58 protein-coding genes, 1 tRNA gene and 2 pseudogenes (2 of these 61 cut by a window edge) are annotated in these 56,002 nt (G+C 51.9%); 30 read left to right on the plus strand and 31 right to left on the minus strand.

From position 1 onward, the window contains the following. On the plus strand, positions 1-2,821 hold the 3' portion of the coding sequence (putA, locus tag OLG56_RS13505) for a trifunctional transcriptional regulator/proline dehydrogenase/L-glutamate gamma-semialdehyde dehydrogenase (protein WP_000537519.1). It extends 1,142 nt beyond the left edge of the window; the window shows 2,821 of its 3,963 coding nt (coding positions 1,143-3,963); its start codon lies beyond the left edge, outside the window; its stop codon occupies positions 2,819-2,821. A 58-nt stretch (positions 2,822-2,879) separates the two neighbouring features. After that, the gene (locus OLG56_RS13510) at positions 2,880-3,275 is read left to right on the plus strand and encodes a lysozyme inhibitor LprI family protein (protein ID WP_000821064.1); all 396 of its coding nucleotides are present in this window, start codon (positions 2,880-2,882) and stop codon (positions 3,273-3,275) included. Here OLG56_RS13510 and rutR read toward each other — a convergent pair. Together rutR and OLG56_RS13520 are read right to left on the minus strand one after the other, a co-directional pair. After that, positions 3,272-3,910 carry an HTH-type transcriptional regulator RutR gene (gene rutR, locus OLG56_RS13515; RefSeq protein WP_000083128.1) on the minus strand — a complete coding sequence of 213 codons (639 nt, stop codon included), beginning with the start codon at positions 3,908-3,910 and terminating at the stop codon, positions 3,272-3,274. The genes OLG56_RS13510 and rutR overlap by 4 nt on opposite strands. Positions 3,911-4,046: 136 nt before the next feature. After that, a complete protein-coding gene (locus tag OLG56_RS13520) occupies positions 4,047-4,214 on the minus strand; it encodes a con-10 family general stress protein (RefSeq protein WP_001273663.1) in 168 nt (55 codons plus the stop codon). A gap of 384 nt (positions 4,215-4,598) precedes the next feature. Between OLG56_RS13520 and wrbA the strand changes: the two genes are divergently transcribed. Both wrbA and OLG56_RS13530 read left to right on the plus strand, forming a co-directional pair. Continuing rightward, positions 4,599-5,195 (plus strand): NAD(P)H:quinone oxidoreductase, encoded by a 597-nt coding sequence (wrbA, locus tag OLG56_RS13525; protein ID WP_001062898.1) that lies wholly within the window; start codon positions 4,599-4,601, stop codon positions 5,193-5,195. A 20-nt stretch (positions 5,196-5,215) separates the two neighbouring features. After that, positions 5,216-5,443 carry a YccJ family protein gene (locus OLG56_RS13530; protein ID WP_001143125.1) on the plus strand — a complete coding sequence of 76 codons (228 nt, stop codon included), beginning with the start codon at positions 5,216-5,218 and terminating at the stop codon, positions 5,441-5,443. A gap of 33 nt (positions 5,444-5,476) precedes the next feature. Here the strand turns inward: OLG56_RS13530 and agp are convergent, their stop codons facing one another. The 5 genes from agp to OLG56_RS13555 form a co-directional block, all read right to left on the minus strand. Next, complete coding sequence (agp, locus tag OLG56_RS13535; RefSeq protein WP_000749201.1) at positions 5,477-6,718, minus strand: bifunctional glucose-1-phosphatase/inositol phosphatase; 1,242 nt, start codon at positions 6,716-6,718, stop codon at positions 5,477-5,479. Between the two features lie 132 nt (positions 6,719-6,850). Further along, positions 6,851-7,357, minus strand: a complete 507-nt coding sequence (locus tag OLG56_RS13540; protein ID WP_000907525.1) for a protein disulfide oxidoreductase — start codon at positions 7,355-7,357, stop codon at positions 6,851-6,853. Continuing rightward, positions 7,347-7,970 carry a DsbA family protein gene (locus tag OLG56_RS13545; protein ID WP_000876694.1) on the minus strand — a complete coding sequence of 208 codons (624 nt, stop codon included), beginning with the start codon at positions 7,968-7,970 and terminating at the stop codon, positions 7,347-7,349. The genes OLG56_RS13540 and OLG56_RS13545 overlap by 11 nt, the downstream gene beginning before the upstream one ends. Continuing rightward, entirely contained in the window at positions 7,967-9,853 is a 1,887-nt protein-coding gene (locus OLG56_RS13550; protein ID WP_000972972.1) for a protein-disulfide reductase DsbD family protein, read from the minus strand. Before OLG56_RS13550 ends, OLG56_RS13545 begins: the two co-directional genes overlap by 4 nt. A 48-nt stretch (positions 9,854-9,901) precedes the next feature. Beyond that, on the minus strand, positions 9,902-10,264 hold the full coding sequence (locus OLG56_RS13555; RefSeq protein WP_001118907.1) for a hypothetical protein: 363 nt from the start codon (positions 10,262-10,264) through the stop codon (positions 9,902-9,904). Positions 10,265-10,499: 235 nt separating this feature from the next. Here OLG56_RS13555 and cbpA point away from each other — a divergent pair, with 235 nt between their 5' ends. The 3 genes from cbpA (at position 10,500) to OLG56_RS13570 (ending at position 12,741) form a co-directional block, all read left to right on the plus strand. Next, entirely contained in the window at positions 10,500-11,420 is a 921-nt protein-coding gene (gene cbpA / locus OLG56_RS13560; protein WP_000420603.1) for a curved DNA-binding protein, read from the plus strand. Beyond that, positions 11,420-11,725 (plus strand): chaperone modulator CbpM, encoded by a 306-nt coding sequence (cbpM, locus tag OLG56_RS13565; RefSeq protein ID WP_001284251.1) that lies wholly within the window; start codon positions 11,420-11,422, stop codon positions 11,723-11,725. Before cbpA ends, cbpM begins: the two co-directional genes overlap by 1 nt. A 653-nt stretch (positions 11,726-12,378) precedes the next feature. Continuing rightward, positions 12,379-12,741 (plus strand): anti-adapter protein IraM, encoded by a 363-nt coding sequence (locus OLG56_RS13570; RefSeq protein ID WP_001537781.1) that lies wholly within the window; start codon positions 12,379-12,381, stop codon positions 12,739-12,741. A gap of 407 nt (positions 12,742-13,148) precedes the next feature. Here the strand turns inward: OLG56_RS13570 and OLG56_RS13575 are convergent, their stop codons facing one another. From OLG56_RS13575 to hpaG, 9 genes are all read right to left on the minus strand, one after another. After that, positions 13,149-14,087 carry an MBL fold metallo-hydrolase gene (locus tag OLG56_RS13575; RefSeq protein WP_000976558.1) on the minus strand — a complete coding sequence of 313 codons (939 nt, stop codon included), beginning with the start codon at positions 14,085-14,087 and terminating at the stop codon, positions 13,149-13,151. A gap of 13 nt (positions 14,088-14,100) precedes the next feature. Further along, on the minus strand, positions 14,101-14,997 hold the full coding sequence (hpaA, locus tag OLG56_RS13580) for a 4-hydroxyphenylacetate catabolism regulatory protein HpaA (RefSeq protein WP_000336602.1): 897 nt from the start codon (positions 14,995-14,997) through the stop codon (positions 14,101-14,103). Positions 14,998-15,006: 9 nt separating this feature from the next. Next, on the minus strand, positions 15,007-16,383 hold the full coding sequence (hpaX, locus tag OLG56_RS13585; protein WP_001285795.1) for a 4-hydroxyphenylacetate permease: 1,377 nt from the start codon (positions 16,381-16,383) through the stop codon (positions 15,007-15,009). 72 nt (positions 16,384-16,455) lie between these two features. Continuing rightward, a complete protein-coding gene (gene hpaI, locus OLG56_RS13590; RefSeq protein ID WP_000785062.1) occupies positions 16,456-17,247 on the minus strand; it encodes a 4-hydroxy-2-oxoheptanedioate aldolase in 792 nt (263 codons plus the stop codon). Positions 17,248-17,257: 10 nt separating this feature from the next. After that, the gene (gene hpaH, locus OLG56_RS13595; RefSeq protein ID WP_000884795.1) at positions 17,258-18,061 is read right to left on the minus strand and encodes a 2-oxo-hept-4-ene-1,7-dioate hydratase; all 804 of its coding nucleotides are present in this window, start codon (positions 18,059-18,061) and stop codon (positions 17,258-17,260) included. A gap of 144 nt (positions 18,062-18,205) precedes the next feature. Next, positions 18,206-18,586 (minus strand): 5-carboxymethyl-2-hydroxymuconate Delta-isomerase, encoded by a 381-nt coding sequence (locus tag OLG56_RS13600; RefSeq protein WP_001119849.1) that lies wholly within the window; start codon positions 18,584-18,586, stop codon positions 18,206-18,208. Positions 18,587-18,595: 9 nt separating this feature from the next. Continuing rightward, entirely contained in the window at positions 18,596-19,447 is an 852-nt protein-coding gene (gene hpaD / locus OLG56_RS13605; protein WP_000516978.1) for a 3,4-dihydroxyphenylacetate 2,3-dioxygenase, read from the minus strand. 1 nt (position 19,448) lies between these two features. After that, positions 19,449-20,915 carry a 5-carboxymethyl-2-hydroxymuconate semialdehyde dehydrogenase gene (gene hpaE / locus OLG56_RS13610; protein ID WP_023220319.1) on the minus strand — a complete coding sequence of 489 codons (1,467 nt, stop codon included), beginning with the start codon at positions 20,913-20,915 and terminating at the stop codon, positions 19,449-19,451. After that, positions 20,912-22,201, minus strand: a complete 1,290-nt coding sequence (gene hpaG, locus OLG56_RS13615; RefSeq protein WP_000679210.1) for a 4-hydroxyphenylacetate degradation bifunctional isomerase/decarboxylase — start codon at positions 22,199-22,201, stop codon at positions 20,912-20,914. The genes hpaE and hpaG overlap by 4 nt, the downstream gene beginning before the upstream one ends. A 274-nt stretch (positions 22,202-22,475) precedes the next feature. Here hpaG and hpaR point away from each other — a divergent pair, with 274 nt between their 5' ends. The 3 genes from hpaR to OLG56_RS13630 all read left to right on the plus strand — a co-directional run bounded on the left by hpaR (position 22,476) and on the right by OLG56_RS13630 (position 25,226). After that, on the plus strand, positions 22,476-22,916 hold the full coding sequence (gene hpaR / locus OLG56_RS13620) for a homoprotocatechuate degradation operon regulator HpaR (protein WP_000543923.1): 441 nt from the start codon (positions 22,476-22,478) through the stop codon (positions 22,914-22,916). Positions 22,917-23,133: 217 nt separating this feature from the next. Continuing rightward, complete coding sequence (gene hpaB, locus OLG56_RS13625) at positions 23,134-24,696, plus strand: 4-hydroxyphenylacetate 3-monooxygenase, oxygenase component (RefSeq protein WP_000801496.1); 1,563 nt, start codon at positions 23,134-23,136, stop codon at positions 24,694-24,696. 17 nt (positions 24,697-24,713) lie between these two features. Next, the gene (locus tag OLG56_RS13630) at positions 24,714-25,226 is read left to right on the plus strand and encodes a 4-hydroxyphenylacetate 3-monooxygenase reductase subunit (RefSeq protein WP_001195556.1); all 513 of its coding nucleotides are present in this window, start codon (positions 24,714-24,716) and stop codon (positions 25,224-25,226) included. Between the two features lie 332 nt (positions 25,227-25,558). Here OLG56_RS13630 and hiuH read toward each other — a convergent pair whose 3' ends face one another. Continuing rightward, on the minus strand, positions 25,559-25,969 hold the full coding sequence (hiuH, locus tag OLG56_RS13635; protein ID WP_000833182.1) for a hydroxyisourate hydrolase: 411 nt from the start codon (positions 25,967-25,969) through the stop codon (positions 25,559-25,561). A gap of 135 nt (positions 25,970-26,104) precedes the next feature. Here hiuH and hprR point away from each other — a divergent pair, with 135 nt between their 5' ends. The 4 genes from hprR (at position 26,105) to OLG56_RS13655 (ending at position 30,003) form a co-directional block, all read left to right on the plus strand. Continuing rightward, positions 26,105-26,785 carry a response regulator transcription factor HprR gene (hprR, locus tag OLG56_RS13640; RefSeq protein ID WP_000698207.1) on the plus strand — a complete coding sequence of 227 codons (681 nt, stop codon included), beginning with the start codon at positions 26,105-26,107 and terminating at the stop codon, positions 26,783-26,785. Further along, the gene (locus OLG56_RS13645) at positions 26,778-28,142 is read left to right on the plus strand and encodes a heavy metal sensor histidine kinase (protein WP_061377411.1); all 1,365 of its coding nucleotides are present in this window, start codon (positions 26,778-26,780) and stop codon (positions 28,140-28,142) included. Before hprR ends, OLG56_RS13645 begins: the two co-directional genes overlap by 8 nt. A gap of 172 nt (positions 28,143-28,314) precedes the next feature. Continuing rightward, positions 28,315-29,784 carry a C69 family dipeptidase gene (locus OLG56_RS13650; protein ID WP_000760232.1) on the plus strand — a complete coding sequence of 490 codons (1,470 nt, stop codon included), beginning with the start codon at positions 28,315-28,317 and terminating at the stop codon, positions 29,782-29,784. Positions 29,785-29,892: 108 nt separating this feature from the next. Beyond that, positions 29,893-30,003 carry a hypothetical protein gene (locus OLG56_RS13655; protein WP_000174815.1) on the plus strand — a complete coding sequence of 37 codons (111 nt, stop codon included), beginning with the start codon at positions 29,893-29,895 and terminating at the stop codon, positions 30,001-30,003. On the opposite strand, the gene OLG56_RS13660 is transcribed toward OLG56_RS13655, so the two are convergent. Further along, a complete protein-coding gene (locus tag OLG56_RS13660; RefSeq protein WP_001111006.1) occupies positions 30,004-30,174 on the minus strand; it encodes a YlcI/YnfO family protein in 171 nt (56 codons plus the stop codon). Between the two features lie 332 nt (positions 30,175-30,506). Here OLG56_RS13660 and sopB point away from each other — a divergent pair, with 332 nt between their 5' ends. Both sopB and sigE read left to right on the plus strand, forming a co-directional pair. After that, entirely contained in the window at positions 30,507-32,192 is a 1,686-nt protein-coding gene (sopB, locus tag OLG56_RS13665) for an SPI-1 type III secretion system effector inositol phosphate phosphatase SopB (RefSeq protein WP_001166959.1), read from the plus strand. Between the two features lie 16 nt (positions 32,193-32,208). Continuing rightward, entirely contained in the window at positions 32,209-32,550 is a 342-nt protein-coding gene (sigE, locus tag OLG56_RS13670) for a type III secretion system chaperone SigE (protein WP_000444724.1), read from the plus strand. Positions 32,551-32,559: 9 nt separating this feature from the next. Here the strand turns inward: sigE and OLG56_RS13675 are convergent. Then, positions 32,560-32,879: pseudogene (locus OLG56_RS13675) on the minus strand (hypothetical protein). A gap of 217 nt (positions 32,880-33,096) precedes the next feature. Between OLG56_RS13675 and pipB the strand changes: the two are divergent. Both pipB and OLG56_RS13685 read left to right on the plus strand, forming a co-directional pair. Then, on the plus strand, positions 33,097-33,972 hold the full coding sequence (gene pipB / locus OLG56_RS13680) for an SPI-2 type III secretion system effector PipB (RefSeq protein ID WP_001123036.1): 876 nt from the start codon (positions 33,097-33,099) through the stop codon (positions 33,970-33,972). Positions 33,973-34,142: 170 nt separating this feature from the next. After that, a pseudogene (locus OLG56_RS13685) lies at positions 34,143-34,643 on the plus strand (PipA/GogA/GtgA family type III secretion system effector); the annotation flags it as partial. 135 nt (positions 34,644-34,778) lie between these two features. Here the strand turns inward: OLG56_RS13685 and OLG56_RS13690 are convergent. Then, positions 34,779-34,866, minus strand: a tRNA-Ser gene (locus tag OLG56_RS13690). Positions 34,867-35,260: 394 nt separating this feature from the next. Here OLG56_RS13690 and yccA point away from each other — a divergent pair. Further along, positions 35,261-35,920, plus strand: a complete 660-nt coding sequence (yccA, locus tag OLG56_RS13695) for an FtsH protease modulator YccA (RefSeq protein WP_000374046.1) — start codon at positions 35,261-35,263, stop codon at positions 35,918-35,920. Positions 35,921-36,006: 86 nt separating this feature from the next. Further along, entirely contained in the window at positions 36,007-36,336 is a 330-nt protein-coding gene (gene tusE, locus OLG56_RS13700) for a sulfurtransferase TusE (protein ID WP_000904446.1), read from the plus strand. Here the strand turns inward: tusE and yccX are convergent. The 3 genes from yccX to OLG56_RS13715 are packed head-to-tail and all read right to left on the minus strand — an operon-like array spanning position 36,333 to position 38,016. Then, positions 36,333-36,614, minus strand: coding sequence for an acylphosphatase (yccX, locus tag OLG56_RS13705; protein ID WP_000072884.1), 282 nt, complete (start codon positions 36,612-36,614; stop codon positions 36,333-36,335). The two genes, tusE and yccX, sit on opposite strands and share 4 nt — an antisense overlap. Before the next feature lie 48 nt (positions 36,615-36,662). Then, complete coding sequence (locus tag OLG56_RS13710; protein ID WP_000548087.1) at positions 36,663-37,442, minus strand: helix-turn-helix transcriptional regulator; 780 nt, start codon at positions 37,440-37,442, stop codon at positions 36,663-36,665. Between the two features lie 25 nt (positions 37,443-37,467). Continuing rightward, complete coding sequence (locus OLG56_RS13715) at positions 37,468-38,016, minus strand: YbhB/YbcL family Raf kinase inhibitor-like protein (RefSeq protein ID WP_000859426.1); 549 nt, start codon at positions 38,014-38,016, stop codon at positions 37,468-37,470. A 214-nt stretch (positions 38,017-38,230) separates the two neighbouring features. Between OLG56_RS13715 and rlmI the strand changes: the two genes are divergently transcribed. Both rlmI and hspQ read left to right on the plus strand, forming a co-directional pair. Continuing rightward, entirely contained in the window at positions 38,231-39,442 is a 1,212-nt protein-coding gene (gene rlmI / locus OLG56_RS13720; RefSeq protein ID WP_061377409.1) for a 23S rRNA (cytosine(1962)-C(5))-methyltransferase RlmI, read from the plus strand. Positions 39,443-39,499: 57 nt separating this feature from the next. After that, the gene (hspQ, locus tag OLG56_RS13725; protein WP_000561983.1) at positions 39,500-39,817 is read left to right on the plus strand and encodes a heat shock protein HspQ; all 318 of its coding nucleotides are present in this window, start codon (positions 39,500-39,502) and stop codon (positions 39,815-39,817) included. A 44-nt stretch (positions 39,818-39,861) separates the two neighbouring features. Here the strand turns inward: hspQ and OLG56_RS13730 are convergent, their stop codons facing one another. Continuing rightward, the gene (locus OLG56_RS13730) at positions 39,862-40,275 is read right to left on the minus strand and encodes a CoA-binding protein (RefSeq protein ID WP_001537782.1); all 414 of its coding nucleotides are present in this window, start codon (positions 40,273-40,275) and stop codon (positions 39,862-39,864) included. A gap of 173 nt (positions 40,276-40,448) precedes the next feature. Between OLG56_RS13730 and OLG56_RS13735 the strand changes: the two genes are divergently transcribed. After that, positions 40,449-41,111, plus strand: a complete 663-nt coding sequence (locus OLG56_RS13735) for a DUF2057 family protein (protein WP_000847729.1) — start codon at positions 40,449-40,451, stop codon at positions 41,109-41,111. Positions 41,112-41,205: 94 nt separating this feature from the next. Further along, entirely contained in the window at positions 41,206-41,664 is a 459-nt protein-coding gene (gene mgsA / locus OLG56_RS13740; RefSeq protein WP_000424187.1) for a methylglyoxal synthase, read from the plus strand. A gap of 35 nt (positions 41,665-41,699) precedes the next feature. Here the strand turns inward: mgsA and helD are convergent, their stop codons facing one another. After that, complete coding sequence (gene helD / locus OLG56_RS13745) at positions 41,700-43,754, minus strand: DNA helicase IV (protein ID WP_023137047.1); 2,055 nt, start codon at positions 43,752-43,754, stop codon at positions 41,700-41,702. A 123-nt stretch (positions 43,755-43,877) separates the two neighbouring features. Between helD and OLG56_RS13750 the strand changes: the two genes are divergently transcribed. Continuing rightward, entirely contained in the window at positions 43,878-44,324 is a 447-nt protein-coding gene (locus tag OLG56_RS13750; protein ID WP_001261222.1) for a YccF domain-containing protein, read from the plus strand. An 18-nt stretch (positions 44,325-44,342) separates the two neighbouring features. Beyond that, entirely contained in the window at positions 44,343-46,496 is a 2,154-nt protein-coding gene (yccS, locus tag OLG56_RS13755) for a YccS family putative transporter (protein ID WP_001726973.1), read from the plus strand. On the opposite strand, the gene OLG56_RS13760 is transcribed toward yccS, so the two are convergent. After that, complete coding sequence (locus OLG56_RS13760; RefSeq protein WP_001202375.1) at positions 46,483-47,088, minus strand: TfoX/Sxy family DNA transformation protein; 606 nt, start codon at positions 47,086-47,088, stop codon at positions 46,483-46,485. The two genes, yccS and OLG56_RS13760, sit on opposite strands and share 14 nt — an antisense overlap. 216 nt (positions 47,089-47,304) lie before the next feature. Here OLG56_RS13760 and sulA point away from each other — a divergent pair, with 216 nt between their 5' ends. Together sulA and ompA are read left to right on the plus strand one after the other, a co-directional pair. After that, positions 47,305-47,814: an SOS-induced cell division inhibitor SulA gene (gene sulA, locus OLG56_RS13765; RefSeq protein ID WP_000288730.1), complete on the plus strand. Its 510-nt coding sequence runs from the start codon at positions 47,305-47,307 to the stop codon at positions 47,812-47,814. A gap of 356 nt (positions 47,815-48,170) precedes the next feature. Beyond that, positions 48,171-49,223: a porin OmpA gene (gene ompA, locus OLG56_RS13770; protein WP_001562588.1), complete on the plus strand. Its 1,053-nt coding sequence runs from the start codon at positions 48,171-48,173 to the stop codon at positions 49,221-49,223. Positions 49,224-49,294: 71 nt separating this feature from the next. Here the strand turns inward: ompA and matP are convergent, their stop codons facing one another. Beyond that, the gene (matP, locus tag OLG56_RS13775) at positions 49,295-49,747 is read right to left on the minus strand and encodes a macrodomain Ter protein MatP (protein ID WP_000877172.1); all 453 of its coding nucleotides are present in this window, start codon (positions 49,745-49,747) and stop codon (positions 49,295-49,297) included. Positions 49,748-49,932: 185 nt separating this feature from the next. On the opposite strand from matP, the gene OLG56_RS13780 reads away from it, so the two are divergent. Both OLG56_RS13780 and fabA read left to right on the plus strand, forming a co-directional pair. Further along, on the plus strand, positions 49,933-51,693 hold the full coding sequence (locus OLG56_RS13780; protein WP_061377407.1) for an AAA family ATPase: 1,761 nt from the start codon (positions 49,933-49,935) through the stop codon (positions 51,691-51,693). A gap of 68 nt (positions 51,694-51,761) precedes the next feature. Further along, entirely contained in the window at positions 51,762-52,280 is a 519-nt protein-coding gene (fabA, locus tag OLG56_RS13785) for a bifunctional 3-hydroxydecanoyl-ACP dehydratase/trans-2-decenoyl-ACP isomerase (RefSeq protein ID WP_000227928.1), read from the plus strand. A gap of 99 nt (positions 52,281-52,379) precedes the next feature. Here the strand turns inward: fabA and rmf are convergent, their stop codons facing one another. From rmf to pqiA, 4 genes are all read right to left on the minus strand, one after another. After that, positions 52,380-52,547, minus strand: a complete 168-nt coding sequence (rmf, locus tag OLG56_RS13790; RefSeq protein ID WP_001537784.1) for a ribosome modulation factor — start codon at positions 52,545-52,547, stop codon at positions 52,380-52,382. A gap of 255 nt (positions 52,548-52,802) precedes the next feature. Next, a complete protein-coding gene (pqiC, locus tag OLG56_RS13795; RefSeq protein WP_000759136.1) occupies positions 52,803-53,366 on the minus strand; it encodes a membrane integrity-associated transporter subunit PqiC in 564 nt (187 codons plus the stop codon). Next, a complete protein-coding gene (gene pqiB / locus OLG56_RS13800) occupies positions 53,363-55,003 on the minus strand; it encodes an intermembrane transport protein PqiB (protein WP_000433412.1) in 1,641 nt (546 codons plus the stop codon). The genes pqiC and pqiB overlap by 4 nt, the downstream gene beginning before the upstream one ends. Positions 55,004-55,007: 4 nt before the next feature. Beyond that, positions 55,008-56,002, minus strand: the 3' portion of a protein-coding gene (gene pqiA, locus OLG56_RS13805; protein WP_061377406.1) for a membrane integrity-associated transporter subunit PqiA. 259 nt of this gene lie beyond the right edge of the window; the window shows 995 of its 1,254 coding nt (coding positions 260-1,254); its start codon lies beyond the right edge, outside the window — the gene reads right to left on this strand; it ends in the stop codon at positions 55,008-55,010.

Consider the following 56,002-nt stretch of genomic DNA (forward strand, 5'->3'; position numbering starts at 1 on the left):
CGATCTGCTGGAAAAACTCTGCTTCGAACCCGAACTGGCGGGCTGGAACGGCATTGGCTTTGTGATCCAGGCTTACCAGAAACGCTGCCCGCTGGTCATTGATTATTTAGTCGATCTGGCCTCCCGTAGCCGCCGTCGGCTGATGATTCGTCTGGTGAAAGGCGCCTACTGGGATAGCGAGATCAAACGCGCGCAAATGGAAGGGCTGGAGGGCTATCCGGTTTATACCCGCAAAGTGTATACCGATGTCTCTTATCTGGCCTGCGCGAAAAAACTGCTCGCCGTCCCTAATCTGATCTACCCGCAGTTCGCGACCCATAACGCACACACACTGGCGGCGATTTATCATCTGGCCGGGCAAAATTACTATCCGGGTCAGTACGAATTCCAGTGCCTGCACGGCATGGGCGAACCGCTGTATGAACAGGTCACCGGTAAAGTGGCGGACGGAAAACTTAACCGTCCCTGCCGTATTTACGCGCCGGTGGGAACGCACGAAACCCTGCTGGCCTATCTGGTACGACGCCTGCTGGAAAACGGCGCCAACACCTCTTTTGTCAACCGCATCGCCGATGCCACCCTACCGCTCGATGAACTGGTGGCCGACCCGGTCGAGGCCGTGGAAAAACTGGCGCAGCAGGAAGGTCAGGCTGGCATACCGCATCCGAAAATTCCGCTGCCGCGCGATCTGTACGGCGAAGGTCGGATAAACTCCGCCGGACTTGATTTAGCGAATGAACATCGCCTCGCCTCGCTTTCTTCTGCCCTGTTAAGCAACGCCATGCAGAAATGGCAGGCCAAACCTGTGCTGGAACAACCGGTGGCCGACGGTGAGATGACGCCGGTTATCAACCCGGCGGAACCGAAAGATATTGTCGGCTGGGGACGCGAAGCGACAGAAAGCGAGGTTGAACAGGCATTGCAAAACGCGGTCAATCAGGCGCCGGTTTGGTTTGCGACGCCGCCGCAAGAACGCGCCGCCATTTTGCAGCGGGCGGCGGTATTGATGGAAGACCAAATGCAGCAGTTGATTGGCCTGTTGGTGCGCGAAGCGGGGAAAACGTTCAGCAACGCCATTGCCGAAGTGCGCGAAGCGGTAGACTTCCTCCATTATTATGCCGGTCAAGTGCGTGACGATTTCGATAACGAAACGCATCGCCCGTTAGGGCCGGTGGTCTGTATCAGTCCGTGGAACTTCCCGCTGGCCATTTTCACCGGCCAAATCGCCGCCGCGCTGGCGGCAGGTAACAGCGTTCTGGCGAAACCGGCAGAGCAGACATCGCTGATTGCCGCCCAGGGCATTGCCATTTTGCTGGAAGCGGGCGTACCGCCGGGCGTCGTGCAACTGTTGCCGGGACGGGGAGAAACCGTCGGCGCCCAGCTTACCGCCGATGCGCGTGTACGCGGCGTGATGTTTACCGGTTCCACGGAGGTCGCGACGTTGTTGCAGCGCAACATCGCCACGCGTCTTGACGCCCAGGGCCGCCCTATTCCGTTGATTGCGGAAACTGGCGGTATGAACGCTATGATTGTCGACTCTTCCGCGCTCACCGAGCAGGTGGTCGTGGATGTGCTGGCTTCCGCTTTCGACAGCGCCGGACAACGCTGTTCCGCGCTCCGCGTGCTGTGTTTGCAGGACGATATCGCCGAACATACGCTGAAAATGTTACGCGGCGCGATGGCGGAGTGTCGGATGGGGAATCCAGGCCGTCTGACGACCGATATCGGGCCGGTGATTGATAGCGAGGCCAAAGCCAACATCGAGCGTCATATCCAGACGATGCGCGCCAAAGGCCGCCCGGTTTTCCAGGCCGCGCGTGAAAACAACGATGACGCGCAGGAATGGCAGACCGGTACGTTTGTTATGCCCACGCTTATTGAGTTGGAAAACTTCGCAGAACTGGAAAAAGAGGTCTTCGGGCCCGTGCTGCATGTCGTGCGTTATAACCGTAACCAACTGGCGGAGCTTATCGAACAGATTAACGCTTCCGGCTACGGGCTAACGCTGGGCGTACATACCCGTATTGATGAAACCATTGCGCAAGTCACCGGTTCCGCCCATGTCGGCAACCTGTACGTTAACCGTAATATGGTGGGCGCGGTTGTCGGCGTCCAGCCGTTTGGCGGCGAAGGCCTGTCCGGTACCGGGCCAAAAGCGGGGGGGCCGCTCTACCTCTACCGCCTGCTGGCACACCGCCCGCCCAATGCGCTCAATACGACGCTAACTCGTCAGGATGCGCGTTACCCGGTGGATGCGCAGCTTAAAACCACGCTACTCGCGCCGTTGACCGCCCTGACGCAATGGGCGGCGGATCGCCCGGCGCTACAGACGCTCTGCCGACAATTCGCCGATCTGGCGCAGGCCGGCACGCAGCGCCTGCTACCGGGGCCGACCGGCGAGCGCAATACCTGGACGTTGTTGCCGCGTGAACGGGTATTATGCCTGGCTGATGACGAACAGGACGCGCTGACGCAGCTTGCCGCCGTTCTCGCCGTCGGCAGTCAGGCGCTATGGTCAGACGACGCCTTCCACCGCGATCTGGCGAAACGTCTCCCCGCCGCCGTTGCGGCGCGTGTCCAGTTTGCGAAAGCGGAAACGCTGATGGCGCAGCCGTTTGACGCGGTGATTTTCCACGGCGACTCCGACAAGCTGCGAACCGTGTGCGAAGCCGTCGCCGCCCGCGAAGGCGCGATAGTGTCGGTACAGGGGTTCGCCCGCGGCGAAAGCAATATGCTGCTGGAACGGCTCTATATTGAACGTTCGCTGAGCGTAAACACTGCTGCCGCTGGCGGTAATGCCAGCCTGATGACAATTGGCTAATACTGTGGTTAATTAAGGCTCCGTCAATGGAGCCTTTTTACTCGCGTCAGAGGAGCGTATGAAACGAATTTTCCTTACCTGCGCGGCGTTGTTGTTCAGCAGCCAGGCGTTGGCCGATGAGTGTGCCAGCGCCAGTACGCAGCTGGAAATGAATCGCTGCGCCGCCGCGCAATACCAGGCGGCAGATAAAAAGCTGAACGAAACCTATCAAAGCGCGCTTAAGCGTGCGCAACCGCCGCAGCGCGAGCTGTTGCAAAAAGCGCAGGTGGCATGGATTGCCCTGCGGGACGCCGATTGCGCTCTGATTCGCTCAGGTACGGAGGGCGGCAGCGTGCAACCCATGATCGCCAGCCAGTGCCTGACCGATAAAACGAACGAACGCGAAGCGTTTTTAGCCTCGCTGCTGCAATGTGAAGAGGGGGATTTGAGCTGCCCACTGCCGCCAGCCGGTTAACGCACGCGAATCCCTTCAATAATAATGCGCTGAACGCTTTCGACCGTTTGGTTGAAAAAGGCTTCATCGCGAAGCGTCGCGCCGGTTACCGCCTCAACCTGAGGGGCAAAATCGGCGTAATGTTGCGTGGCGGCCCAAATCATGAAGATCAAATGGTGCGGGGAGACAGGCGCCAGTTTCCCGCTGTGCACCCATCCGGCAATCAGCGCGGATTTTTCATCTATCAACGCTTTTAGATCGCCGGTCAGTTCCTCCATTAAGAGCGGCGCGCCCGCCAGCATCTCCATGCAGAAGAGCCGCGACGCCTGCGGATAATCACGCGAAACCTCCAGCTTGAGACGGATATACTCTTTGATGGCCTCCAGAGGGGAAAATTCTGCGCGAAACGCCTTGAGCGGCGCCAGCCAGACATCCAGGATCTGTCGCATTACCGCGACATACAGCGCCTCTTTCGAGGGATAATAATAAAGCAGATTGGTTTTGGAGACGCCTGCCCGCTCGGCGACCTGCTCAAGACGCGCGCCATGAATGCCATACTGGGAAAAAACAGCAAGCGCGGCGGTTAAGATAAGCTGCCGTTTTGCACCGGTGGCCTGCGAGCGTTTCCCGATTTTTTTCTCTGTGCGTTGCGACATGCGCCCTCTCCTTTTTGTCAGGACGCAAGCATACCAAATCCGGCTTATAAACAAAAAAACCGCCGGAAATCCGGCGGCGGTGGCGCATGACGCTTTTTAGCGCGAAACGCTCAGCGTCTTGCTGTTGTGACGCAGGCTAGCTATTACGGTTACTGCTTTTGCCCCCTTTTTTGCCTGCTTCGGATGCACGCTGCGGGTCATTCTTAAAATTGCCCCCGCTGTGCTGACCACCTTTACGACCTGCTTCTGATGCTCTTTCGCGGTCTTCCGCAAAATTACCGGAACCGCCACGATGGTTTGCCATTACTGACCTCCGTCATAGATTAGACATCATATTGCATAGGTAATGAGGAGTATCTCCTCGCGCAGCGTATGAACGATATCATCAGTAACGCCGCGTAACATTAAGCATAGTGAAAAACGCCGTGGTAGGCCGCTTACCGAAATATTCTGCAACATCAGAAGCCGAATATGCAGAATAATAACCATAAGAAATAAATAAGTTATTCTTATATTTAGAAAAATCAAAGCGCTTAAAAATGTATCATTTTGCAACAAAGGTCGCCAAATTAATTATTGTTATAAATCAAAGAAATGGCGCTGAAATTTGCACTCTTCACAGGAGAGCATATCTTTAAATAGACGTAGCGAATCGCTACACACCTGATTAATCTGAGGAGTAGTACAAATGGCAAAGATTCTGGTGCTCTATTATTCCATGTACGGACACATTGAAACCATGGCGCACGCGGTGGCGGAAGGGGCAAAGAAAGTCGACGGCGCAGAGGTCATTATAAAGCGTGTGCCAGAAACAATGCCGCCTGAAATCTTCGCAAAAGCTGGCGGTAAAACGCAAAACGCACCGGTTGCCACCCCACAGGAGCTGGCGGATTACGATGCCATTATTTTTGGTACGCCAACCCGGTTTGGCAATATGTCAGGCCAGATGCGTACCTTCCTGGACCAAACCGGCGGACTGTGGGCATCCGGCGCGCTATACGGCAAGCTCGGCAGCGTGTTCAGTTCTACCGGAACGGGCGGCGGCCAGGAGCAGACGATCACCTCGACCTGGACTACGCTTGCCCATCATGGGATGGTGATTGTCCCGATAGGCTATGCCGCACAGGAACTGTTTGACGTCTCCCAGGTTCGCGGCGGCACGCCTTACGGCGCAACGACTATCGCCGGAGGCGACGGTTCGCGTCAACCAAGCCAGGAGGAACTCTCTATCGCTCGCTATCAGGGGGAATACGTCGCCGGTCTGGCAGTCAAACTCAACGGCTAATCTTCAACAGGAGGATTCGAATGCCAACTCAAGAAGCAAAAGCGCACCGCGTCGGCGAATGGGCAAGCCTGCGTAATACGTCGCCGGAAATTGCCGAAGCCATTTTTGAAGTCGCTCACTATGACGAGAAACTGGCAGAAAAAATATGGGAAGAAGGTAGCGATGAGGTGCTGATCAAAGCCTTTGAGAAAACGGACAAAGACTCGCTCTTCTGGGGCGAACAAATCATCGAACGTAAGAACGTATAACACAAACGCCCCCGCCTGCGCGGGGGCATACGGCTATTTTGCGGCAGTGTTCATGACGTTATCGAACTTATCCAGCGGACAGAAGCCGTTCGCATCCACCGGACATCCTTTCAGTTCCAGGGTTACCCTTTGCGCGGGCGATTTGAGCGTTAACGCTTCCGCATTGCGTAACTGCCGGGCGCTCTGGTAGACATACTCGATTTTCATCAAATCCCGGTTAGCGTTGCCGTCATGCCAGCGTTGGAAGACAAGCTGGCCGCCAATCGGCGTTCTCTCATACTGGTCATGGAGCTGATAGGGTTTAAAATCCAGCGCCGTCAGCAGCGACGCGATATTGGAGTCATGCCCCACCAGCACGGTCACCTTCGGCGCGCTAACGCGATCGGCAACCAGCACCTTATCGATATATTTCACCAGCGGCGCAGCGACATTGCGCGCCACCGTGGGTGAGGTAAACAGGCTGTCCTGATAGCCGTTTTTCAGTTTTGACAGCACTTTCCACTGCCGATCGGTGTGGATCCCGCCCCAGGCGACCTGATCCATCGGAAACCCTTCGTAATATTGCAGGGTAAACGCATCCACCAGCGAGTTCCCTACTTTCAGCGGCCCCTGCACGCCAGGCTCTTGCTGATAGTTCGCGCTGAAGGTATCTTTCGCGTCGATTAGCGAACACTGATGCTTCTCTTTGCAGGACGGCGAGTCCTGATAATGCGTTATCTGCTCAAGCAGTTTATAACTCTCATCAAGATGTAGCTGACTACGCGCCTTTTCCATCGCCTGTACGGCCTGTTGCCGGAACGCGGCGGAATCATCGGTAATCACCGGATTGAAGGTAGGATCCATAGTGCCCATTTTTTCCTGATGATGAACAGGAATATCACAGCCGGGGAAAGCGCCGGTAATGAAAAATTGCGCGGTGGCGACGGTGCGCTGCAAACTATTCGCATAGGCATATACCGTGTCGGGTGCCGGACATTCTCCCGACGGTATCAGCCCCTGCGCGACCAGCCATTCACGTGTGTAGTGTCCCATATAGACTTCCAGCACGCCGCCTTTCGTCGTCAGTTGCCCGCCGGGAACGTCCCACGCCGGCCAGGCATTCGGCGTCGACTGCGCCAGTACGCTGCCATTATTCGCCAGCGGTGCCCGCAGATTATGGCGGCTCATCATCAGCACCTGTTGTAATTGATAACCCTCCGGCGTTGTCTGCGCCTGTACGGCGGATGACAACAAAACAGCCCCTGCCACAGCAACAGCGAGTAATGATTTTTTCATCCCTATGACCTCTTATTGTTATCAAATCGTTCTGAGTGTGACAGAAATGGATCATTTTTCCGGGAACGATTTCGCAAAACGGGGGTTTTTCTTACAGTAAACGCGTTAGCGCCGGGAAACCCCGGCGCATATTCAGAACGTTTTTGCCCACCACAGCCGAAGCTTCATGCCCCAATAGCTGGTCCAGCCGCTGGTGGTGAACACAACCCGACCTTGTGAAACCACCACCAGCGTTGGCGTCACGCTGATTTCCCAGCCAGCAGATAAGGCGCCATTAGCATCATTGACGACCGGAAAGTCAACGCCCTTGCGCGCCAGCCAGCGGGCAACCTCAGCGTCATCGCCGGAGCGGAGCGCAACGGTCATGACGTTTTCCCCTTCCGCCGCCAGACGAGCGACCGTAGGCGTAGTAAAGCGGCATACCCCGCACCAGCTGGCCCAAAAATAGAGCAGTACGGGGCGTTCTTCGCTCAATGTCGCCAGAGTTGTCGACTCTCCCGTCAGCGTATGTAACGGTGTCGCGGCAAACGCCGGAGGCGCCTGCGGCGCGCGCCAGACGTCCATGACCACCATTATCGCGATGAGGAGCGCCAGAAAAACCGCGGCTTCACGCAGCCAACGCCGCAGTTTACCCGCCATTGGCAGCCGCCAGTTTTTCTTTCACCACCGCTTCCAGCGTATCCCAGGGCACTGCGCCCGGAATCAGCTCGTCGCCAATGATCGTCGCTGGCGTTCCTTGCACGCCGACCAGCCTTGCCAACTGCAAATTAGTGCGTATCGTTTCCATGCTTTTTTCATCCAGCGTCACTGGCGTAGCCCCTGCTTTCTGCTGGGCCTGTTTAATACTGTCATCCGTATGGTAACCGCGCTTTTGCATGAGTTTTTCATGTAGCGCGAGGAACTGTTGCGGATGCTCGCGCCAGGTGGTCAGCGCAATACGCGCCGCCAGTACGGAGCTCTCTCCTTTGAATGGCAGCGGTTTAATAATGACCGCAACGTCAGGATATTTCTGCACAATCTTTTCCAGCATCGGATCGAGCTGTTTGCAGTACGGGCAGTTGTAATCCGTAAAGTTCACCAGCGTCAGCTTAGGGTGTTTAGTGCCTATCCGCGGGCTGGCAGGATCGTTAAACAACGCCGCATGGATCAGATTTTCAATCTGCTTTTCCTGATCCGGCGTAAAAGGAGCAGTTTCTTGCGCGATGCTCAGCGTCGAAAACAGCGCCAGCAGTAAAACAATCATGTATTTCATTGGGTTATTCCTTTCGCTTTTTTCAACGTTTGTAATACCGCATCGCGGGTCAGCAAAGTGGGCAGTGCCTCCCCTTCCGGCAAGCCGGGGCCATATACCTGATTAAACGGCACGGCGACCTGACCACGCGTTTTCAGAAAATCTGTAATGGCATCGGACGGCAGCGTCCAGTCTCCCCGCAGCGCCACAACATCCGGCTGTTGCAAGGCGTCCTGCACATCCTCTTTTTGCAGGACGTTGTATTTATTCACTTTACAGGTAATACACCAGTCCGCAGTAACATCGACAAATACCCGCTTATGCTGCGCCAGCGCCGACTGGATTGCCTGTTCACTCAACGGTTGCCACTGAACCGTGTCTTGCGCGCTCTTTGACGCAGTGAAGCCGAAATGCGGCAGGAGTAACGTCGCCAGCCAGATAGCCGACCCCAGCATCATCAGACCGAGGATCCTGCGCAGGACATTCATCCAACGCCCGGGGCGCGGTAAACGTAGCGCAAGCCCTGGTCGTATCGCGACCAGTAGCCACGGCGCGCTCATTCCCAGGCCAAGCGCAAGGAACAGCCCCCATAGCGTCGGCAACGACGCCGTGAGCGCCACCGCCACCGCCGTACCCAGAAACGGCGCGCTACAAGGCGTCGCCAGCAGCGTGGCGAACGCCCCCTGCCAGAAATGTCCCGACATACCGTTACCGCCGTAAGTGGCCAGTTTCGTGGTCATAGATGAGGGAAGCCTGAACTCAAAAAGCCCGAACAGGCTGGCGCTAAACAACAACATCACCAGAGCCATAAAACCAATAAACCATGCATTCTGGAACTGGACTCCCCAAGCCAGCGCATGGTTTGACAGGCGAAGGAGGGTCATAAACGCCGCCAGCGCCATAAATGACGCAATGATACCGGCGACCGAAGCCAAAAATTGTCGCCTGATGTGAGAGCGGCTTTTTTCCTCTACCAATAAAATAGAGCCAAGTTTCATGCCCAGAACCGGCAGCACGCAGGGCATTAAATTAAGAATCAGTCCGCCGATCAGCGCCATCATTACAACTTGCCAGAAAGGTAGCGCCGCATTGTCCGGCGTTTGCGCTGGCGCAGCGCCAATGGTTTGCGTGCTCTCCTGGGCGATAGCGCCATCGGCTAACACGAGGGTCAGCGATTTGTTGCGCAAATCGGGCGCCTTTTCGCCCCAACTGTCCGTCACCGGCACCGTCGCCTGTAACCTGTCGCCCTCTACGCGCAGGCGAGGCTTCGCAAAATCGACGTCATCTATGGTGTCAAGATAGAGCCCGGGCGATGACCAGCCCGCCGCTCGCGTAGCAGTGACCACCAGTTCTCCCGGGCGATAGCCGACCTCAAGCGAGTCCGTTAGCCCACTGCGGAGCGGAACTTTACCCATCGCCCGCGCATAGTCATGGGCAAAATCGGCATTCTGCACAGTGGGCGTCACGGAAAAGGGGTAATCGGTCAACAGACAAACATTGCTGCAGGTTGATAACGTCAACACGCCGCTCAAGGTCGCCGGCGGCGTACCGCGCACGATCATCGGAAAGGTCACCTCGTCGTGATATCCCTGGGTGGTGATATTCGCCACATCAAAGCGCGAGGGGGTTGGCCAGAACCAGCTTACCTCAGGCATGTCGCCTTTCCAGGCGATAGAGGGTGCCACGCCCCCTTCCCCCGGCGCGCGCCAGTAGGTTTTCCAGCCGTTTTCCAGTTTGACATCCAGCAACAGCCGGGTCTCACCGTTAGCGGACGTATCGGCACGTAGCCGTATGCTGGCATGGTCGTTATCGGGCGAACGCAGCCAGCCGCTTTCCGCCGCCCAGGAGACGGGCAGCCAAAGCCATAACAGGCAGAACAGTATCCGCCTGAACAAAATCATCATATTTTTTCTCCGTGAATGAGTAATTAACCGTTAGCAATAACCGGTCTGTCATTCACGGAAGACACAAAATCGTAGATGTACCCGTAATGTGGGCGGCGAAATAGCCCGTGGAGGCGAAAACGGCAGGCGCATGATCCGGACAGGCGCCAGTAAGGAAAGCAGTAGACAAAGCGCAAGGATAGCGCCTTCAAAGAGTACCGGAGGCGCCGCCAGCAGCGACTTGGCGCTTAATTCACAGGGAGTGACCGGCGAGCCGTCATCTGTCGAAGAGGGAGCGCTCACCACCACTGAAGAGGCCGTCGCCTGCATCTGCAAGGCGTGCAGGCCCGCCATGCGTTGCGCGGTACAAACCATTACCACGACACATGCAAGGCAAAGAAACCACCAGCCCATCCGTTGTTGTTTCGCCATTGCGCCCTCACTGTTTAACGCGAGTTATCTTAGCCACTGGCGCGGTTTTGGCAACCTTTCCCCTGTAAAGTTATGTCGGCGCGCTGCGCAACCTTCTGATAGTCGAACAACGTAATTTATTCTTACTAATGATATAACTGGTGTTTTCATACGCACTTTTCAGGTTTACCCTACACTTAGTGGAGAAACCTTTTTGGGGTCCCTTCTGTATGTATTGATTTAGCGAGATGATGCTATGGAACTTAAGGATTATTACGCCATTATGGGCGTGAAACCGACGGACGATCTCAAGACGATTAAGACCGCCTATCGCCGACTGGCCCGCAAGTACCATCCAGATGTCAGCAAAGAACCCGATGCCGAAGCCCGTTTCAAAGAGGTTGCTGAAGCATGGGAAGTGCTGAGTGATGAGCAACGGCGCGCCGAGTATGACCAGTTATGGCAACACCGTAACGATCCACAATTTAATCGCCAGTTCCAGCAACACGAAGGCCAACCGTATAACGCCGAAGATTTTGATGATATTTTCTCGTCTATTTTTGGTCAGCACGGTCGCCATTCGCACCACCGCCACGCCGCACGCGGTCATGATATCGAAATTGAAGTGGCGGTATTCCTGGAAGAAACGCTGGAAGAGCACCAGCGTACGATTAGCTATTCCGTCCCCGTTTATAACGCGTTCGGTCTGGTGGAGCGGGAAATTCCCAAAACATTGAATGTGAAAATCCCGGCTGGCGTCAGCAACGGGCAACGAATCAGACTGAAAGGCCAGGGCACGCCGGGGGAAAACGGCGGACCCAATGGCGATTTATGGCTCGTTATCCATATTGCCCCGCATCCGCTCTTTGATATCGTCAATCAGGATCTGGAAGTCGTCCTTCCGCTTGCCCCATGGGAGGCGGCGCTCGGCGCGAAGGTGTCTGTGCCAACGCTTAAAGAGCGTATTTTGCTGACCATTCCCCCCGGCAGCCAGGCAGGTCAGCGGCTGCGTATCAAAGGAAAAGGATTAGCCAGTAAAAAGCACACTGGCGATCTCTATGCCATCATCAAAATCGTTATGCCGCCGAAACCTGACGAGAAAACAGCTGCCCTGTGGCAACAACTGGCGGACGCGCAGTCGTCCTTTGACCCACGCCAGCAATGGGGGAAAGCATAATGGCTAACATCACTGTCACCTTTACCATCACCGAATTTTGTTTGCATACCGGCGTGACGGAAGAGGAGCTAAACGAAATCGTCGGACTTGGCGTAATTGAGCCTTACGAAGACGATAACGCCGACTGGCAATTCGACGATCGCGCAGCGAGCGTGGTACAACGCGCGCTACGCTTACGCGAGGAGCTGGCGCTCGACTGGCCTGGGATCGCGGTCGCGTTAACACTGCTGGAAGAGAATTCACGGCTGCGCGAAGAAAACCGGTTACTGCTGCAACGCCTTTCTCGCTTTATCTCGCATCCCTAATCCACGATAAAGGCAATAAACCGAGGGTGGGCTTTCTGCCCGCCCCGGATTTACATGCACCCGGTATAATACCAGAATGCCTCTGACATACTTCCCCCAACGGAAGAAATATAGCCTTTCACCGCGCACAACCCGATCAACGAACCGCCAATGTCAGCCATTAATGCGCCATTGCGAAGATCATCGTTTAAATAAAGACCAGCCACAAGTTCACATTTTTTAGATACGTCGGTTATTTTTACACGTTAGCGATCATTTATTGCCTGAAGAATATATTCTTTCACTGTTTTGTACTCTCTGGTTGATACGTACCTTCTCCCTGTCAATGCCGGGTAAAATGTACCGCTGCGCTTACAGGTTGCAGTATTTATAAATAAGAAATACAACAGTCACTTACAGTTTAATAATTGAGCGTTATAACATCCACTGCCGCCCAATATTTACACCACGTATAAAATACAAAAATGTAATAGAATGTAAACAAAATAAGAGCATAAAATAAATAACTTATTAAAAAATCAATATAAATAGAGTGGTCAATAAAAAACGATCGTTTTCAACGAGTTATGTTTCTCAGATTTTCATCTATCCTGAATAGGCTTGCGGAAAATGTAATTTACACCATTGACTATTTCACTTAAAAGGTTTCTGTAATGGAATGGAAGGTCGTTGATACAGTTATAAGTCCCTCTACCGGAGTATCGTTCTCATGCATACATAGCCTAAAAAATCTTAGATTGACCTTATGGTATCAGGCAGATGTTTACATGCCTCCAGGTAGCATTATCATCCCCTTTAATAAGGGGGTCTTAATAAACGATAAACTTTATCCCGTTACTGTTTACAACGTTACCAGGTTTAATCCTGTTCTATGGAAATCGCTTAAAGAAAATAGCCACTGTCCTGGTAACTGCAATCCTAAACCAGAAGCCTGCAGTTATCCTTTCGAGTGTCTGGTATCCGTTTGTCCATTTGGTTTAACCAGAAATATTCAAATAGATAATAAGAAAGTTTAGGAAATAAAGTATGCATTAGCCATACTACTGATTAAGTGTATTCGCGCACGTTTGCAGTATTTTGCAGTTAAATATGTTTGATATAAAAATTGTACAGTTCGGATATTTTTTGATTCGTTTAATCTAACCTTCACTTTGGCAACGAGGAGCCGGTACAGAGGATATTACTGATGGCCGGCAGACAAAGAAACGCATTGCTTTTAACACTGTATAAATTCCATCCGTGACATTCTTATTTAGTAATATTTCACCAGAGCAATCATCTTACCTTTATTGTGCATAAAAATCAGCAAGTAGTGTTTAGAAAAAATAATGTTTTAGACAAAAGCTCTGCGTGTCATGCTGATCGCCAAAAGCATAACGGGCTGACATCATGTCAGCCCGTGGGTTTACCCCTGCCCTGATACTTACGGTACGCTTATCGTCATATTGTCATGACCGACAATGACAGGGCCCGGGTAATTTTTCATGGCTTCCTGTTGCCAGACGTCATCCGCAACCGTCGCAGGCACCAGATGACTTAACACCAGTTTTTTCACGTGGGCCTCGCGAGCAATCTTACCGACATCTTCAATCGTGGTGTGATGCGACGCAATCGCTTCAGCCAGCGTTTTTCCGTTGCCAATACTATTAGCCAGTTTTGCTACCGAAGGGACATGTACCGCCTCATGTACCAGGATATCCGCCCCTTGGGCAAACGTTGCAAGCGGCGGAAACCAGGACGTATCGCCAGAGAAGACGATTCGCTTACCCTGGGTATCAAAACGGTAAGCAAACGCTTCACCGTCCGGGAAAGGGGAATGAGGCACTTTCAGCGCGCTTATTGTAACCAGTTCATCTTTATAGATGACGCCCTGGCTAATATCGGTCGCCTTAACCAGGTTGCGCGGATCGGGTTTCCCCTCTTCTTCCATGCGTAGCGTGATATCCCTGTCAAAGACCTTCCAGCTAGCCTTCGTCATCGCCTGGGTTCCCGGCGGGCCATACACCTGTATGGTATGGTCTTTCAGACCACTTGCCCAGGCATTCATCAGCAAGGAAGGATAATCCAGTATGTGGTCGCTGTGCAGATGGGTGAGCAAAATAGTATTGATGTTGCGCAGTGGAATGCCGTTTTTCACCAGTTGCAGACTGGCGCCGTAGCCGGCATCTATCAGCCATATTTTATCGCCGATAGTGAGCGCCGTCGCTTGCGGTAGTCTGGCTGTATTGAGCAAAGAAGGCCCGCCTTTGGTGCCCAGTAAAACAATGTTGATCTCTTGAGGCGCAGGAGCACCAGCAGCAATAGCAAGGTGGCTTTGCGCCAGCATACAAACCGCCAGCATAGCGACGCTTTTTTTCATCATGTTTTTACTCTTCTTAGTTGAGAAAAGAGGGAACTTCACGTTGGCGAAACTGCGAAGGAGAACAGCCAGCAAGGCGATTAAAGAAACGGGCGAAATAAGCCGGATCTTTAAAACCTAATTGCCAGGCGATCTCGTTGACAGCATTGTCGGAAAAAAGCAGCAGTCGTTTCGCCTCGCGTAATTGCCGATCAAAAATCAGGCGCTTAGGCGGGCGATTAGCAAAACGTCGGCAAATATCGGTCAAACGAGATTCGGTAATATGCAACTCGCAGGCATAATCGGGCACCGTCCAGTGCTGATGGAAGTGGTTGTCAATTAACAGGGTAAAGCGCTGAAAAAGTTTCAGTTCACCGCGCATCCCGGTTGCGGCGTGATCGTCCAGCTTCGCATTACGCAACAGCAAGGTAAATACCGCCTGCGCCAGTAGCACCAGGGTATGTTCGCAGCCAGCCAGTTGTTCCGTGGACTCCCGCTCAATTAGCTGCCAGTAATGTTTGAGCGCCGCCAGCTCGTTGGGTTTATCCGCCAGCGACAGACAGATCCCCGGCAAGCCGAAGGCCTCTCTGGTGCCGGGATAAAGCACTTCCAGCAGCGGCCAAACCAGCTCTTCGCGTACCGTCAGAACATGACCATCGCTATCCGATTCGGTAATAAAAGCATGTGGCACCGAGGGCGGCGTAAGCACAAATAGCGGCGCCTGCACCGAATAGCGATGATCGTCGAGCTGTAGCTCAATCTGCCCGGTATCAAGAAAGTGCATTTGAAAAAACTGGTCGTGGCGATGCGCCTGCATATCACGACCAAAGAAATCCGCCATACGAGCAAACGACTGATAATGCACATCGTTACTGCCCATGCTTTCGTCATACTCTTTGCTGATATCAATATTGGCGATCGCACGTTGGCACATAGTTTCTCCTCAAGGGGTGGCGCGCGGACGCGATGCTTTCATGGGAATGAGCCAGATAATGGCGGCGCCGACGACTAACAGAGAAGCGACAAACCAGAGTCCGCTATTGAAGCTACCGGTGATATCTTTTAGCCAGCCAATCATAAATGGGCTGAGTGCGGAGCCAATATTGCCGGTGGCATTGATGACCGCAATGCCTATTGCCCTGGCGCGTAAACTGATCGACTGATCCGGCGTGGTCCAGAAGATCGCCATCGCGCTAAAGGAACCCGTGGATGCCATCACGATCCCCAGGAGCTGGATCAGGTTATGGTCGGTCGCCGACGCCAGCAGCCAGCCCGCGGCGGCAAACAGGAACGGCAACGCCGTGTGATGTTTACGCTCCTGATGTTTGTCCGAATGGCGGCTCCAGTAAATCATGCCCAGAATAGTACAAATCTGCGGGATCGCCGCCAGCAGGCCGATGGTGATATTGCTGCTGCCTTCATTAAAACTTTTCAGGATTTGCGGCGTCCAGATACTAATGGCGCTAAGCGTATTGGTAAGGCAAAAATAGGCCAGCGTATACATCAGTACAATTGGCGTGAATACTTCGCGCCACAGACTACGCTGCTGCATGGCGTTATGGCTGATGGCCCCCTCCGGCTGAACCAGCGTCAGGCGGTCATTATCCATCATCTCCTGCAAACATTTTTTATCCTCTGCCGTCAGCCATTTGGCTTTTGCCGGGGTATCATCCAGGTAAAACCAGACCATAATGCCTAACAAAACTGACGGAAATCCCTCCAGCAGGAATAACCACTGCCATCCATGCAGATTGAATATGCCGTCCAGCGATAAAATATAGCCGGAGACAATCGACCCCAACGCGGTAGTGGCCGGCATGGCAATCATAAATAATGCGTTGGCGCGGGCGCGGAAAAATGCCGGGAACCAGTAGGTTAAATAGAGCAATATTCCTGGCAAAAAGCCCGCTTCGGTAATGCCCACCAGCATTCGCAGCACATACAGGCTTTTCGGTCCCACCGCGAACATCGTAGCGGTAGATGCAATGCCCCATAGCACCATAATGGTCGCAATCCAGCGGCGGGCGCCGACGATGCTCAACATCACGTTGCTGGGAATGCCGAAAATGACGTAGGTGGCGTAAAACAGCGTCGTGGCAAGGCCAAACATGGTGGCGCTTAACCCCAGATCCTGCCCCATCGTCAACCCGGCAAAACCGATGTTGATACGGTCTAAAAACGAGAAGATAAACAACACGAATAAAAATACGATCAGTCGGCGGAACAGTTTATTTATGACGGTTTGTTGACCCGTGCTGAGCGCGTTGTGCGAACGGACAGACTCGGGGCTTTCCGGAAGTGCAGATGATGTGTCGCTCATTTTTTTTCCTCTGATGGGAATTTTTGTAGGGTACTACGGTTGCCCGGTAGCGCTACGCTTACCGGGCCAGGCTTAATAGACGCCGGACGCACCGGACAGGTTTTTTTCTGCGCCAAAGCGCGCCGCCAGCGCCTCCGCTCCGCGCGCCAGCAGCGTGGTGTCAACGCCGACGGCGACAAATAGCGCCCCCAGTTCCAGATAACGTTTCGCCAGTGCTTCATTGGCCATCAGAATCCCCGGCGCTTTCCCCGCCGCGCGTATCTGCACGATGGCGTTCTCAATCGCCGCCTGCACTTCCGGGTGCTGCGGATTGCCGGCAAAGCCCATATCGGCGCTAAGATCCGCCGGACCAATAAACACGCCGTCAATGCCATCCACGTCGAGAATTGACGCCAGATTGCTCATCGCCTCACGCGTTTCAATCTGCACCAGTACACACATGGCGTCGTTGGCCTGGTGGAGATAGTCCGGAATGCGGTTCCAGCGCGATGCCCGCGCCAGCGCGCTGCCCACGCCGCGAATACCGGCAGGCGGATAACGCGTAGCCGCCACGGCGTTTCGCGCTTCATCGGCATTCTGCACCATCGGTATCAGCAGCGTTTGCGCGCCGACGTCGAGCAGTTGCTTAATCTGTACCGGATCGTTCCATGACGGACGCACCACCGGCTGGCTGGGATAAGGCGCAATCGCCTGCAACTGGGTCAACACCGTCTGCACGTTGTTTGGCGCGTGTTCACCGTCAATCAGTAGCCAGTCGAAGCCGGCGCCCGCTAACAGTTCAGCGCTGTAACTATTGGCAAGCCCCAGCCACAAACCGATTTGCGGGCGCCCCGCTTTTAACGCGTCTTTGAAAGCATTTTTCATCGTTTTTTCCTTACACAAACCGGCAACTGATCGCGCCCATGTTGCCGTAATCGACATGGAAAGTGTCGCCCTTGCGCGCCGGCACCGGGCGGGTGAACGAGCCGCCGAGGATGATCTGCCCGGCTTCAAGCTGGACATCGTAGGGGGCAAGCTTGTTCGCCAGCCACGCCACGCCGTTGGCCGGATGATTCAGCACGCCTGCGGCGACGCCGGTTTCTTCGATCACGCCGTTGCGATAGAGCAGCGCGGAGATCCAGCGCAGATCCAGCTCGTCTGGTTTGATGGGACGACCACCGAGGATCACCCCGGCGTTGGCGGCGTTGTCGGAAATGGTGTCGAACACTTTGCGCGGGCGCTGGGTTTCCGGGTCGATGTTGTGGCTACGGGCGTCAATCAGTTCCAGCGCCGGAATCACATAATCCGTGGCGTTGTAGACGTCGAACAGCGTGCAGTGAGGGCCGCGCAGCGGTTTCGCCAGCACGAACGCCAGCTCCACTTCAATACGCGGGACGATAAAACGGTCGGTGGGGATATCGCCGCCGTCATGGAAGAACATATCGTCAAGCAGCGCGCCGTAATCCGGTTCGCTGATTTGCGAGCTGGCCTGCATCGCTTTTGAGGTCAGGCCGATTTTGTGGCCTTTGAGCGTGCGCCCTTCGGCGATCTTGATATTGACCCATTCACGCTGTACGGCATAGGCATCTTCAATAGTGATGTTGGGATAATCCAGCGACACTGCGCGAATCTGTTCACGCTGTTTTTCAGCCTGATTAAGTCGCTGGGCGATCAGGGTATGGGTCTGTTTATCGAGCATAGTTGCTTCCTGTTACGTCATTCGGTGCTGCTGCGCCGGGTGGCGACGCGGGTGCGTCTTACCCGGCCTACGGTTCGGTATTGCTTCGTGCATCGTTTTTTTTGTAGGCCCGGTCAGCGCAGCGCCACCGGGCGAAAGAGTGTGCTATTTAAACAGCGCGTGTACGTTGTTTTGTTTGTAATTGAGCGTCGGATGTAGCTCGGCAATCTCAAACGACAGCGCCAGATAGCGGTTCTCCATCAGGTCGGCGAAGTGGGCTTTAATCAGCCCAAACAGCATTTCGCCAACTTCCTGACGGCTCTCCAGGCTGCGCCCGGCGCCGATTTTCAGCGTCATATGCACAAACGCGTAATCATGCTTACCGTCAGCCATCTGCCAGGTATCCAGCCAGTGGGCGCGACTGCGGATACCGCCGATGGGGAAAATCCCGCTGGCGGCCAGCGCCTCGTTTACCTTGCTGAACAGGCCGGGTAAATCAGCCTGCTCGCGAATATTTTCAGTACATTCAGCAATAAAGTGCGGCATAAACACCCCTTACGCAGGCAGCGGGAAAACAGCGTTCACCTGGCCGGTACCGGAGCTGGCGAACAGGTCGGTGATGAACTCCACCTTGCCGTCGTATTTGTCCCAACCCAGCATTCCCAGCAGCATGACCGTGTCGTGCATGTTGCCTTCGCCGTAGCAGTAGTCGGCGTACTCCGGCAACATGGTGCAAAACTCCTTGAATTTGCCTTCGCGCCACAGCTTGACCACGCGCTCGTCCATTTGATGATCGAACTCGCGGGTGTAGCTGTTCATCCCCTCTTCCGCCCGTTGGTCGTCAATAAAACGGTGCGACAGAGAACCACTGGCGAATACCGCTACGGTACCGTCATATTTCTCAATCGCCTTGAGAATGGCTTCACCCAGTCTGCGGCTGTCGGCAAAATCATGCACAGTGCAGAACGCCGAGATGGAGACCACTTTGAAGTGCTTGTCGCTGTTCATGTAGCGCATCGGTACCAGCGTGCCATACTCCAGCTTCAGGCTCGGGATGTTATGCGCTTTAGCGCGCACGCCCAGTTTGACTGCCTCGTCGGCGATCAGATGGCCGAGCTCCGGATTACCGTCATAGTCATAGGTCATGTCGCGAATAAAGTGTGGCAATTCGTTGCTGGTATAGACGCCCTGGAAATGGTCGGCACAATTAATGTGGTAAGCGCTATTCACCAGCCAGTGGGTGTCGAATACGATAATGGTGTCAACGCCCATTTCGCGGCAACGCTTGCCAATTTCAATATGCCCATCAATGGCTGCCTGACGACAACCGTGATTTTTTCCCGGCAGTTCAGAAAGATACATCGACGGCACGTGGGTAATTTTTGCTGCTAACGCTAACTTGCCCATATCAAACTCCCCATTTTGGGATAGGATGGTCGCCCATTGAGATGCAGACGTTTTTCATTTCCGCAAACACTTCGAAGCTATATTCGCCGCCTTCGCGCCCGGTACCGGAGGCTTTCACGCCGCCGAACGGCTGGCGCAGGTCGCGGACGTTCTGGGTGTTGACGAAGACCATGCCGGCTTCAATCCCACGCGCCAGGCGCAACACTTTGCTCACGTCCTGGGTCCAGATATAAGAGGCCAGACCGTATTCCACGTCGTTCGCCAAACGTAACCCTTCCGCTTCGTCTTTGAATGGCAGCAGGCAGGCGACCGGCCCAAAGATCTCTTCCTGCGCGACGCGCATACGGTTGTCGACATCGGCCAGCACGGTTGGGCGCAGGAAGTTACCGCCTTTCAGATGCGCAGGCAGGTCAGTGGGTTTTTCCGGGCCGCCCGCCAGCAGCGTTGCACCTTCTTCAATGCCGAGGCGGATATAACCGGAGACTTTCTCCCAGTGCTGTTGGCTAATCAGCGCGCCGACCTGGGTGTTCGGGTCGGTCGGATCTCCGACACGCAGGCGATTCGCGCGTTCGGCAAAGCGCTTCACGAACTCAGGGTAAATGCTCTGCTGGATAAAGATGCGCGACCCGGCGGTGCAGCGTTCGCCGTTGATCGAGAAGATGGTGAACAGCGCGGCGTCCAGCGCGCGCTCAATGTCGGCATCTTCAAAAATCAGCACCGGCGATTTGCCGCCCAGCTCCATCGAGTATTTTTTCAGGCCAGCATTTTTCATGATATTGCGACCGGTGGCGGTCCCGCCGGTAAACGACACCGCACGCACGTCATGGTGGCGTACCAGCGCATCGCCCGCCGTCGCGCCATAGCCCTGCACCACGTTCAGCACGCCTGCCGGAATTCCTGCCTCCAGCGCCAGCTCGCCCAGCCTGTCGGCAGTCAGCGGCGACAGCTCGGACATTTTGAGCACCGCCGTGTTGCCCAGCGCCAGGCACGGCGCGACTTTCCAGGTCGCGGTCATAAACGGCACGTTCCACGGCGACACCAGCGCGCAGACGCCGACGGGTTGCACCAGCGTATAATTGAGCATTTTATCGTCAACAGGATAGGTCTTGCCGTTCATCTGCTGGCACACTTCGGCGAAGAATTCGAAGTTATGCGAGGCGCGCGGGATCAGCACGTTTTTAGTCTGGTGAATAGGCAGGCCGGTGTCGGCGGTTTCCATCGCCGCGATTTCCGGTACGTTCTGGTCAATCAGGTCACCCAGACGACGCATCAGGCGCGCGCGCTCTTTCATCGGCAGGTTGGCCCATTTCGGGAACGCCTCTTTGGCCGCCGCGACAGCCTGGTTCACTTCTGCTTCACCGCCGGAGGCCACTTCCGCCAGCACGTCACCAGTCGCCGGGTTAGTGGTTTGGAAGTAGTCGTTACCTGCAACATTTTTGCCGTTAATCCAATGATTTATTTTCTTCATTTTGCGCTCTCCTCACTGACGATTCGGTTAACCAGGCGACCCACGCCTTCTACTTCCACGACAACTTCATCCCCCGGCACCACATCGGACAACCCTTTCGGCGTACCGGTGGCAATCATGTCGCCCGGTTGCAACGTCATAAATTCGCTCAGATAAGAAATCAGGAACGGGATGCTGAAGATCAGATCGGCGGTCGTCCCTTCCTGCCGCAGCTCACCGTTGACAAAGGTGCGTAACGTCAGGTTATGCGGATCAGAAACCGCCTCTTTATCCACAATCCACGGGCCTATCGGCGTCAGGCCGTCGCGGCTTTTTACCCGCAGATTTGGACGGTAGTAGTTTTCCAGATAGTCGCGGATCGCGTAGTCGTTACAGACGGTGTAACCGGCCACATACTCCATGGCTTCGGCTTCGCTCACCTTACGCGCCGTTTTGCCAATTACCACGACCAGTTCGGCTTCATAATGCATATATTCGACGTTGTTCGGGCGCACCGACGTTTGATGATGTTCGGTAAAGGTGTTTGGCGCTTTGATAAATACCAGCGGCTCTTTCGGCGGCGTAAATGCCAGCTCGCTGGCGTGATCGGCGTAGTTCAACCCCAGCGCAAATAGCGTTCCCGTTGCTGACAACGGCCACGTAAACGTCTGGTGGCGGGCGAATTCATCTTCTGCGACAACCGGATTTTCCAGAGCGGGTAAACCTTTCGCCAGAATACGCACCCGATCGCCGGGACGCAGCGCAACGCGATTCTGCGGCGTACCGAGTAAGATCGCATCGCCAGGGTTAAGCGTAGCGAACTCACTTAACGCGCTAAGCAGCTGTGCGGCGCTACGCTGTAAATCGGCAGTATTCCAGTGGTCCGCTTCTCGTCCGTTGATTTCAGTGATAATGGTGAGGTTATCCACATCACTCAGCGGCGCCATTTCACCCAGTGGGCAAAAGCCATCGCGACATTTCGCTTTAATCGCCGGGCGATAAAAGCTCTCTTCCGGCAGGCTGACCTCGTTAGCCAACGCATACCCGGCGATATAGTCCGCCGCCGCTTCAGGGCGTATCCGGCTGGCGGTTTTCCCCACAATGAGCGCCACTGTCGCGCCGCTCAGTACCTTTTCTCCCTGCGGATAAGGAATGGGTTCGCCGTGACGAATCACCGTATTACGCGGCTTGATGAACCACACTGCGGTTTTAGGCGGCGCATTATAGGGAGGCTGAGAGAAAGCCTCTTGCCAGGCATCAAGCTGGCTGCGATGGTTTAACGCAACGGCGAAAACAGTACCCTTCATACATAAACTCCTCAGGCCGATTTAACGGGCTGTGATTTCATTAATATATTAATGATTAGATTTATGCTTTCGCTGTACATTTAGCAAGCTGAAGTAAAGTATTTGTGATGTGATTAACAATATTTTCACAAATTTATTATAAAATACATATATATCAAAGAGTTAAATAAAAACCCCTGTTTCTGTTAAACTTTGGACATAAAACAGATGTCATAGCTCACATCGGTAAACATGATTATTCAGGTATTAATAATTCTGCAAAAGAGAAACGCTTATGCATGATTCATTAACCATCGCATTGCTTCAGGCGCGCGAAGCGGCAATGACCTATTTCCGCCCCATCGTTAAAAGCCACAATCTGACCGACCAGCAATGGCGCATTGTGCGAATCCTGGCCGATAGCCCCTCTATGGATTTTCACGAGCTGGCCTTTCGTACCTGCATTTTGCGTCCAAGTCTGACCGGAATATTGACGCGCATGGAGCGAGACGGACTGGTGTTGCGACTCAAGCCGGTTAACGATCAGCGTAAGTTATATGTCATGTTGACGGAGCAGGGACAAACGTTGTACGCCCGTGCCCGGAGCCAGGTAGAAGAGGCTTATCGAAAAATTGAGGCCGATTTCACGCCCGAAAAAACACAGCAATTGATGCTGCTGCTGGACGATCTTATTGCTCTGGGGCGCCAGCCTCCTGATAGCGAAGCGGAAGCATAGTATTCTTTCCTTCCCTCGCCGCCGACACGGGAATCCCCTCCCGCTTACAACGTTGACGGCGATCGCATTTTACTCTTCTTCTTCGACGTTCATCTGAAAAGTACCCGCCGTTGTCCTGAAAGTCTCTTCACAGTTTACGCTTCTGCCTATTCAATTAAACAACAAATAAGAAACATATTATTAACAAAACATTCCGATTAACGAGGAAGAGGCCGCAATGAAACCTGAAGATTTTCGTACTGATAACAAGCGTCCGTTAACGGGCGAAGAGTATTTAAAAAGCCTGCAGGACGGGCGGGAAATTTATATTTACGGTGAACGCGTTAAAGATGTTACGACACATCCGGCATTCCGCAATGCCGCAGCCTCTGTCGCACAACTGTATGACGCATTACATAAACCGTCGATGCAAGATACCCTGTGCTGGAATACCGATACCGGCAGCGGCGGTTATACGCATAAATTTTTCCGCGTGGCGAAAAGCGCAGACGATCTGCGCCAACAGCGTGATGCTATCGCCGAGTGGTCACGCCTGAGTTACGGCTGGATGGGACGCACACCGGATTACAAAGCCGCCTTTGGCTGCGCTCTGGGCGCTAACCCAGCTTTCTACGGCCAGTTTGAGCAGAACGCCCGTAACTGGTACACCCGTATTCAGGAGACCGGCCTGTACTTTAACCATGCTATCGTCAACCCGCCCATTGACCGCCACAAACCTGCCGACGAAGTGAAAGACGTCTATATCAAGCTGGAGAAAGAGACGGACGCCGGGATTATTGTCAGCGGAGCGAAAGTTGTCGCCACTAACTCCGCCCTGACTCACTACAACATGATTGGTTTCGGCTCAGCCCAGGTGATGGGCGAAAACCCGGATTTTGCTCTGATGTTTGTCGCGCCAATGGATGCCGAAGGCGTAAAACTTATTTCGCGCGCCTCGTATGAAATGGTCGCGGGCGCGACGGGCTCGCCGTTTGATTATCCACTCTCCAGCCGCTTTGATGAAAACGATGCCATTCTGGTGATGGATAAGGTGCTGATCCCGTGGGAAAACGTGTTGATTTACCGTGATTTCGATCGTTGCCGTCGCTGGACGATGGAAGGCGGCTTTGCCCGTATGTATCCACTGCAAGCCTGTGTTCGTCTGGCGGTTAAACTTGATTTCATTACCGCGCTGCTGAAAAAATCGCTCGAATGTACGGGTACCGTAGAGTTCCGTGGCGTGCAGGCCGATCTCGGCGAAGTCGTGGCCTGGCGCAATATGTTCTGGGCATTGAGCGATTCTATGTGTTCTGAAGCAACCCCGTGGGTAAACGGCGCCTGGCTACCGGACCACGCTGCACTGCAAACCTATCGTGTGATGGCCCCAATGGCCTACGCGAAAATTAAAAATATTATTGAACGTAACGTTACCAGCGGCCTGATTTACCTGCCTTCCAGCGCCCGCGATCTGAATAATCCGCAAATCGACCAGTACCTGGCGAAATACGTACGTGGCTCTAACGGAATGGACCATGTTGAACGTATCAAAATTCTTAAATTGATGTGGGATGCCATCGGCAGCGAGTTTGGCGGCCGCCATGAGCTGTACGAGATTAACTACTCGGGCAGCCAGGATGAAATTCGTCTGCAGTGCCTGCGTCAGGCCCAGAGCTCCGGCAATATGGATAAGATGATGGCAATGGTCGATCGCTGCCTCTCCGAATACGATCAGAATGGCTGGACGGTTTCGCATTTGCACAATAACGACGACATCAATCAACTGGATAAGCTGCTGAAATAACGCGGCAGGAGGTTCTCATGCAAGTAGATGAACAACGTCTGCGTTTTCGCGATGCGATGGCAAGTCTGGCGGCAGCGGTCAACATCGTAACCACGGCGGGTCACGCCGGACGCTGCGGTATCACCGCAACAGCGGTCTGCTCCGTCACCGATACGCCGCCCTCCGTAATGGTATGTATTAATGCCAATAGCGCCATGAACCCCGTTTTTCAGGGTAACGGCAGGCTGTGCATTAATGTACTTAACCATGAGCAGGAGCTGATGGCGCGCCACTTTGCCGGTATGACGGGGATGGCGATGGAGGAGCGTTTTCACCAGCCATGTTGGCAAAACGGACCGCTGGGCCAGCCGGTACTTAACGGCGCGCTGGCCGGTCTTGAAGGCGAGATCAGCGAGGTACAAACCATTGGCACGCATCTGGTGTATCTGGTGGCGATCAAAAATATTATCCTTAGCCAGGATGGGCATGGCCTGATTTATTTCAAACGCCGTTTTCATCCGGTCAGACTTGAGATGGAAGCGCCTGTTTAACCGTCACTCATGCCCACAAGCGGGATAACCACCGCTTGTGGGAGAAGAGTCGATACGCTGAAGATTTTTATTCCCGCCGCGATGTTTGATCGCCATAAATCGCGGCGATTAATACAATCTAAGAGCCTATCCCACCAGGCGTTATTGGCGCAGCCAGTTTGGACACGGACAGCGCGCAAAAACCGGAGCGTACACGTAGTACGTGAGGTTTGACTCGCTACGCTCGCCCTTCGGGCCGCCGCTAGCGGCGTTCAAAACGCTAACGCGTTTTGGCGAGCACTGCCCAGGTCCAAAATGGCAAGTAAAATAGTCCTAATGGGATAGGCTCTAAATTAGCTCCCGCGATAGGTTGAATAACCATACTGACTTAATAACAGCGGCACATGATAGTGCTCATTCGTTTTGCTGATATGAAACTCGACGGGAATCTCCGGGAAAAACGTATCCAGTTTTTTACTTTCAAAATACTGGCCGGTTTTAAAAATAACGCGATAATCCCCCGGCGCGGCAGCTTTTTCGGGCCACAGTGCTTTAATACGTCCGTCCTGGTCGGTATGCCCGGTATTTAATTGCGTCCATCCGTTATCCTTTTTCTGCTCCAGTACCACCTCCACGCCGGGCGCCGGTTTGCCTGTTTGCTGATCGAGAATATGTACGCTGAGAATATTGTTGCCAGCGGCCAGCGCCATTGCCGGGGCTGCAACAAGAGATGCTATCGCGGTAGCCAGTATATATCGTTTCATGCTTCACTCCTTTACGGTATTGATGCAGGAAAATATATCTGGCGCGTCCAGGATTAACCTTACACGGACATGACAATTATGTCATCTTGTTGGAGATTTACGGATTCGCTACCAAGCCTATGGCATACTGCGTCGATGAAGATTTTATTGATTGAAGATAACCAGAAAACCATTGAGTGGGTACGTCAGGGACTCACGGAGGCAGGCTATGTGGTTGATTATGCCTGTGATGGACGAGACGGATTACACCTGGCCCTTCAGGAACATTATTCTTTGATTATTCTTGATATTATGCTGCCGGGGCTTGATGGATGGCAGGTTTTACGCGCGTTACGCACTGCGCATCAGTCCCCTGTTATTTGCCTGACGGCGCGCGACTCGGTTGAGGATCGCGTCAAAGGTCTTGAGGCGGGCGCTAATGATTACCTTGTTAAGCCTTTTTCCTTCGCCGAACTGCTGGCCCGGGTGAGAGCTCAACTCAGACAGCACGTCCCGGTCTTTACCCGACTGACGATCAATGGTCTGGACATGGATGCCACAAAGCAATCGGTATCACGAAATGGCAAACCGATTTCCCTGACCCGCAAAGAATTCCTGCTCCTCTGGTTACTGGCCTCCCGGGCAGGAGAAATTGTGCCCCGAACCGCGATCGCCAGCGAAGTTTGGGGAATTAACTTTGATAGTGAAACCAACACCGTTGATGTCGCGATTCGTCGGCTGCGCGCCAAAGTAGACGATCCATTTGAAAAGAAGCTCATCATGACCGTCCGGGGGATGGGTTATCGATTACAGGCGGAAACGTCGCAGAATGGTTAAGTTATCAATGACGCTGCGCCTGACAATTTCTTTTATCGCCATACTTATCCTCGCCTGTACCGGCATTAGCTGGACGCTCTATAACGCGTTGAGCAAAGAATTAACGTATCGGGATGATATGACGCTAATAAATCGGGCGGCGCAAATGCAACAACTGTTACTGGATGGCGCCAGACCGGAAAATCTGCCGCTCTATTTCAATCGAATGGTGGATACGAAGCAGGATATCTTATTGATCCATTCAGCAACAGGCCACAAGGTTGCGATTAATCATAGCGGCATCCCCGACCAACGCTTTAACGAGATTCCGCTGGCTAAAAACATCACCCGCGAAACCTTATTTCGCCAGGCGGTACAAGGCACGGAACTGACCGCGGTACGAGTAAACGCCAGAAGCGGCGATGACCCGCTGACCCTTACTATTGCCAGGCTGGCGACGGAAAGACGGCAAATGCTGGCGCAATATCACCGCAACAGTTTGCTGATTAGCCTTATCGCGATCCTCGTCTGTTCGGCGCTCAGTCCATTAGTCATCAGAAACGGGCTGCGGGCCATTACGTCGCTCAGCCGACTCACCGCGGCGACAGATAGCGGCACACTTCGCCAGCCGTTGGCGGAACAGGCGTTACCCGTTGAGCTCAGGCCGCTTGGACAAGCGCTAAATACCATGCGCCAGAAGCTTTCCGACGATTTTGAACGCCTGAACCAATTTGCCGACGATCTGGCGCATGAGCTGCGCACGCCTGTTAATATTTTACTGGGGAAGAATCAGGTGATGCTGAGTCAGGAACGCAGCGCCGAAGAGTATCAACAAGCCCTTGTCGATAATATTGAAGAGCTGGAGGGACTGTCGCGACTGACAGAAAATATTCTCTTTCTGGCACGCGCGGAGCACCAGAATATAGCGGTAAAAAAACAGCCTGTTTCGCTCAATGCGCTGGTCGAAAATATGCTGGATTATCTTAGCCCCCTTGCCGAGGAGAAGCGCATCTGTTTTATAAATCAATGTCAGGGAACGGTATGGGCTGACGAAATATTATTACAAAGAGTGCTCTCAAACCTGCTGACGAATGCCATCCGTTATTCTGATGAAAACGCCGTGATACGTATTGAAAGCGCTTATGATGATAACGTTGCAGAAATTCGGGTCGCTAATCCGGGCAGCCACCCCGCCGATGCGGATAAGCTTTTCCGGCGTTTTTGGCGAGGAGATAATGCCCGCCACACTGCCGGTTTCGGCCTGGGGTTATCGTTAGTTAACGCGATTGCTCTATTACACGGTGGTTCGGCATCTTACCGCTATGCCGATGAACATAATATCTTTTCGGTTCGTCTGCCTGATAGCGGTGATAGCTAAGGTCAGTACAGGTTCTGTTCCCCTTCCCTGCCACAGGGCTGTGGTTATCAATACAACCTCAATAAAGAGAAAATAAAGGATGCCGGCAAAGAATATTGCTGGCTCGATCACTTTCTCGGTTTCCAATCCAGGGTCAATTCATCCCATAACGCGTTATTCAGTGGGAACCTTTATGAAAAAGTATCTTGCATTCGCCGTTACGCTGCTGGGTATGGGTAAAGTCATCGCCTGTACTACCCTTTTGGTAGGCAATCAGGCTTCGGCTGACGGCTCCTTTATTATCGCGCGCAACGAGGATGGCTCGGCAAATAACGCCAAGCATAAGGTTATTCATCCCGTCGCGTTTCATCAACAAGGCGAGTATAAAGCACATCGGAACAATTTTAGCTGGCCGCTTCCGGAGACAGCGATGCGCTATACGGCGATTCATGACTTTGATACTAACGATAACGCCATGGGTGAAGCCGGTTTCAATTCGGCGGGCGTCGGAATGAGCGCAACGGAAACCATTTATAACGGCAGAGCGGCGCTGGCTGCCGATCCTTACGTGACAAAAACGGGAATCACGGAAGACGCCATTGAGTCCGTGATCCTGCCAGTGGCGCAATCGGCGCGTCAGGGCGCCAAATTACTGGGAGACATTATTGAACAAAAAGGCGCAGGCGAAGGTTTCGGCGTCGCGTTTATTGATAGCAAAGAGATATGGTATCTGGAGACGGGAAGCGGTCATCAATGGCTGGCAGTACGACTTCCGGCAGATAGCTATTTCGTTTCCGCCAATCAGGGACGTTTACGCCATTACGATCCGAATGATAACGCGAATTATATGGCGTCACCAACGTTAGTAAGCTTTGCGAAAAAGCAGGGATTATATGATCCGGCCCGTGGCGAATTCGACTTTCATCAAGCCTATTCGCAGGATAACAAAAACGATACCACCTATAATTATCCGCGCGTCTGGACGCTACAACACCAGTTTAATCCGCATCTGGATACGGCCGTTAGCGAAGGAGAAACATTTCCTGTTTTTTTAACGCCAATAACGAAAATTAGCGTGGCGGCAGTAAAAAACGCGTTACGCAATCACTATCAGGGAACGTCGCACGACCCTTATGCCAGTCATAATCCACAAGAACCATGGCGACCTATATCCGTTTTTCGTACCCAGGAGTCACATATTTTACAGGTCAGACCGAAATTACCGCAGGCTATCGGCAACGTAGAATACATCGCCTATGGAATGCCATCTCTTAGCGTCTATCTCCCCTATTATCAGGGAATGCGTCATTATCAACCCGGAGATGATAAAGGAACCGATCGGGCGAGCAACGACTCTACCTACTGGACATTCCGCACGCTGCAAACGCTGGTTATGCAGGACTACAATGCGTTTGCGCCAGATGTGCAACACGCCTGGAAAACATTTGAACAGCAAACAGCTAAGCAGCAGTATAAGATGGAGCAGAGCTATCTGAGATTATATGCGTCGCATCCGAAAGAAGCGCAACGCTTACTGCAAAATTTTGAAGATAAAACGATGCAAAATGCGCAGACGCTCGCCCGTCGCCTGACTAATAATATTATTACGACAATGACTTACCGCACAGATATGAAATATCACTTTTCAAGTACGCAACCATAAATTTAATGACAATCTATTAGCCACTCATACACAATAAGATAAAGCGGCACCAGAATTAGCCAGATATAAAAGACAATAATTATTATGGATTCATAGAGAGGATAGTTTATGACACTCCAGGCAAATATCAGCAGAGAGACAAAAGCGGCAAAAACCCAGGAGGTATATAAGCACGTTGTTCTTTTCAAAATGGCCGCCTCCTCTCGCATAAAACGATAACTACAACTTATGTCCCGTGTTACATAACTTTTCCCGACAGGCCTCTTTTACCCACGCTGAAAAATTCCGCGTCTTTTCAGATTTCAACGCGAATTCTATCTGTTCAAGCATGGAATAGGAAAAACGAATATTCTTCGTCACGGTCTTACTTGTCCGGGGCTTTGCTGGCATACACACACCTGTATAACATTTGATGTAACGCCGTTACTTTACGCAGGAGTAAATCGGTGAATTTGATCTGAGTCAAGAAGGTGGGTTTTCAATAAAAGTTGTGCCCTAAATTGTGAAGTTTGTAGATTTTATGAACATTTGATGCGCCGTTCCCCCCCCATGATCGCCACTACGTATGCACGTCAGGACACCTCCCCGCCTGATCAGAAGCGTTTCCTCATTAAAAAGGACATTTTTTTAAAGTTCCTGGCGCATAAAAGTCACATTCTTTTAAAGGGTTGTTAACCCTGTTGAATGTTCCCACTCCCCTATTCAGGAATATTAAAAACGCTATGCAAATACAGAGCTTCTATCACTCAGCTTCACTAAAAACCCAGGAGGCTTTTAAAAGCCTACAAAAAACCTTATACAACGGAATGCAGATTCTCTCAGGCCAGGGCAAAGCGCCGGCTAAAGCGCCCGACGTTCGCCCGGAAATTATTGTCCTGCGAGAACCCGGCGCGACATGGGGGAATTATCTACAGCATCAGAAGACGTCTAACCACTCGCTGCATAACCTCTATAACTTACAGCGCGATCTTCTTACCGTCGCGGCAACCGTTCTGGGTAAACAAGACCCGGTTCTAACGTCAATGGCAAACCAAATGGAGTTAGCCAAAGTTAAAGCGGACCGGCCAGCAACAAAACAGGAAGAAGCCGCGGCAAAAGCATTGAAGAAAAATCTTATCGAACTTATTGCAGCACGCACTCAGCAGCAAAATGGCCTACCTGCAAAAGAAGCTCATCGCTTTGCGGCAGTAGCGTTTAGAGACGCTCAGGTCAAGCAGCTTAATAACCAGCCCTGGCAAACCATAAAAAATACACTCACGCATAACGGGCATCACTATACCAACACGCAGCTCCCTGCCGCAGAGATGAAAATTGGCGCAAAAGATATCTTTCCCAGTGCTTATCAGGGAAAGGGCGTATGCAGTTGGGATACCAGGAATATTCATCACGCCAACAATTTGTGGATGTCCACGGTGAGTGTGCATGAGGACGGTAAAGATAAAACGCTCTTTTGCGGGATACGTCATGGCGTGCTTTCCCCCTATCATGAAAAAGATCCGCTTCTGCGTCAGGTCGGCGCTGAAAACAAAGCCAAAGAAGTATTAACTGCGGCACTTTTTAGTAAACCTGAGTTGCTTAACAGAGCCTTAGAGGGCGAAGCGGTAAGCCTGAAACTGGTATCCGTCGGGTTACTCACCGCGTCGAATATTTTCGGCAAAGAGGGAACGATGGTCGAGGATCAAATGCGCGCATGGCAAACGTTGACCCAGCCGGGAAAAATGATTCATTTAAAAATCCGCAATAAAGATGGCGATCTACAGACGGTAAAAATAAAACCGGACGTCGCCGCATTTAATGTGGGTGTTAATGAGCTGGCGCTCAAGCTCGGCTTTGGCCTTAAGGCATCGGATAGATATAATGCCGAAGCGCTACATCAGTTATTAGGCAATGATTTACGCCCTGAAGCCAGACCTGGTGGCTGGGTTGGCGAATGGCTGGCGCAATACCCGGATAATTATGAGGTCGTCAATACATTAGCGCGCCAGATTAAGGATATCTGGAAAAATAACCTACATCATAAAGATGGCGGTGAACCCTATAAACTCGCACAACGCCTTGCCATGTTAGCCCATGAAATTGACGCGGTGCCCGCCTGGAATTGTAAAAGCGGCAAAGATCGTACAGGGATGATGGATTCAGAAATCAAGCGAGAGCACATTTCTTTACATCAGACCCATATGTTAAGTGCGCCTGGTAGTCTTCCGGATAGCGGTGGACAGAAAATTTTCCAAAAAGTATTACTGAATAGCGGCAACCTGGAGATTCAGAAACAAAATACGGGCGGGGCGGGAAACAAAGTAATGAAAAATTTATCGCCAGAGGTGCTCAATCTTTCCTATCAAAAACGAGTTGGGGATGAAAATATTTGGCAGTCAGTAAAAGGCATTTCTTCATTAATCACATCTTGAGTCTTGAGGTAACTATATGGAAAGTCTATTAAATCGTTTATATGACGCGTTAGGCCTGGATGCGCCAGAAGATGAGCCACTGCTTATCATTGATGATGGGATACAGGTTTATTTTAATGAATCCGATCATACACTGGAAATGTGCTGTCCCTTTATGCCACTGCCTGACGACATCCTGACTTTGCAGCATTTTTTACGTCTTAACTACACGAGCGCCGTCACTATCGGCGCTGACGCAGACAATACTGCTTTAGTGGCGCTTTATCGCTTGCCGCAAACCAGTACCGAAGAAGAGGCGCTCACTGGTTTTGAATTATTCATTTCAAACGTGAAGCAATTGAAAGAGCATTATGCATAATGTAATACGTCAACATACTTTCTTAATGAGATAAAACGCGATACGTATGCCCTTTACAAGAGACAAAACCAGAATCTTTGGTGGAAATGTAAGGGGCAAACGTTCCTCTTTCTCATTTTGCTCTGTTTGCGGGAGCATTTTTAGTGTGTAAGTATTCCTGCTCATCAGGTTTTTACGCCATCTACGCACATTTATTCTGCTATAAGTTGAAATGCTGCAAAAATATTGGTACTTATTATTTTTTCTTTAAGTAAATTTTCGCTCAACAAACTTAATTGTTTATTCAATGATGATGAAGCGTAAGCTATGCTGGAAATGAAGGAAGTCAATAGCAAGGATAATCTTATTATTCACGGGTGATATTACTTCTGCTTCACCGTTATGGCAGATATCATCGCCTCTTGTCAGATGCCAGACACCTACTCATACTCAACCAAAGCTCTAAATACAAAAATCACCTTATATCTTTTTTTATTATTCCTTGTATAAATGTGACTTGACTCACACCTATAAGGAATCGACTCACTTCCATAAGAAGGAATCAAAATGCCAATAACTAACGCGTCCCCAGAAAATATATTAAGATATTTGCATGCGGCCGGTACCGGTACGAAAGAAGCAATGAAAAGTGCAACTTCACCACGCGGTATACTGGAATGGTTTGTCAATTTTTTTACCTGTGGTGGAGTAAGAAGAAGCAATGAAAGATGCTTTCGGGAGGTAATTGGAAAACTGACCACATCATTATTATATGTAAATAAAGATGCTTTCTTCGATGGTAATAAAATATTTCTGGAGGATGTCAACGGGTGTACTATATGTCTGTCATGTGGAGCAGCATCCGAAAATACGGATCCCATGGTCATTATTGAAGTGAACAAAAATGGAAAAACTGTAACGGATAACGTTGATAGTGAGAGATTTTGGAATGTATGTCGAATGTTAAAGCTGATGAGTAAACATAATATACAACAGCCTGATTCACTTATAACCGAGGATGGTTTTCTGAACCTGCGCGGAGTAAACCTGGCTCATAAAGATTTCCAGGGGGAAGATTTGTCAAAAATAGATGCTTCTAATGCAGATTTCCGTGAAACAACTCTTTCTAATGTAAATTTAGTCGGTGCAAATTTGTGTTGTGCAAATCTACACGCTGTAAATCTAATGGGTTCAAACATGACTAAAGCAAACCTGACTCACGCAGACCTGACTTGCGCTAACATGTCCGGTGTAAACTTAACCGCTGCAATTCTATTCGGCTCAGACTTAACTGACACCAAACTAAATGGTGCAAAATTAGATAAGATAGCTCTAACTTTAGCGAAAGCATTAACAGGAGCCGATCTGACAGGTAGTCAACATACCCCTACTCCACTCCCGGATTACAATGATAAAACGCTTTTCCCCCATCCAATATTTTAGTCGAGATAAAGGGATTTTATAAACAAGAAGTATTCAAACAGAAGCCCCCCTTGTTTTATTAAATAAACCCCGCCCCTAAGTTTCATTATAAATAACATTTTCAGCGTATTTTTACATTGTTGATATGAGAGCGTAGCAGAATAAGCTCTTTGATTAAAAATATCCAGGCTGTGGAGTACCTTATCTCAGGCGCGGGTGGAATAGACCCTGATACAGAAATTGATGACGACACTTATGACGAATGCTACGATGAACTATCCTCCGTACTTCAAAATGCGTATACCCAAAGCGAAACATTCCGCAGACTGATGAATTACGCATATGAAAAAGAACTACATGATGTGGAGCAGCGCTGGCTATCGGGGGCAGGCGAAGCCTTTGAAACTACCGTGGCTCAGGAACACTTCAAACTTTCAGAAGGCAGGAACGTTATTTGTCTCAATCTGGACGATTCTGATGATTCATATACCGAACATTATGAAAGTAACGAAGGACCACAACTTTTTGACATAAAACGTTCATTTATTCATGAAGTTGTACATGCACTGAGCCATCTTCAGGATAAAGAAAAAAATCATCCAGGAGACCCTGTTGTCGAATATACCAACATTATTCTGAAAGAGATGGGGCATCCTTCACCTCCTGGAATGGCCTACATCTTCAATAAATAGACACATCAGGAAACGAAAAGAAACTAAAGACCCGCGTAGTCCGTTTTTTCGGGAAATATTCTAGCAGTATTTTCTAACTATATTCTAAGCGCCTAAAAAAAAAGGGGCTACCTTTCGGTAACCCCTTGTTTAATCTGGCGGAAGCGCAGAGATTCGAACTCTGGAACCCTTTCGGGTCGCCGGTTTTCAAGACCGGTGCCTTCAACCGCTCGGCCACACTTCCGGAATGAGGCGCACTATAAACACCCCGGTGCGTCATGTAAAGACCGAATGTGTTCGTTTGCGTGAAAAACAGGCAAAATTTCGTTAATTGCCTGAAATAGCGGCACATTGACCATTTCTTCAACACAAAAACTGGCTTAATACGTGTTGATCGTCCCCACTGTTTTACCGCTGTGATTATCAATTTTTTATCGGTAACGCGTGGTTGGCGCTGCCGCCTGTTTTATGGCGTAGCGCCAGGCATGAGAAGACCGTTTTAACGACTGTAATCACCTGAAATCTCTTAAGGAAACTAAACGTAAACGAATGCGTAAAGATGGGTAAAACCACTGGGTGACAGTGACTGTTTTTATTATTCTCCTTTATTAATTACATCTGTCATAAGAGAGTGACTAATGGATCGTATCATTACATCATCGCGTGATCGTAGCTCGCTACTGAGTACGCACAAAGTACTGCGCAACACCTATTTTCTGTTGAGCCTGACGCTGGCTTTCTCCGCAATTACCGCGACAGCCAGTACGGTACTGATGCTGCCCTCCCCCGGCCTGATTCTGACGCTGGTCGGTATGTATGGGCTGATGTTCCTGACCTATAAAACCGCCAATAAGCCGGTCGGTATCCTGTCTGCTTTTGCGTTTACCGGCTTCCTCGGCTATATCCTGGGCCCCATTCTTAACGCCTATCTGTCAGCAGGCATGGGCGATGTCATTGGCCTGGCGCTGGGTGGTACCGCGTTAGTATTTTTCTGCTGCTCCGCTTACGTTCTGACCACCCGTAAGGATATGTCTTTCCTGGGCGGTATGTTAATGGCCGGGATCGTCGTCGTGCTGATTGGTATGGTGGCGAATATTTTCCTGCAACTGCCTGCATTGCACCTGGCGATTAGCGCGGTGTTTATCCTGATTTCCTCGGGCGCTATCCTGTATGAAACCAGTAACATCATTCACGGCGGTGAAACCAACTATATTCGTGCGACCGTCAGCCTGTACGTTTCGCTGTACAACATCTTTGTCAGCCTGCTCAGCATTCTGGGCTTCGCCAGCCGCGACTAATCGACATTCCCCTCTTCCAGCCCTGCTTATGCAGGGCTTTATTTTTTGCTACACTGCCGTCCGTGTTGATTACGCAGTGAAACGTTATGTTGATCTTTGAAGGTAAAGAAATCAGTACTGATAGCGAAGGCTATCTGAAAGAGACGACGCAGTGGAGTGAAGCGCTGGCAGTCGCTATCGCCGCCAATGAAGGCATTGAGCTCTCTGCGGAACACTGGGAAGTCGTGCGCTTCGTGCGCGAATTTTACCTGGAGTTTAATACCTCTCCCGCCATCCGAATGCTGGTAAAGGCGATGGCGAATAAGTTCGGCGAAGAAAAAGGCAACAGCCGCTATCTGTATCGTCTGTTCCCGAAAGGCCCGGCAAAGCAAGCGACCAAAATCGCCGGTCTGCCCAAGCCGGTAAAATGTATTTAATACCGAATACTAAAGCCTGTTAGCGTCTCGCGAGGGCTGTGCGGTTCAGTGAGGATTTTGTCCACACGAGCAGAGCGCGGCCCGCCCTCTTTCAGCCACTTGATGAGTTTTTCCACCTGCGCTGCGTCGCCACAGGCCACCACTTCTACGCTTCCGTCATCCATATTCTTCGCATAGCCGGTTAACCCCAGCCGCTGCGCCTCATGCTGCGTGGTATAGCGAAACCCGACTCCCTGAACGCGACCATAAACCCAGGCGATAATGCAGACGTTCGACATGATGGTTCTCCTTTCATAATCAGTGGTGGAGGCTCATACAGGACATACTTAACGTACCTGACTGGGCAGACACCCATAATGTTGGCGGAATCTGGCCGTAAATCTCGACCCCGACAGGTAGCCGCACCGTAGCGCTATTTCGCCGATCGGCAGCGTCGTCGATTGCAGTTGAGAAAGCGCGCAGGACATGCGCACCTCTTCAACAATTTGTCGATAACTCTGCGATTCGCGCTGCAAACGTCGACGCAGCGTCGATGTTCCCATAGCAAGGCGGCGGGCTATCTCCTGGGCTGTCCATAGCTTAGCAGGTGAGAGCATAATCAGTTGCCGCACCTGCTCCGTGAGGGTGTAACGCCGTTCAATAAGCAGCGGTCCCGCCGCGCCATCATGTAAAAGCGCTAACAGTAACCCCATCGCCTGATGTTCCTGTAGCCCAACGGGTAAACCCTGGCGCACAGCATCCAACACGTTCTCCCACATAAATGTCAGGCTACGGCTCATCGGGGTACACAGCGATGTCAGGTTTGCCGGTGGATAATCCTGAACGTACATCGTTTTAAAGCGAGCAATAATCTCCGGTGAAAGTAACAACAGGTCGGAGCGAAAACCGCTCTGCGCAGGCTGATTAATAATCTCCAGCGGCGTGTTCGCCGGGATAATAATCAACTCACCCGGCCCGGCGACAAGGCGGCTATCATCCTGAATGATGACTTTACTGCCCTGCGTAATATGGCAAATAGCGGCGGAAAAAAGCGTAACACGATGCAAACGGTGCAGATGACTGGAACGCACCTCTGCCGTCGTAAGATCCTGATGTCGAATATGCATCTCCTGCACCGTGCCGTCCTCTGTTTTATCTTCCGTATGTGGCCGTGAATTTTGCTTTCGCAATCACATGCGCGTTAAGCATAAATCCTACCAACGCGCCACTCGACTCACTGTCGAGCGGCAGTGTTGCCGTATTCAGCGCCCACACAGTAAACTGATAGCGATGAGGCTTATCGCCCGGCGGCGGACAGGCGCCGCCAAAGCCAGCATAACCGAAATCATTACGTCCCTGCACCACTCCAGCGGGTAACGTTTTTTTATCAGCCCCCGTCGGCAGGTCGTGAATCTGCGCAGGAATATTCACCATCGTCCAGTGCCACCAGCCGCTTCCGGTGGGCGCATCAGGATCGAAGACGGTAATAGCGTAGCTTTTGGTTCCGGCAGGCGGATTACGCCAGCTCAGCTGCGGCGAAATATTTTCTCCGCTACAACCAAATCCTTTAAAGACGTGCTGTTGCGTTAAACGAAAATCCGCCGGAATATCCGCGCTACTGAGGCTAAACGCCGATGCGGCAGATACGCTGCCACTCAATGCCATCATTGCGGCTGCGGTCAAAGAGAAGACTGTTTTCATTGTATTTCCTTCTTCATATAAAGAAATAACACTATAAAAAGCGCCCGCTGAAGAAACTGTGCCTTTACGATTCTATTTTGTGCAGAAACGCTCACCGCCATACGCTGGTGATTGCCTCTCTCATCTGTGCTACCCTACGCGCCATTTCGTTTTCACGGTCCCTGGCTGGAGCTATCATCCGGCTCGCGTCACTGTTTGTGAGAGGTTACTCCGCATGACTGAATCTACATTTCCGCAATATCCCCGTTTAGTCCTCAGCAAAGGGCGAGAAAAATCTTTACTCCGCCGCCACCCATGGGTCTTTTCCGGCGCCGTCTCCCGTCTGGAAGGCAAAGCCAACCTCGGTGAAACTATCGATATCGTCGACCATCAGGGAAAGTGGTTAGCACGCGGCGCCTGGTCGCCAGCATCCCAGATCCGCGCGCGCGTCTGGACATTTGATAAAGCAGAATCCATTGATATTGCGTTTTTCACCCGCCGCCTGCGCCAGGCGCAGCAGTGGCGCGACTGGCTGGCGAAAAAAGACGGCCTGGATAGCTATCGTCTGATCGCCGGTGAATCCGATGGCCTGCCTGGCGTCACTATCGATCGTTTTGGTCATTTTTTGGTGCTGCAACTGCTCAGTGCCGGGGCCGAATATCAACGCGCCGCATTAATTAGCGCTCTGCAAACATGCTATCCGGATTGCGCTATTTACGATCGCAGCGACGTCGCCGTGCGGAAAAAAGAAGGGATGGCGCTGACGCAAGGCCCGGTCACTGGCGAACTGCCGCCTGCGCTTCTGCCAATTGAAGAACACGGTATGAAATTGCTGGTCGATATCCAGGGCGGCCACAAAACCGGTTATTATCTTGATCAGCGCGACAGTCGTCTGGCGACGCGCCGCTACGTGGAAAATCAGCGGGTACTGAACTGCTTCTCTTATACCGGCGGTTTTGCCGTGTCGGCATTAATGGGCGGTTGTCGCCAGGTTGTCAGCGTGGATACCTCACAGGATGCGCTGGATATCGCCAGGCAAAACGTTGAACTGAACCAACTGGATTTGAGCAAAGCCGAATTCGTGCGCGATGACGTGTTTAAGTTGCTGCGCGCTTACCGTGAACACGGCGAAAAATTCGACGTCATCATCATGGATCCGCCCAAATTCGTCGAAAATAAAAGCCAGTTAATGGGTGCCTGCCGGGGCTATAAAGACATTAACATGTTAGCGATTCAACTGCTCAATCCGGGCGGCATACTGCTGACTTTCTCTTGCTCCGGACTGATGACCAACGATTTATTTCAGAAAATCATTGCCGATGCCGCAATAGATGCCGGTCGTGATGTACAATTTATAGAGCAGTTCCGTCAGGCCGCCGATCACCCGGTGATCGCCACCTACCCGGAAGGGCTGTATCTGAAAGGGTTTGCCTGTCGCGTCATGTAACTTGAAAAGTGGAATAGTATCCTCATATAAAGGGTATCTATTTCCCGGGAGGTGACTATGATAGCCAGCAAATTCGGTATCGGCCAACAGGTCCGCCATTCCCTGTTAGGTTACCTCGGAGTGGTCGTCGATATCGACCCGGAATATTCGCTTGATGAGCCGTCGCCTGATGAACTGGCGGTTAACGACGAACTTCGCGCCGCTCCGTGGTACCACGTGGTAATGGAAGATGATGATGGTCAGCCAGTGCATACTTATCTGGCCGAGGCCCAGTTGCGAAGCGAAATGCGGGACGAGCATCCAGAACAGCCATCGATGGATGAACTGGCGCGTACCATTCGCAAGCAGCTTCAGGCGCCGCGACTACGTAACTGATTGTATGTAAAAGGCCGGAGAGCGATATCCGGCCATTTAAACTTTTATTTCGCCAGCCCCAGGCGAGGGATCTCAATCGCCGGGCAGCGATCCATCACCACGGTCATGCCTGCATCCCGCGCCAGTACCGCCGCCTGTTCGTTGATCACGCCAAGCTGTAGCCACAGCGTTTTTGCGCCGATAGCGATAGCTTCCTGCGCAACGCCCCATGCAGCTTCAGAGTTGCGAAAAACATCCACCATATCGACTTTTTCTGGAATGTCCGCCAGCGTGGCATACCCCTGTTGCCCCAGCAATGTCTTACCCGCGACTTTTGGCGCAACCGGAATCACATGGTAACCCTGCTCAAGCAGGTATTTCATTACCCGATAACTTGGACGATCGGGTTTATCGCTCGCACCTACCAGCGCGATAGTGCGAGTGGACGTCAATACATCAGCAATATCGGTCTCTTTCATCATCTTTCTCCTGGCTGTTTTGCAAAGTGTACGACAAACCTGACATAGCAACCATTCATCCCATACCGATGTATGAGAGCAAAACGCCAAAATATGTCTATATGTTAGTAAACATGATCTAAGAAAAATTTCGATACATTATTAGCCAGACGGCCTTTGGACAGGAGAACCTTATGAAAACCGGCGCGCTAACCACCTTCCTTGCTCTCTGTTTGCCGGTGACTGTTTTTGCCACAACGCTCCGTCTGTCGAATGAGGTTGATCTGCTGGTGCTGGACGGCAAAAAGGTGTCCAGCTCTTTATTACGCGGCGCAGAGAGCATCGAACTGGAAAACGGGCCGCATCAACTCGTTTTCCGGGTGGAAAAAACCATCCGCCTGCCCGGTAATGAAGAGCGGCTTTATATTTCTCCGCCGCTGGTGATAAGTTTCGATACCCAACTGATAAATCAGGTCAATTTCCAGCTCCCACGGCTGGAAAACGAGCGCGAAGCCTCGCATTTTAACGCGGCGCCGCGTCTGGCGCTTTTGGACGGCGACGCCATGCCCATTCCGGTAAAACTCGATATTCTGGCCATTACTTCTACGGCTAAAGTGGTCGATTATGAAATAGAGACCGAGCGTTATAATAAATCGGCGAAACGCGCCTCGCTTCCTCAGTTCGCCACGATGATGGCAGACGACAGCACATTACTTTCCGACGTCTCAGAGCTTGATACCGTACCGCCGCAATCACAAACTCTGACAGAACAGCGGCTGAAATATTGGTTCCGACTGGCCGACCCGCAGACACGCCATCATTTTCTGCAATGGGCGGAAAAACAGCCGCCCTCTTGATGAGAGTTGTCCCAGCGCGCAATTTTTTTGTCTTTCTCTTGCAGCATCAAGCGCTTCCAGTAATCTGTAGACAGGTTAACTACGGAATCGAATTATGGAACTGACGACTCGCACCTTGCCGACGCGCAAACATATCGCGTTGGTTGCTCACGACCACTGCAAACAGATGTTAATGAACTGGGTGGAACGCCATCAGCCGTTGCTGGAAAAACACGTTCTTTATGCAACCGGCACCACGGGGAATCTGATCCAGCGCGCAACCGGTATGGACGTTAATGCGATGCTGAGCGGCCCGATGGGCGGCGACCAGCAGGTTGGCGCACTCATTTCAGAAGGGAAAATCGACGTGTTGATTTTCTTCTGGGACCCGCTTAACGCGGTACCGCACGACCCCGATGTCAAAGCGCTACTGCGTCTGGCCACCGTATGGAATATCCCTGTCGCCACTAACGTCTCAACGGCGGACTTTATCATCCAGTCCCCGCATTTTAATGACGCTGTAGATATTCTTATTCCGGATTATGCGCGTTATCTGGCCGAGCGCCTGAAATAACCGCTACGCGGGCGGGATGCTGTACCGCCCGCGCTTTAGGCCTTCCTCGCCACTGGCACATCCAGCTGTTTAAGCGCCTCCACAAAGCGCGAGGGATTATCTTTATTGAAAAGCAGCCAGACCCGCGCACGCGCGCGCGTCAACGCCACATATAACAAACGCCGCTCTTCAGCGTCCGGAAAATCCTCAACCTGAGGAAGAAGCGCACTTTCCATAATGGATTCTCGCGCCGGGGCGGGGAAACCGTCGTTACCCTCCTGCAATCCGACAAGAATCACGTAATCGGCCTGTTGGCCTTTGCTGGCATGGATAGTCATGAAGTCTATCTGTAACTTCGGCCAGCGAGTCGCCGCTTTTTGTAGACTCGCGGGTTTCAGATGATGATAGCGCGCCAGCACCAGGATACGTTCATCTTCCTTCGCATAGCCGGATAATTTATCCAGTAACGCGTCCAACTGGCTTTCATCCAATAACGTCACCGCTTTTTTATCGCCTGGGGTCAGACTATTTAACGGTTTTTTAAGCTGGTGCGGATTCTGCTGTACAAAGCGATTGGCAATATCGCCAATCCGACTGTTAAAACGGTACGTGGTGTCCAGGTGGCAATGCTCGCCCTCGCCGAACGTCTGATGAAACGCCGTCGTTAAGGAGAGCTGCGCCCCGCTAAAACGGTAAATCGCCTGCCAGTCATCGCCAACGGCAAACAGCGTAGTCTGGCTATTCTGCTTGCGCAGCGCCTCTAACAGCGCCGCCCGTTGCGGGGAAATATCCTGAAATTCATCGACCAGAATATGCTTCCACGGGCTGATAAAACGCCCTTTTTCGAGGATCACCATTGCCTGATGGATCAGCCCGGAGAAATCAACGGCATTTTCCGCTTTCAACGCGCTTTTCCAGGCCTTTAGCAGCGGCGCCATCAGCTTAATGCGTTTGCCAAACAGCTCGCGGCACTCCTCTGGCGCGCCAGCGATCATTTCTGCCTGCGCGCCGCCGTGCATACGCATCAAACTGACCCAACGATCCAGGCGAGGGGCCAGACGCCGCTGTAATGTCTCATCGTCCCAGAAATTACCTTCCGGCACTACCCACTGCATCTCCTCTTCCAGCCACTGACGCCAGCCTTTGGCCTGCGCTTTTTTCTCGCTACACTGCTGACGCCAGGTGTGCAGAAATAGCTGATGCCGCGCGGTGGCGTCACTTTCCAGCTTACTGACAACCGGCGCTTTTTTACTGCCTTGCTGAATAATATACAGCGCCAGCGAATGGAACGTACGGGCAGTAATCTCTTCCGTATGTAAGCGCTCGCGGATACGCTCATCCATCTCCTCTGCCGCCTTGCGACCAAACGCCAGTAAAAGAATTTGCCCCGCATCGGCTTGTCCGCGCGCCAACAGCCAACCCGCGCGCGCCACCAGCACCGAGGTCTTGCCGCTTCCCGCGCCCGCCAGTACCAGTAACGATGATTCGCCGTTAACCACCGCCCTGGCCTGGGAAGGATTAAGCGGAGAGGATTCTATCTGCGTAAAAAAGTCGGCATGCGCTTCCAGCATGGCATCAGCATACGCCTGATTATGCTGCTGCCGACTTCCCTCGCTATCCTGTAACCAGCCCAGACACTTACGCCATATCTCGCGACAGTGAGCAAACTCCTCCAGACGTGAGACCGGTAGCGGCAAGGCGGCAAACGTCTGGCGAATTTCGTGTTCCAGCCCCCGAACGCGTTCACGGGTAAGCCATTGGTTTTCGCCCGTTCGCTCACTAATACGCGCCCATTGCTCTTGTAATGCCTGCGCGGCGACATCACTCATCTCCTGGCTCCAGCGACGCCAGTGCGCGTCCAGATAGCGATGGAATTGCTGGGTTTCCGACCACTCGGTACCGTGCAAACGCACGACTTTATCCTCCGGCAGGACAAACTCCAGCTCGCCCCATACCAGCCCACGCTTACAGTGAATCGCCAATAACTGATTGAATGGAATAAGATATTCATGCCTGTCGCCAGACACTTTCACCCCAGCGTTGAGGATCACGGCACGATCATACGGGTGTTGCGCCAGACGTTTTCCAAGAGAAGTTGCTTTCAGTTCCATGACTCAGCGAATCCAGACGTAAAGATGTGCTTATCAGTGTAACCGCCGGAGAAAACGTGCTCCAGTCTAAAAAAACGTTACAATTGCCCGCAGTGATAGAAAACCGGAATGAACTGAGGGTTTATGCGTACCGTTCTGAATATTTTAAACTTTGTACTGGGCGGCTTTGCCACTACGCTGGCCTGGCTGCTGGCGACGCTGGTCAGTATTGTGCTTATTTTTACCCTGCCGTTGACCCGCTCCTGCTGGGAGATAACCAAACTGTCCCTGTTCCCTTACGGTAATGAAGCCATTCACGTTGACGAACTTAATCCGGCGGCGAAAAGCGTATTAATGAATACTGGCGGTACCTTGCTGAATATTTTCTGGTTACTTTTTTTCGGCTGGTGGCTATGCCTGATGCACATTGCCTCCGGTATCGCGCAGTGTGTCACTATCATCGGGATACCTGTCGGTATTGCGAACTTTAAAATTGCCGCGATTGCGCTTTGGCCTGTCGGTCGCCGCGTCGTCTCTGTAGAAACCGCTCGCGCCGCGCGAGAAGCTAACGCGCGCCGCCGTTTTGAATGATCGGGACAAATAGCCTTTATGTTAAGTCCGTTGATTCGCCGTTATACCTGGAACAGTACCTGGCTGTATTACATCCGCATTTTTATCGCTCTGTGCGGCACCACCGCCCTGCCCTGGTGGCTGGGCGACGTCAAACTGACCATCCCGCTCACGCTCGGTATGGTTGCCGCGGCGCTAACCGATCTCGACGACCGCCTTGCCGGACGCTTGCGTAATTTAATCATTACCTTAATTTGCTTTTTTATCGCGTCGGCTTCTGTTGAGCTGCTCTTTCCCTGGCCGTGGCTATTTGCGTTGGGCTTAACGTTATCCACCAGCGGGTTTATTCTGTTGGGAGGACTAGGGCAACGCTATGCCACCATCGCGTTCGGCGCGTTACTCATTGCCATCTATACGATGCTGGGTACCTCTTTATATGCGCACTGGTATCAGCAACCACTGCTCCTGCTGGCAGGCGCAGTATGGTATAACCTACTGACGCTAACCGGGCATCTGCTATTTCCGATCCGCCCGTTGCAGGATAATCTGGCACGCAGTTACGAACAGTTGGCGCACTATCTGGAACTGAAATCACGTCTGTTTGATCCTGATATTGAAGATGAAAGCCAGGCGCCGCTCTATGATTTAGCGTTAGCGAACGGGCAGTTAATGGCGACGCTGAACCAAACGAAAGTGTCGTTGTTGACTCGACTGCGCGGCGATCGCGGTCAACGCGGTACGCGCCGCACCCTCCATTACTATTTTGTGGCGCAGGATATTCATGAACGCGCCAGTTCTTCGCATATTCAATACCAGACGCTGCGCGATTATTTTCGCCATAGCGACGTCATGTTCCGCTTTCAACGTCTGATGTCGATGCAGGCGCAGGCCTGTACGCAGCTGGCGCGCTGTATCTTACTGCGTACGCCGTACCAGCATGATCCGCGTTTTGAACGCGTCTTTACCCACATTGACGCCGCGCTTGAACGTATGCGCGCCAGCGGCGCTTCGTTAGAGCTGTTAAATACGCTTGGGTTCTTATTAACCAACCTACGCGCTATTGATGCGCAACTGGCGACGATCGAGTCGGAGCAGGCCCAGGCAATGCCGCGCAATGAGTCAGAAAACCAGTTGGCTGATGATAGCCTGCACGGGTTTAGCGACATCTGGCTGCGTCTGAGCCGTAATTTTACCCCGGAGTCCGCTCTCTTTCGCCATGCGGTACGCATGTCGCTGGTATTGTGCATCGGTTATGCTCTCATCCAAATTACCGGGATGCGCCACGGGTACTGGATATTGCTCACCAGCCTGTTCGTTTGTCAGCCTAACTATAACGCGACCCGCCATCGCCTTGCGCTCAGGATTATCGGTACGTTGGTAGGCGTTGCGATCGGCCTGCCGATTTTATGGTTTGTCCCTTCGCTTGAAGGACAGTTAGTTCTGCTGGTGATTACCGGCGTGCTTTTCTTCGCATTCCGTAATGTGCAGTATGCCCATGCGACGATGTTCATCACCCTGCTGGTATTACTCTGCTTTAACCTCCTGGGCGAAGGCTTCGAGGTAGCGTTACCGCGCGTCGTCGACACGTTAATTGGCTGCGCTATCGCCTGGGCTGCGGTCAGCTTTATTTGGCCGGACTGGCGCTTTCGCAACCTTCCCCGGGTACTCCAGCGCGCCACCGATGCTAATTGCCGCTACCTTGATGCGATCCTTGAGCAATATCACCAGGGACGGGATAACCGCCTGGCCTATCGCATTGCCAGACGCGACGCGCACAACCGCGATGCAGAACTGGCATCCGTGGTTTCTAATATGTCGAGCGAACCCGACGTCACGGCCGAAACCCGGGAGGCGGCGTTCAGGCTGCTTTGCCTCAATCACACTTTTACCAGCTATATCTCCGCCCTCGGCGCGCACCGCGAAAAGCTCAGTAATCCGGACGTGTTGGGGCTTCTGGATGACGCGGTCTGCTACGTTGATGATGCGCTTCATCATCAACCTGAAGACGAACAGCGCGTACACCAGGCGCTGGAGGGTTTAAAGCAGCGAGTTCAGTCGCTGGAAACACGTCCGGACAGCAAAGAACCTCTGGTTGTTCAACAAATTGGTTTGCTCATTGCCTTACTGCCCGAGATTGGACGCTTGCAACGGCAAATTTCACCGCCGACTTCTACATTAATTACCCAGCCGTAAGCGAATGAGCCCAGTCGGCAAGCTCCTGGCGACGACTCGCCGGGAGCGCCGCTTCATGTACGCCGACAATTGCGCCTTCCAGGGCATACAAAACTTTCACCGTCAGCAAGGGATTGCTTTGTCGCAACCTTAGCCAGCACATTTTCGCGCCCAGTATGCGTAACATATTTTCGTCCTTTATCCCTGACTCATTGAGCAATGTTTCCAGATGGAAGGTCATATTGGGGAGATCTTTGAGTCTGTGCTGTAAAATACGGCTGTGTTTTTCCTTCATTGCCGCGTCAAGAGAATACTTCGATAAACGTACCAGCTGCTGCTGATCGCGCCACAGGCTTTCATCCACCCGGTAATAGTTGAGCATAACGGGACGTCCACATTTCATAAACATGAGCCAGGCGGGAGGATGCTTCACACAGTAGGGTACGCTTTCTTCACAGGCGCGGAGATAAAGCTCACCATTAGCCACCATCGCAAAGACGGTATCCTCCACGGTCAGACTATAGCTACCGAATAAAGATCGATACTGGATCGTCCCCAAAGAGGCCAAATATTCTTGCGATTTATAGATCCTGTCATAAGAGAGTGCTCTCATAAAATTCCTTTTAAATCATAAAGTAAAAGAATGATTTGCAGTAACGGATCCGTTAATGACGAAAATAGGCAACTTATACTCCGCGAGCAAGATGATTTTTATTTTTGACGCCACTAAGAATAAAAATTGCGAGACAGTTTCCGAAAATAGAGTTGATCTTTCATCGCCACAGGGGTACTGTATGAATATACAGTAACTCACAGGGCTGGATTGATTATGTACACTTCAGGTTATGCAAATCGTTCTTCGTCATTTCCTACCACTACCCACAACGCTGCGCGCACCGCTACGGAAAATGCCGCGGCAGGACTGGTCAGTGAAGTTGTCTACCACGAAGACCAGCCCATGATGGCGCAACTCCTGCTTTTGCCTTTACTCCGTCAGTTAGGCCAACAATCACGCTGGCAGCTCTGGCTCACGCCGCAGCAAAAGCTCAGCCGTGAATGGGTACAGTCTTCAGGTTTGCCATTAACGAAAGTGATGCAAATTAGCCAGCTTGCGCCTCGTCATACGCTGGAGTCGATGATCCGCGCTTTGCGTACAGGAAATTACAGCGTGGTAATTGGTTGGTTGACTGAAGAACTGACAGAAGAAGAACATGCCAGCCTGGTTGAAGCAGCGAAGGTAGGTAATGCGGTAGGGTTTATCATGCGCCCTGTACGTGCGCACGCTTTACCCAGGAGACAGCATTCCGGGCTAAAAATTCACTCTAATTTGTATCATTAAGTAAAATTAGGATTTATCCTGGACTTTTTTTTACGCGAACGCATCTCCTTTGAGTGGTAACGTTTTTTTTGCGAGAAAGCTTGCCAGAAGCGGTTTCCGCAATTTTTGCTGTACGATTTATCATCTGAAACTGTTAAATGATGTGTATATCCAGCATGTTTTTTTCACATGTCTGACGGAGTTCACACTTGTAAGTTTCCAACTACGTTGTAGACTTTACATCGCCAGGGGTGCTCAGCATAAGCCGTAGATATCGGTAGAGTAACTATTGAGCAGATCCCCCGGTGAAGGATTTAACCGTGTTATCTCGTTGGAGATATTCATGGCGTATTTTGGATGATAACGAGGCGCAAAAAATGAAAAAGACAGCTATCGCGATTGCAGTGGCACTGGCTGGTTTCGCTACCGTAGCGCAGGCCGCTCCGAAAGATAACACCTGGTACGCTGGTGCTAAACTGGGCTGGTCTCAGTACCATGACACCGGCTTCATTAACAATGATGGCCCGACTCATGAAAACCAACTGGGCGCAGGTGCTTTTGGTGGTTACCAGGTTAACCCGTACGTTGGCTTTGAAATGGGCTACGACTGGTTAGGCCGTATGCCGTACAAAGGCGACAACATCAATGGCGCTTATAAAGCTCAGGGCGTCCAGTTGACCGCTAAACTGGGTTATCCAATCACTGACGATCTGGACGTTTATACCCGTCTGGGTGGTATGGTATGGCGTGCAGACACCAAGTCTAACGTCCCTGGCGGCGCGTCTACTAAAGACCACGACACCGGCGTTTCCCCGGTATTCGCGGGCGGTATCGAGTATGCCATCACCCCTGAAATCGCAACCCGTCTGGAATACCAGTGGACTAACAACATCGGTGATGCCAACACCATCGGCACCCGTCCGGACAACGGCCTGCTGAGCGTAGGTGTTTCCTACCGTTTCGGCCAGCAAGAAGCTGCTCCGGTAGTAGCTCCGGCACCGGCTCCGGCTCCGGAAGTACAGACCAAGCACTTCACTCTGAAGTCTGACGTACTGTTCAACTTCAACAAAGCAACTCTGAAACCAGAAGGCCAGCAGGCTCTGGATCAGCTGTACAGCCAGCTGAGCAACCTGGATCCGAAAGACGGTTCCGTCGTCGTTCTTGGCTTCACTGACCGTATCGGTTCTGACGCTTACAACCAGGGTCTGTCCGAGAAACGTGCTCAGTCTGTTGTTGATTACCTGATCTCCAAAGGTATTCCGTCTGACAAAATCTCCGCACGTGGTATGGGCGAATCTAACCCGGTTACCGGCAACACCTGTGACAACGTGAAACCTCGCGCTGCCCTGATCGATTGCCTGGCTCCGGATCGTCGCGTAGAGATCGAAGTTAAAGGCGTTAAAGACGTGGTAACTCAGCCGCAGGCTTAAGTTTCCGTCTGATAAAAAACCCCGCGTCGCGGGGTTTTTTGCTCTGGTCTGGATGACAACGCCTTTCAGCGTTACTTCTTGCCTAATAACGCCTGTAAATCCTGCTTTAACGTGGTCATTTGCGTGGCATATTTCTCTTTATGCTCCGCGTCTTCTATCAGTTGCACTATCGTTTCGGATAATGTTTTACCGCGTCGCTGCGCAAGGCCCGCCAGACGCTGCCAGACCATAAACTCTAAATCGATAGATTTTTTGCGCGTATGCTGATGTTCCGCATTGAAGTGTCGTTTGCGTCTTGCCCGAATGGTTTGTTTCATCCGATTAAGCAAGGCAGGATTCATATGCCTGTCTATCCAGACATTTACCCGCACCGGTTCATTTTCGAGGGCCAACAACAAATTGACGGCTTCCTGGGCAGCACTGGCTTCCACGTAGCGGGTGATCAACTCCCCTTCGCGGTGCTTTTTCACCAGATATTTCCATTTCCAACCGCTTTCAAGATTTTCAAGTTGTTGATATTTCATTGTGATCCCAATGTTACCGTGTAACTGTTATCAGAATATCAGTTTTTTAGCCATCTGAAGAAAAGAATCTCGAACCTGTGAATGGTTACACGTCTTCATATTACTTTGCATTCGCTTTCCGCGTGTGCAGCGTGACGGGTTAGGCTATAATCCCCCCTTTTACAACAGACTAAAAAACCTCAACTTTGACCATTACGAAACTTGCATGGCGTGATCTGGTTCCGGATAGCGAAAGCTATCAGGAGATATTTGCACAGCCACACGCGACTGACGAAAACGACACCTTACTCAGTGATACTCAGCCACGACTGCAATTTGCGCTTGAGCAACTTATTCAGCCGTGGACCTCATCCTCTTTTATGCTGACTAAAGCGCCTGAAGAGCAAGAGTATCTCACTTTACTTTCAGATGCCGTCCGCGCTCTGCAAACCGATGCCGGACAATTAACCGGCGGACATTATGACGTTTCCGGGCATACTGTTCATTACCGCGCCGCGCAGAATGCGCAAGACAACTTTGCCACCATCACACAAGTCGTCAGCGCGGACTGGGTCGAAGCCGAACAGCTCTTTGGTTGCCTGCGGCAGTATAACGGCGACATTATCCTGCAGCCGGGACTGGTTCATCAGGCGAACGGCGGCGTGCTGATTATTTCCTTACGAACCCTTCTGGCGCAGCCGTTACTGTGGATGCGTCTGAAAGCCATCGTTAGCCGCGAGCGTTTTGACTGGGTGGCCTTTGACGAGTCGCGTCCATTACCGGTCTCCGTGCCATCAATGCCGCTCAAACTGAAGGTGATTCTGGTTGGCGAACGTGAATCACTGGCTGATTTTCAGGAAATGGAACCGGAGCTCGCGGAACAGGCTATCTACAGTGAATTTGAAGACAATTTACAGATAGCGGACGCAGAAGCTATGACCCTGTGGTGTCAATGGGTGACGCGTATCGCTTTACGCGATAATTTGCCCCCTCCGGCACCGGACGCCTGGCCCGTCCTGATACGCGAGGCTGTGCGCTATACCGGCGAACAGGATACGCTGCCTCTTTGCCCACTGTGGATAGCCCGCCAGTTTAAGGAGGCGTCGCCTTTATGCGAAGGCGATACCTGCGGCGCAGAAGCGCTCAGCCTGATGCTTGCCCGACGCGAATGGCGAGAAGGCTTTCTGGCGGAGCGGATGCAGGATGAGATTCTGCAAGAGCAGATCCTGATTGAAACCGAAGGCGAACGCGTTGGACAAATCAATGCGCTTTCCGTCATTGAGTTTCCCGGGCATCCGCGCGCCGTTGGCGAACCGTCGCGAATTAGCTGTGTTGTGCATATCGGCGATGGCGAATTTAACGATATTGAGCGCAAGGCCGAACTTGGCGGAAATATCCACGCTAAGGGAATGATGATTATGCAGGCCTTCCTGATGTCGGAGTTGCAGCTGGAGCAACAAATTCCCTTCTCTGCCTCGTTAACCTTTGAGCAGTCCTACAGCGAAGTGGATGGCGATAGCGCCTCAATGGCGGAATTATGTGCGCTCATCAGCGCGCTGGCCAATGTGCCAGTGAATCAAAACATTGCGATTACCGGCTCGGTCGATCAGTTTGGTCGCGCGCAACCGGTGGGCGGGCTAAACGAAAAAATTGAAGGTTTCTTCGCCATCTGCGAGCAGCGGGAATTAAACGGTAAACAGGGCGTGATTATCCCTGCCGCCAATGTCCGCCATCTCAGTCTTAAATCTGAACTGCTGCAAGCGGTTAAAGAAGAGAAGTTCACTATCTGGGCGGTAGACGACGTGACCGACGCCTTACCGCTACTGTTAAATCTGGTGTGGGATGGCGAAGGTCAAACGACGTTGATGCAGACTATCCAGGAGCGTATCGCGCAGGCGACGCAACAGGAAGGCCGTCATCGTTTCCCGTGGCCATTACGTTGGCTGAACGCTTTTATTCCGAACTGATCGGACTTGTTCAGCGTACACGTGTTAGCTATCCTGCGTGCTTCAATAAAATAAGGTTTACATAAAACATGGTAGATAAACGCGAATCCTATACAAAAGAAGACCTTCTTGCCTCTGGTCGTGGTGAACTGTTTGGCGCTAAAGGGCCGCAACTCCCTGCGCCGAACATGCTGATGATGGACCGCGTCGTTAAGATGACCGAAACGGGCGGCAATTTCGACAAAGGCTATGTCGAAGCCGAGCTGGATATCAATCCGGATCTATGGTTCTTCGGATGCCACTTTATCGGCGATCCGGTGATGCCCGGTTGTCTGGGTCTGGATGCTATGTGGCAATTGGTGGGATTCTACCTGGGCTGGTTGGGCGGCGAAGGCAAAGGCCGCGCTCTGGGCGTGGGCGAAGTGAAATTTACCGGCCAGGTTCTGCCAACAGCCAGGAAAGTCACCTATCGCATTCATTTCAAACGTATCGTAAACCGTCGCCTGATCATGGGTCTGGCGGACGGTGAGGTTCTGGTGGATGGTCGTCTGATCTATACCGCACACGATTTGAAAGTCGGTTTGTTCCAGGATACTTCCGCGTTCTAAGTGTTGAATTAATATTCCGCGCTATCGGTATCATGCTTGCAAAGCCAATAAAGGCGAAACCTCCGCACTGCGGAGGTTTCTTTTTCTAAAGAGACAGAATCAGGCCATTACCGCCCTGTCCTCCATGGCTTGTCGCCAACCTCCCAACCAGTATGACCGTTGATTCAGCGTCTGATAGGGACACATTTCTTTTGATCGTCCGGCGATGCCGGCCTGATATCCACGTTGATGTGCCCGTTCCAGGCGATCTCGTTTTTGTCTCTTCATGCCTCGTTTCCCTCATATTTGTATCTGGTGGAAAAGAAAACAGTGATTACAAAATGTGCAATCACACTACACGAATACCTCTAAATGGATCGCCCGTCAATGCGCAAAATTCACACCAATGTCATATTTGTGAGCTATACGGTAAATCATTTGTACAAAAAATGTGAGCCATAACAACTATTTTTCCGGCGTCAAAAATAAAAAAACCGCCTCAGGCGTACGACCTGAAGCGGTTAAATTTACATTACTTTTATCTCAGGGAAGGCGCTTTATCTCATCTGCGATAGCGGCTGCTTCCTGACTCCATGCGCTTGCCAGTACTTTGACCATCTCATCATAGCCATCTTTCTGCTGGCTGGCTTCGATATGGAAAGGCCGCTTAATCAGTTGTCCGTTGTGGTTTAATAGCCACTCCCCGCTGACGATAACCTTACCATCGTAACGTCCATGGAATCCGGTTACGGTAACGTTTAACGTATCCTGGGTGGTTCCCAACGGCTGGGAAGCGACGACCCAGCCAGGAAGCCGGGCGCTAAGATTCGCCACCAGCGTGTTACGCAATTGCTGATCCAGCGGGCTGGCCCACAGATTGTTATTGGCAATCACATACTGAACATCACTGGTTTGATACACCACGCCGTTACCTGCCAGATAGTCAGGTACGGAAACCTGCTCTACCCATAAGAGACGGTTGCCCTGACTTGCGGTGCTTTGCACACCGCTTTGCGCTATCGGGAGCTGATAATAGCTTTTATTCTCTCCGCCGGAGCTACATGACGCCAGCCAGAACGCCATTATCACGACTAGCCATTTTTTCATTGTTTCGCCCTCTTAGGCTCAGGATCTTTTTTATCCTTCGCTTCAAATACCAGCGCGTTGCTCTTCTCGTTCAGAGTTTTCAACACCGGTTGTAACTCACGAAGCACCTGATCAAGACGCTGCATATCCGCCACCATTTTGTTATACGCCGCCGATCCAGGCTGGAAGCCTTGCATACTGCGGTTAAGTTCGCGTAACGTCGTTTGCATATCCGCCGGAAGCTGCTGCATCGACTGACTGGAGGTAATCTTGTTCATATTATCCAGCGTGGTTTGCAGCCGACGCATAGTACGCTGGCTTTCAGACAACGTATTGGTCGCTTGTTCAATCATCGGATTCAGCGGCAGGTTGTTGATCTTATCCAACGTTTCCACCAGTCGCTGTTGAATTTGCGCCAGGCCGCTGCTGACGGTGGGAATAATTTCATAACCATCAAATTCGCGTAGCCCGGTAATCGGCGGTTCCTTAGGATAAAAGTCCAGATCGACATACAGCGCCCCGGTCACCAGGTTACCGGTTTTAAGCGATGCACGCAGACCGCGCTTAAGCAGCTCCGCCAAATGCGCGGCAACATCCGCATTTTCTCCCAGTTGCGCTTTCAGACGCTCCGGTTCAATGCGCACCAGCACAGGAATACGGTAATCGTCGTTAAACACCTGGCGCATTTTAGACGCAAAGAAAGGCACTTTGCTTACCGTCCCCAGACGAATACCGCGGAACTCCAGCGGCGCGCCAGGTTGTAATCCGCGCACCGAATCTTTAAAGAACATCAGGTAATCGATATGATCGGTGTACAGCGAATCCTGAATACTTTTTTGATCGTCGTAGAGATTAAACGCCGTTTTTTCGGCGACAGGTTGCCCCTGCTCAAGTCCTTCCGGCACATCAAAACTCACGCCGCCGCCAAACAATGTCGTCAACGATCCCATTTCCACGCGCATTCCCGCCGATGTCAGATCCACAGCGATACCGCTATCTTTCCAGAATCGGACATTACTGGTAACCAATCGATCGTTTGGCGCCTTAATGAACAACTGATAACTCATTGTCCGTTTTTGCGGATCGAAAGAGCTGGTTTCAACGGATCCTACCCGATAGCCCCGGAACAGAACGGGATCGCCAGGACTGAGCTGACCGGCCTTTTTGCTGTCCAGAATCACACGAATACCTTTGGCATCGGGCGGTGCCAACGGCGGTGAGTCAAGAAGCTGATAGCTTTCCGGCTGACTGCCCTTACTTCCTGGTTGTAGTTCAATATACGCGCCTGATAGCAGCGTCCCAAGCCCGCTGATGCCTTCACGCCCCACCTGCGGTTTTACGACCCAAAATACCGAGTCTTTATGCAGCAACTTTTCCATACCGGAATGAAGCCGCGCTTTGATTTGTACATGGGTCAGATCGTCAGTCAGCGTCGCGCTTTCAACCACGCCGACATCCACGCTGCGACTTTTGATCGTCGTTTTTCCGCCTTCAATACCTTCCGCATTGGTGGTAATTAAGGTAACTTCCGGTCCCTGGTGGCTGTAGTGATAAAACAGAATCCAGGCTCCGATAAGCGCAGTAACAATCGGGAATATCCAGACAGGCGACCAATTTTTCACCTTTTGTACTTTGGCTTCCCCTTTTTTAGGTTCCATGCTATCAGGACTCCTCATGGCCTGGTTCGTATTCACGATCCCACGACAGACGCGGATCAAAGGTCATCGCAGAAAACATTGTCATTATGACGACTAAAGCAAACATCAACGCACCCATCGCAGGATAAATATTCATTAACCCTCCCATGCGCACCAGCGCAGAGAGTACGGCAATGACAAAGACATCAATCATTGACCAGCGTCCCACAAACTCCACTACTTCATAAATAAAATGCATCCGTTCACTGTCGCGCTTACCGTGGCCTTTCGCATCCCAACAAAGCCAGGCAATAGCGATCATTTTTAGCGTCGGCACCATAATACTGGCGAGAAAGATAACCGCCGCCACCGGATAAGACCCCTCGCTCCACAGCAAAATCACGCCAGCCAGAATGGTCGACGGCATTTTAGAGCCCAGTAAGTCGGTAATCATAATCGGCAAAATATTGGCGGGCAGATAAAGCATGATCGAGGTAAATAATAACGCCAGCGTCCACTGCAAACTGTTTTTACGCCGGACATAGCCTTTCGTATGGCAACGCGGACAGACGAGACTCTCCGCAGGCAGGATCGCCGTGCAGCAGGCGCAAGAACGCAAAGACTGCCGGATACCGGTAATCCCCGGCGTTAGCGGTTGCGTCAGTGCAGGCTGCGGGGCGATATCATCCCACAACCAGCGGCGATCGACACACTGGAACGCCCGCAGTTGAACGAGACAAAATAAGCACCAGGGAATAAAACTGCTGCCGATGCCGATATCGCCGTAGGCCATCAGCTTAACAAAACTGACCAAGACCCCGGCGAGAAATATTTCCGCCATTCCCCACGATTTGAGGAGGAAAAAGATCCTTGCCAGCGTTTTTTTTACCGACAACGGCAGATTGGCGCGGTTGACAAGTAATAGAATGGTCACCAGGCAAAATGCCGGCACCAGTTGGACAAATAATAAAAAGAACGTGCCGAGGCTGGCGTAATCTTCAGAAAACATGACGCCGGGGA

The sequence above is a fragment of the Salmonella sp. 2018103 genome, from assembly GCF_026247685.1.
Classification (GTDB): Bacteria; Pseudomonadota; Gammaproteobacteria; order Enterobacterales; family Enterobacteriaceae; genus Salmonella; species Salmonella enterica.

Excerpts from the sequence above, each read along its gene's own strand:
- OLG56_RS13510 (WP_000821064.1), top strand. The coding sequence starts at position 2,880 with ATGAAACGAATTTTCCTTACCTGCGCGGCGTTGTTGTTCAGCAGCCAG.
- rutR (WP_000083128.1), bottom strand. The coding sequence starts at position 3,910 with ATGTCGCAACGCACAGAGAAAAAAATCGGGAAACGCTCGCAGGCCACC.
- OLG56_RS13520 (WP_001273663.1), bottom strand. The coding sequence starts at position 4,214 with ATGGCAAACCATCGTGGCGGTTCCGGTAATTTTGCGGAAGACCGCGAA.
- wrbA (WP_001062898.1), top strand. The coding sequence starts at position 4,599 with ATGGCAAAGATTCTGGTGCTCTATTATTCCATGTACGGACACATTGAA.
- OLG56_RS13530 (WP_001143125.1), top strand. The coding sequence starts at position 5,216 with ATGCCAACTCAAGAAGCAAAAGCGCACCGCGTCGGCGAATGGGCAAGC.
- agp (WP_000749201.1), bottom strand. The coding sequence starts at position 6,718 with ATGAAAAAATCATTACTCGCTGTTGCTGTGGCAGGGGCTGTTTTGTTG.
- OLG56_RS13540 (WP_000907525.1), bottom strand. The coding sequence starts at position 7,357 with ATGGCGGGTAAACTGCGGCGTTGGCTGCGTGAAGCCGCGGTTTTTCTG.
- OLG56_RS13545 (WP_000876694.1), bottom strand. The coding sequence starts at position 7,970 with ATGAAATACATGATTGTTTTACTGCTGGCGCTGTTTTCGACGCTGAGC.
- OLG56_RS13550 (WP_000972972.1), bottom strand. The coding sequence starts at position 9,853 with ATGATGATTTTGTTCAGGCGGATACTGTTCTGCCTGTTATGGCTTTGG.
- OLG56_RS13555 (WP_001118907.1), bottom strand. The coding sequence starts at position 10,264 with ATGGCGAAACAACAACGGATGGGCTGGTGGTTTCTTTGCCTTGCATGT.
- cbpA (WP_000420603.1), top strand. The coding sequence starts at position 10,500 with ATGGAACTTAAGGATTATTACGCCATTATGGGCGTGAAACCGACGGAC.
- cbpM (WP_001284251.1), top strand. The coding sequence starts at position 11,420 with ATGGCTAACATCACTGTCACCTTTACCATCACCGAATTTTGTTTGCAT.
- OLG56_RS13570 (WP_001537781.1), top strand. The coding sequence starts at position 12,379 with ATGGAATGGAAGGTCGTTGATACAGTTATAAGTCCCTCTACCGGAGTA.
- OLG56_RS13575 (WP_000976558.1), bottom strand. The coding sequence starts at position 14,087 with ATGATGAAAAAAAGCGTCGCTATGCTGGCGGTTTGTATGCTGGCGCAA.
- hpaA (WP_000336602.1), bottom strand. The coding sequence starts at position 14,997 with ATGTGCCAACGTGCGATCGCCAATATTGATATCAGCAAAGAGTATGAC.
- hpaX (WP_001285795.1), bottom strand. The coding sequence starts at position 16,383 with ATGAGCGACACATCATCTGCACTTCCGGAAAGCCCCGAGTCTGTCCGT.
- hpaI (WP_000785062.1), bottom strand. The coding sequence starts at position 17,247 with ATGAAAAATGCTTTCAAAGACGCGTTAAAAGCGGGGCGCCCGCAAATC.
- hpaH (WP_000884795.1), bottom strand. The coding sequence starts at position 18,061 with ATGCTCGATAAACAGACCCATACCCTGATCGCCCAGCGACTTAATCAG.
- OLG56_RS13600 (WP_001119849.1), bottom strand. The coding sequence starts at position 18,586 with ATGCCGCACTTTATTGCTGAATGTACTGAAAATATTCGCGAGCAGGCT.
- hpaD (WP_000516978.1), bottom strand. The coding sequence starts at position 19,447 with ATGGGCAAGTTAGCGTTAGCAGCAAAAATTACCCACGTGCCGTCGATG.
- hpaE (WP_023220319.1), bottom strand. The coding sequence starts at position 20,915 with ATGAAGAAAATAAATCATTGGATTAACGGCAAAAATGTTGCAGGTAAC.
- hpaG (WP_000679210.1), bottom strand. The coding sequence starts at position 22,201 with ATGAAGGGTACTGTTTTCGCCGTTGCGTTAAACCATCGCAGCCAGCTT.
- hpaR (WP_000543923.1), top strand. The coding sequence starts at position 22,476 with ATGCATGATTCATTAACCATCGCATTGCTTCAGGCGCGCGAAGCGGCA.
- hpaB (WP_000801496.1), top strand. The coding sequence starts at position 23,134 with ATGAAACCTGAAGATTTTCGTACTGATAACAAGCGTCCGTTAACGGGC.
- OLG56_RS13630 (WP_001195556.1), top strand. The coding sequence starts at position 24,714 with ATGCAAGTAGATGAACAACGTCTGCGTTTTCGCGATGCGATGGCAAGT.
- hiuH (WP_000833182.1), bottom strand. The coding sequence starts at position 25,969 with ATGAAACGATATATACTGGCTACCGCGATAGCATCTCTTGTTGCAGCC.
- hprR (WP_000698207.1), top strand. The coding sequence starts at position 26,105 with ATGAAGATTTTATTGATTGAAGATAACCAGAAAACCATTGAGTGGGTA.
- OLG56_RS13645 (WP_061377411.1), top strand. The coding sequence starts at position 26,778 with ATGGTTAAGTTATCAATGACGCTGCGCCTGACAATTTCTTTTATCGCC.
- OLG56_RS13650 (WP_000760232.1), top strand. The coding sequence starts at position 28,315 with ATGAAAAAGTATCTTGCATTCGCCGTTACGCTGCTGGGTATGGGTAAA.
- OLG56_RS13655 (WP_000174815.1), top strand. The coding sequence starts at position 29,893 with ATGACACTCCAGGCAAATATCAGCAGAGAGACAAAAGCGGCAAAAACC.
- OLG56_RS13660 (WP_001111006.1), bottom strand. The coding sequence starts at position 30,174 with ATGCCAGCAAAGCCCCGGACAAGTAAGACCGTGACGAAGAATATTCGT.
- sopB (WP_001166959.1), top strand. The coding sequence starts at position 30,507 with ATGCAAATACAGAGCTTCTATCACTCAGCTTCACTAAAAACCCAGGAG.
- sigE (WP_000444724.1), top strand. The coding sequence starts at position 32,209 with ATGGAAAGTCTATTAAATCGTTTATATGACGCGTTAGGCCTGGATGCG.
- pipB (WP_001123036.1), top strand. The coding sequence starts at position 33,097 with ATGCCAATAACTAACGCGTCCCCAGAAAATATATTAAGATATTTGCAT.
- yccA (WP_000374046.1), top strand. The coding sequence starts at position 35,261 with ATGGATCGTATCATTACATCATCGCGTGATCGTAGCTCGCTACTGAGT.
- tusE (WP_000904446.1), top strand. The coding sequence starts at position 36,007 with ATGTTGATCTTTGAAGGTAAAGAAATCAGTACTGATAGCGAAGGCTAT.
- yccX (WP_000072884.1), bottom strand. The coding sequence starts at position 36,614 with ATGTCGAACGTCTGCATTATCGCCTGGGTTTATGGTCGCGTTCAGGGA.
- OLG56_RS13710 (WP_000548087.1), bottom strand. The coding sequence starts at position 37,442 with ATGCATATTCGACATCAGGATCTTACGACGGCAGAGGTGCGTTCCAGT.
- OLG56_RS13715 (WP_000859426.1), bottom strand. The coding sequence starts at position 38,016 with ATGAAAACAGTCTTCTCTTTGACCGCAGCCGCAATGATGGCATTGAGT.
- rlmI (WP_061377409.1), top strand. The coding sequence starts at position 38,231 with ATGACTGAATCTACATTTCCGCAATATCCCCGTTTAGTCCTCAGCAAA.
- hspQ (WP_000561983.1), top strand. The coding sequence starts at position 39,500 with ATGATAGCCAGCAAATTCGGTATCGGCCAACAGGTCCGCCATTCCCTG.
- OLG56_RS13730 (WP_001537782.1), bottom strand. The coding sequence starts at position 40,275 with ATGAAAGAGACCGATATTGCTGATGTATTGACGTCCACTCGCACTATC.
- OLG56_RS13735 (WP_000847729.1), top strand. The coding sequence starts at position 40,449 with ATGAAAACCGGCGCGCTAACCACCTTCCTTGCTCTCTGTTTGCCGGTG.
- mgsA (WP_000424187.1), top strand. The coding sequence starts at position 41,206 with ATGGAACTGACGACTCGCACCTTGCCGACGCGCAAACATATCGCGTTG.
- helD (WP_023137047.1), bottom strand. The coding sequence starts at position 43,754 with ATGGAACTGAAAGCAACTTCTCTTGGAAAACGTCTGGCGCAACACCCG.
- OLG56_RS13750 (WP_001261222.1), top strand. The coding sequence starts at position 43,878 with ATGCGTACCGTTCTGAATATTTTAAACTTTGTACTGGGCGGCTTTGCC.
- yccS (WP_001726973.1), top strand. The coding sequence starts at position 44,343 with ATGTTAAGTCCGTTGATTCGCCGTTATACCTGGAACAGTACCTGGCTG.
- OLG56_RS13760 (WP_001202375.1), bottom strand. The coding sequence starts at position 47,088 with ATGAGAGCACTCTCTTATGACAGGATCTATAAATCGCAAGAATATTTG.
- sulA (WP_000288730.1), top strand. The coding sequence starts at position 47,305 with ATGTACACTTCAGGTTATGCAAATCGTTCTTCGTCATTTCCTACCACT.
- ompA (WP_001562588.1), top strand. The coding sequence starts at position 48,171 with ATGAAAAAGACAGCTATCGCGATTGCAGTGGCACTGGCTGGTTTCGCT.
- matP (WP_000877172.1), bottom strand. The coding sequence starts at position 49,747 with ATGAAATATCAACAACTTGAAAATCTTGAAAGCGGTTGGAAATGGAAA.
- fabA (WP_000227928.1), top strand. The coding sequence starts at position 51,762 with ATGGTAGATAAACGCGAATCCTATACAAAAGAAGACCTTCTTGCCTCT.
- rmf (WP_001537784.1), bottom strand. The coding sequence starts at position 52,547 with ATGAAGAGACAAAAACGAGATCGCCTGGAACGGGCACATCAACGTGGA.
- pqiC (WP_000759136.1), bottom strand. The coding sequence starts at position 53,366 with ATGAAAAAATGGCTAGTCGTGATAATGGCGTTCTGGCTGGCGTCATGT.
- pqiB (WP_000433412.1), bottom strand. The coding sequence starts at position 55,003 with ATGGAACCTAAAAAAGGGGAAGCCAAAGTACAAAAGGTGAAAAATTGG.